The organism is Aeromicrobium sp. MLTX1 (genome assembly GCF_046452335.1).
Classification (GTDB): Bacteria; Actinomycetota; Actinomycetes; order Propionibacteriales; family Nocardioidaceae; genus Aeromicrobium.
Window position 1 is genome coordinate 110,933 of sequence record NZ_JBKFDN010000003.1, and the last position, 53,835, is coordinate 164,767.

At 70.5% G+C, this 53,835-nt stretch carries 62 protein-coding genes and 1 tRNA gene (2 of these 63 only partly in view); 16 read left to right on the forward strand and 47 right to left on the reverse strand.

Features of this window, described 5'->3' with window-relative positions; translation table 11 throughout:
- The 8 genes from ACK99Q_RS15960 to ACK99Q_RS15995 all read right to left on the reverse strand — a co-directional run.
- Positions 1-151, reverse strand: the 5' portion of a protein-coding gene (locus tag ACK99Q_RS15960) for a dipeptide ABC transporter ATP-binding protein (protein WP_410187108.1). 1,553 nt of this gene lie to the left of the window's left edge; the window shows 151 of its 1,704 coding nt (coding positions 1-151); its start codon is at positions 149-151; the stop codon falls past the left edge of the window.
- On the reverse strand, positions 148-1,146 hold the full coding sequence (locus ACK99Q_RS15965; protein WP_410187109.1) for an ABC transporter permease: 999 nt from the start codon (positions 1,144-1,146) through the stop codon (positions 148-150). The genes ACK99Q_RS15960 and ACK99Q_RS15965 overlap by 4 nt, the downstream gene beginning before the upstream one ends.
- Complete coding sequence (locus ACK99Q_RS15970; protein WP_179425476.1) at positions 1,139-2,065, reverse strand: ABC transporter permease; 927 nt, start codon at positions 2,063-2,065, stop codon at positions 1,139-1,141. Before ACK99Q_RS15970 ends, ACK99Q_RS15965 begins: the two co-directional genes overlap by 8 nt.
- Positions 2,066-2,210: 145 nt before the next feature.
- The gene (locus ACK99Q_RS15975; protein WP_410187110.1) at positions 2,211-3,827 is read right to left on the reverse strand and encodes an ABC transporter substrate-binding protein; all 1,617 of its coding nucleotides are present in this window, start codon (positions 3,825-3,827) and stop codon (positions 2,211-2,213) included.
- A gap of 216 nt (positions 3,828-4,043) precedes the next feature.
- Positions 4,044-4,991 carry an electron transfer flavoprotein subunit alpha/FixB family protein gene (locus tag ACK99Q_RS15980; RefSeq protein ID WP_410187111.1) on the reverse strand — a complete coding sequence of 316 codons (948 nt, stop codon included), beginning with the start codon at positions 4,989-4,991 and terminating at the stop codon, positions 4,044-4,046.
- Positions 4,992-5,007: 16 nt separating this feature from the next.
- Positions 5,008-5,787, reverse strand: a complete 780-nt coding sequence (locus ACK99Q_RS15985; protein ID WP_269306191.1) for an electron transfer flavoprotein subunit beta/FixA family protein — start codon at positions 5,785-5,787, stop codon at positions 5,008-5,010.
- A 161-nt stretch (positions 5,788-5,948) separates the two neighbouring features.
- Positions 5,949-6,728 carry an enoyl-CoA hydratase/isomerase family protein gene (locus ACK99Q_RS15990; protein ID WP_410187112.1) on the reverse strand — a complete coding sequence of 260 codons (780 nt, stop codon included), beginning with the start codon at positions 6,726-6,728 and terminating at the stop codon, positions 5,949-5,951.
- A 43-nt stretch (positions 6,729-6,771) separates the two neighbouring features.
- Positions 6,772-7,257 (reverse strand): N-acetyltransferase family protein, encoded by a 486-nt coding sequence (locus ACK99Q_RS15995; RefSeq protein WP_410187113.1) that lies wholly within the window; start codon positions 7,255-7,257, stop codon positions 6,772-6,774.
- 39 nt (positions 7,258-7,296) lie between these two features.
- Between ACK99Q_RS15995 and ACK99Q_RS16000 the strand changes: the two genes are divergently transcribed.
- Positions 7,297-8,211: an NUDIX hydrolase gene (locus ACK99Q_RS16000; protein WP_410187114.1), complete on the forward strand. Its 915-nt coding sequence runs from the start codon at positions 7,297-7,299 to the stop codon at positions 8,209-8,211.
- A 130-nt stretch (positions 8,212-8,341) separates the two neighbouring features.
- Here the strand turns inward: ACK99Q_RS16000 and ACK99Q_RS16005 are convergent, their stop codons facing one another.
- The 6 genes from ACK99Q_RS16005 to ACK99Q_RS16030 form a co-directional block, all read right to left on the reverse strand.
- Positions 8,342-9,250: a co-chaperone YbbN gene (locus tag ACK99Q_RS16005; protein ID WP_410187115.1), complete on the reverse strand. Its 909-nt coding sequence runs from the start codon at positions 9,248-9,250 to the stop codon at positions 8,342-8,344.
- Between the two features lie 22 nt (positions 9,251-9,272).
- Complete coding sequence (locus tag ACK99Q_RS16010) at positions 9,273-9,938, reverse strand: PH domain-containing protein (RefSeq protein ID WP_410187116.1); 666 nt, start codon at positions 9,936-9,938, stop codon at positions 9,273-9,275.
- A 9-nt stretch (positions 9,939-9,947) separates the two neighbouring features.
- Positions 9,948-10,103 (reverse strand): hypothetical protein, encoded by a 156-nt coding sequence (locus tag ACK99Q_RS16015; RefSeq protein ID WP_179425488.1) that lies wholly within the window; start codon positions 10,101-10,103, stop codon positions 9,948-9,950.
- 58 nt (positions 10,104-10,161) lie between these two features.
- On the reverse strand, positions 10,162-11,118 hold the full coding sequence (gene meaB / locus ACK99Q_RS16020; RefSeq protein ID WP_410187117.1) for a methylmalonyl Co-A mutase-associated GTPase MeaB: 957 nt from the start codon (positions 11,116-11,118) through the stop codon (positions 10,162-10,164).
- Positions 11,119-11,143: 25 nt separating this feature from the next.
- Positions 11,144-12,334 carry an acetyl-CoA C-acetyltransferase gene (locus ACK99Q_RS16025; protein WP_410187118.1) on the reverse strand — a complete coding sequence of 397 codons (1,191 nt, stop codon included), beginning with the start codon at positions 12,332-12,334 and terminating at the stop codon, positions 11,144-11,146.
- A gap of 77 nt (positions 12,335-12,411) precedes the next feature.
- Positions 12,412-12,837: a pyridoxamine 5'-phosphate oxidase family protein gene (locus ACK99Q_RS16030; RefSeq protein ID WP_410187119.1), complete on the reverse strand. Its 426-nt coding sequence runs from the start codon at positions 12,835-12,837 to the stop codon at positions 12,412-12,414.
- A gap of 66 nt (positions 12,838-12,903) precedes the next feature.
- On the opposite strand from ACK99Q_RS16030, the gene mce reads away from it, so the two are divergent.
- From mce to ACK99Q_RS16045, 3 genes are all read left to right on the forward strand, one after another.
- Positions 12,904-13,350: a methylmalonyl-CoA epimerase gene (gene mce, locus ACK99Q_RS16035; protein WP_269306181.1), complete on the forward strand. Its 447-nt coding sequence runs from the start codon at positions 12,904-12,906 to the stop codon at positions 13,348-13,350.
- Positions 13,351-13,426: 76 nt separating this feature from the next.
- Entirely contained in the window at positions 13,427-14,764 is a 1,338-nt protein-coding gene (gene ccrA / locus ACK99Q_RS16040; protein WP_179425498.1) for a crotonyl-CoA carboxylase/reductase, read from the forward strand.
- A gap of 4 nt (positions 14,765-14,768) precedes the next feature.
- The gene (locus ACK99Q_RS16045; protein WP_410187120.1) at positions 14,769-15,827 is read left to right on the forward strand and encodes a DUF418 domain-containing protein; all 1,059 of its coding nucleotides are present in this window, start codon (positions 14,769-14,771) and stop codon (positions 15,825-15,827) included.
- On the opposite strand, the gene ACK99Q_RS16050 is transcribed toward ACK99Q_RS16045, so the two are convergent.
- From ACK99Q_RS16050 to ACK99Q_RS16060, 3 genes are read right to left on the reverse strand one after another with little or no spacing between them, the layout of a single operon-like run.
- Positions 15,808-16,584, reverse strand: a complete 777-nt coding sequence (locus tag ACK99Q_RS16050) for an alpha/beta hydrolase (RefSeq protein WP_410187121.1) — start codon at positions 16,582-16,584, stop codon at positions 15,808-15,810. The genes ACK99Q_RS16045 and ACK99Q_RS16050 overlap by 20 nt on opposite strands.
- A 46-nt stretch (positions 16,585-16,630) precedes the next feature.
- A complete protein-coding gene (locus tag ACK99Q_RS16055) occupies positions 16,631-16,906 on the reverse strand; it encodes a hypothetical protein (protein ID WP_410187122.1) in 276 nt (91 codons plus the stop codon).
- Between the two features lie 51 nt (positions 16,907-16,957).
- Positions 16,958-18,148 carry a 3-hydroxyacyl-CoA dehydrogenase NAD-binding domain-containing protein gene (locus tag ACK99Q_RS16060; protein WP_410187123.1) on the reverse strand — a complete coding sequence of 397 codons (1,191 nt, stop codon included), beginning with the start codon at positions 18,146-18,148 and terminating at the stop codon, positions 16,958-16,960.
- Between the two features lie 96 nt (positions 18,149-18,244).
- On the opposite strand from ACK99Q_RS16060, the gene ACK99Q_RS16065 reads away from it, so the two are divergent.
- On the forward strand, positions 18,245-18,613 hold the full coding sequence (locus ACK99Q_RS16065; protein WP_410187124.1) for a hypothetical protein: 369 nt from the start codon (positions 18,245-18,247) through the stop codon (positions 18,611-18,613).
- Entirely contained in the window at positions 18,610-19,287 is a 678-nt protein-coding gene (nucS, locus tag ACK99Q_RS16070) for an endonuclease NucS (RefSeq protein WP_179425510.1), read from the forward strand. Before ACK99Q_RS16065 ends, nucS begins: the two co-directional genes overlap by 4 nt.
- A 102-nt stretch (positions 19,288-19,389) precedes the next feature.
- Here nucS and ACK99Q_RS16075 read toward each other — a convergent pair whose 3' ends face one another.
- Positions 19,390-20,328 carry an endonuclease/exonuclease/phosphatase family protein gene (locus ACK99Q_RS16075; protein WP_410187125.1) on the reverse strand — a complete coding sequence of 313 codons (939 nt, stop codon included), beginning with the start codon at positions 20,326-20,328 and terminating at the stop codon, positions 19,390-19,392.
- 4 nt (positions 20,329-20,332) lie between these two features.
- Positions 20,333-20,857 (reverse strand): ferritin, encoded by a 525-nt coding sequence (locus tag ACK99Q_RS16080; protein ID WP_179425514.1) that lies wholly within the window; start codon positions 20,855-20,857, stop codon positions 20,333-20,335.
- Positions 20,858-20,939: 82 nt separating this feature from the next.
- On the opposite strand from ACK99Q_RS16080, the gene ACK99Q_RS16085 reads away from it, so the two are divergent.
- Positions 20,940-21,110, forward strand: coding sequence for a hypothetical protein (locus ACK99Q_RS16085; protein WP_410187126.1), 171 nt, complete (start codon positions 20,940-20,942; stop codon positions 21,108-21,110).
- Between the two features lie 108 nt (positions 21,111-21,218).
- On the opposite strand, the gene ACK99Q_RS16090 is transcribed toward ACK99Q_RS16085, so the two are convergent.
- The 16 genes from ACK99Q_RS16090 to ACK99Q_RS16165 all read right to left on the reverse strand — a co-directional run bounded on the left by ACK99Q_RS16090 (position 21,219) and on the right by ACK99Q_RS16165 (position 34,054).
- A complete protein-coding gene (locus ACK99Q_RS16090; RefSeq protein ID WP_179425517.1) occupies positions 21,219-23,204 on the reverse strand; it encodes a protein meaA in 1,986 nt (661 codons plus the stop codon).
- A gap of 68 nt (positions 23,205-23,272) precedes the next feature.
- Positions 23,273-23,854 carry a cob(I)yrinic acid a,c-diamide adenosyltransferase gene (locus ACK99Q_RS16095; protein WP_179425527.1) on the reverse strand — a complete coding sequence of 194 codons (582 nt, stop codon included), beginning with the start codon at positions 23,852-23,854 and terminating at the stop codon, positions 23,273-23,275.
- Positions 23,855-23,891: 37 nt separating this feature from the next.
- Complete coding sequence (locus ACK99Q_RS16100; RefSeq protein ID WP_263280671.1) at positions 23,892-24,014, reverse strand: hypothetical protein; 123 nt, start codon at positions 24,012-24,014, stop codon at positions 23,892-23,894.
- 67 nt (positions 24,015-24,081) lie between these two features.
- On the reverse strand, positions 24,082-24,528 hold the full coding sequence (locus ACK99Q_RS16105) for a DUF2550 domain-containing protein (protein WP_179425529.1): 447 nt from the start codon (positions 24,526-24,528) through the stop codon (positions 24,082-24,084).
- Positions 24,529-24,551: 23 nt separating this feature from the next.
- Positions 24,552-24,926, reverse strand: a complete 375-nt coding sequence (locus ACK99Q_RS16110) for a F0F1 ATP synthase subunit epsilon (RefSeq protein ID WP_410187127.1) — start codon at positions 24,924-24,926, stop codon at positions 24,552-24,554.
- A gap of 11 nt (positions 24,927-24,937) precedes the next feature.
- Positions 24,938-26,407: a F0F1 ATP synthase subunit beta gene (atpD, locus tag ACK99Q_RS16115; RefSeq protein ID WP_410187328.1), complete on the reverse strand. Its 1,470-nt coding sequence runs from the start codon at positions 26,405-26,407 to the stop codon at positions 24,938-24,940.
- Complete coding sequence (locus tag ACK99Q_RS16120) at positions 26,403-27,332, reverse strand: F0F1 ATP synthase subunit gamma (RefSeq protein WP_410187128.1); 930 nt, start codon at positions 27,330-27,332, stop codon at positions 26,403-26,405. Before ACK99Q_RS16120 ends, atpD begins: the two co-directional genes overlap by 5 nt.
- Before the next feature lie 2 nt (positions 27,333-27,334).
- Complete coding sequence (atpA, locus tag ACK99Q_RS16125; RefSeq protein ID WP_410187129.1) at positions 27,335-28,978, reverse strand: F0F1 ATP synthase subunit alpha; 1,644 nt, start codon at positions 28,976-28,978, stop codon at positions 27,335-27,337.
- A 39-nt stretch (positions 28,979-29,017) separates the two neighbouring features.
- Positions 29,018-29,821: a F0F1 ATP synthase subunit delta gene (locus ACK99Q_RS16130; protein ID WP_410187130.1), complete on the reverse strand. Its 804-nt coding sequence runs from the start codon at positions 29,819-29,821 to the stop codon at positions 29,018-29,020.
- Positions 29,821-30,363, reverse strand: coding sequence for a F0F1 ATP synthase subunit B (locus ACK99Q_RS16135; protein WP_179425541.1), 543 nt, complete (start codon positions 30,361-30,363; stop codon positions 29,821-29,823). The genes ACK99Q_RS16130 and ACK99Q_RS16135 overlap by 1 nt, the downstream gene beginning before the upstream one ends.
- A 19-nt stretch (positions 30,364-30,382) precedes the next feature.
- Positions 30,383-30,568, reverse strand: coding sequence for an ATP synthase F0 subunit C (atpE, locus tag ACK99Q_RS16140; protein ID WP_179428207.1), 186 nt, complete (start codon positions 30,566-30,568; stop codon positions 30,383-30,385).
- Between the two features lie 109 nt (positions 30,569-30,677).
- A complete protein-coding gene (gene atpB / locus ACK99Q_RS16145; RefSeq protein WP_269307038.1) occupies positions 30,678-31,481 on the reverse strand; it encodes a F0F1 ATP synthase subunit A in 804 nt (267 codons plus the stop codon).
- Positions 31,482-31,553: 72 nt separating this feature from the next.
- Positions 31,554-31,745: a hypothetical protein gene (locus ACK99Q_RS16150; RefSeq protein WP_410187131.1), complete on the reverse strand. Its 192-nt coding sequence runs from the start codon at positions 31,743-31,745 to the stop codon at positions 31,554-31,556.
- 110 nt (positions 31,746-31,855) lie between these two features.
- Entirely contained in the window at positions 31,856-32,287 is a 432-nt protein-coding gene (locus ACK99Q_RS16155) for a hypothetical protein (RefSeq protein WP_410187132.1), read from the reverse strand.
- Entirely contained in the window at positions 32,284-33,408 is a 1,125-nt protein-coding gene (locus ACK99Q_RS16160; RefSeq protein ID WP_410187133.1) for an MraY family glycosyltransferase, read from the reverse strand. Before ACK99Q_RS16160 ends, ACK99Q_RS16155 begins: the two co-directional genes overlap by 4 nt.
- The gene (locus tag ACK99Q_RS16165) at positions 33,401-34,054 is read right to left on the reverse strand and encodes an L-threonylcarbamoyladenylate synthase (RefSeq protein ID WP_410187134.1); all 654 of its coding nucleotides are present in this window, start codon (positions 34,052-34,054) and stop codon (positions 33,401-33,403) included. Before ACK99Q_RS16165 ends, ACK99Q_RS16160 begins: the two co-directional genes overlap by 8 nt.
- Positions 34,055-34,165: 111 nt before the next feature.
- On the opposite strand from ACK99Q_RS16165, the gene ACK99Q_RS16170 reads away from it, so the two are divergent.
- Entirely contained in the window at positions 34,166-35,035 is an 870-nt protein-coding gene (locus ACK99Q_RS16170) for a DMT family transporter (protein WP_410187135.1), read from the forward strand.
- A gap of 178 nt (positions 35,036-35,213) precedes the next feature.
- Positions 35,214-36,182: a hypothetical protein gene (locus ACK99Q_RS16175; RefSeq protein WP_410187136.1), complete on the forward strand. Its 969-nt coding sequence runs from the start codon at positions 35,214-35,216 to the stop codon at positions 36,180-36,182.
- Between the two features lie 132 nt (positions 36,183-36,314).
- On the opposite strand, the gene prmC is transcribed toward ACK99Q_RS16175, so the two are convergent.
- The 3 genes from prmC to rpmE all read right to left on the reverse strand — a co-directional run bounded on the left by prmC (position 36,315) and on the right by rpmE (position 38,505).
- A complete protein-coding gene (prmC, locus tag ACK99Q_RS16180; protein WP_410187137.1) occupies positions 36,315-37,157 on the reverse strand; it encodes a peptide chain release factor N(5)-glutamine methyltransferase in 843 nt (280 codons plus the stop codon).
- Entirely contained in the window at positions 37,154-38,218 is a 1,065-nt protein-coding gene (prfA, locus tag ACK99Q_RS16185; RefSeq protein WP_410187138.1) for a peptide chain release factor 1, read from the reverse strand. The genes prmC and prfA overlap by 4 nt, the downstream gene beginning before the upstream one ends.
- A gap of 80 nt (positions 38,219-38,298) precedes the next feature.
- The gene (gene rpmE / locus ACK99Q_RS16190; RefSeq protein WP_179425557.1) at positions 38,299-38,505 is read right to left on the reverse strand and encodes a 50S ribosomal protein L31; all 207 of its coding nucleotides are present in this window, start codon (positions 38,503-38,505) and stop codon (positions 38,299-38,301) included.
- A 156-nt stretch (positions 38,506-38,661) separates the two neighbouring features.
- On the opposite strand from rpmE, the gene ACK99Q_RS16195 reads away from it, so the two are divergent.
- Positions 38,662-38,982, forward strand: coding sequence for a hypothetical protein (locus ACK99Q_RS16195; protein WP_410187139.1), 321 nt, complete (start codon positions 38,662-38,664; stop codon positions 38,980-38,982).
- On the opposite strand, the gene ACK99Q_RS16200 is transcribed toward ACK99Q_RS16195, so the two are convergent.
- The 9 genes from ACK99Q_RS16200 to ACK99Q_RS16240 all read right to left on the reverse strand — a co-directional run bounded on the left by ACK99Q_RS16200 (position 38,983) and on the right by ACK99Q_RS16240 (position 49,929).
- Positions 38,983-39,465, reverse strand: a complete 483-nt coding sequence (locus tag ACK99Q_RS16200; RefSeq protein ID WP_410187140.1) for a glutathione peroxidase — start codon at positions 39,463-39,465, stop codon at positions 38,983-38,985.
- An 85-nt stretch (positions 39,466-39,550) separates the two neighbouring features.
- Positions 39,551-41,461, reverse strand: coding sequence for a transcription termination factor Rho (rho, locus tag ACK99Q_RS16205; protein ID WP_410187141.1), 1,911 nt, complete (start codon positions 41,459-41,461; stop codon positions 39,551-39,553).
- 154 nt (positions 41,462-41,615) lie between these two features.
- Positions 41,616-42,494 carry a homoserine kinase gene (gene thrB, locus ACK99Q_RS16210; protein ID WP_410187142.1) on the reverse strand — a complete coding sequence of 293 codons (879 nt, stop codon included), beginning with the start codon at positions 42,492-42,494 and terminating at the stop codon, positions 41,616-41,618.
- Complete coding sequence (thrC, locus tag ACK99Q_RS16215) at positions 42,491-43,555, reverse strand: threonine synthase (protein WP_410187143.1); 1,065 nt, start codon at positions 43,553-43,555, stop codon at positions 42,491-42,493. The genes thrB and thrC overlap by 4 nt, the downstream gene beginning before the upstream one ends.
- Positions 43,555-44,877, reverse strand: a complete 1,323-nt coding sequence (locus tag ACK99Q_RS16220) for a homoserine dehydrogenase (RefSeq protein ID WP_410187144.1) — start codon at positions 44,875-44,877, stop codon at positions 43,555-43,557. The genes thrC and ACK99Q_RS16220 overlap by 1 nt, the downstream gene beginning before the upstream one ends.
- Positions 44,878-44,968: 91 nt before the next feature.
- On the reverse strand, positions 44,969-46,312 hold the full coding sequence (locus ACK99Q_RS16225; RefSeq protein ID WP_410187145.1) for an MFS transporter: 1,344 nt from the start codon (positions 46,310-46,312) through the stop codon (positions 44,969-44,971).
- Positions 46,313-46,464: 152 nt separating this feature from the next.
- Positions 46,465-47,859: a diaminopimelate decarboxylase gene (gene lysA, locus ACK99Q_RS16230; protein WP_410187146.1), complete on the reverse strand. Its 1,395-nt coding sequence runs from the start codon at positions 47,857-47,859 to the stop codon at positions 46,465-46,467.
- Positions 47,860-47,861: 2 nt separating this feature from the next.
- Positions 47,862-49,526, reverse strand: coding sequence for an arginine--tRNA ligase (gene argS / locus ACK99Q_RS16235; RefSeq protein WP_269306155.1), 1,665 nt, complete (start codon positions 49,524-49,526; stop codon positions 47,862-47,864).
- Positions 49,527-49,548: 22 nt separating this feature from the next.
- Positions 49,549-49,929 (reverse strand): response regulator, encoded by a 381-nt coding sequence (locus ACK99Q_RS16240; RefSeq protein WP_410187147.1) that lies wholly within the window; start codon positions 49,927-49,929, stop codon positions 49,549-49,551.
- Positions 49,930-49,984: 55 nt separating this feature from the next.
- On the opposite strand from ACK99Q_RS16240, the gene ACK99Q_RS16245 reads away from it, so the two are divergent.
- The 6 genes from ACK99Q_RS16245 to ACK99Q_RS16270 all read left to right on the forward strand — a co-directional run.
- Positions 49,985-50,059: transfer RNA gene (locus tag ACK99Q_RS16245), tRNA-Arg, on the forward strand.
- A 112-nt stretch (positions 50,060-50,171) separates the two neighbouring features.
- Entirely contained in the window at positions 50,172-50,615 is a 444-nt protein-coding gene (locus ACK99Q_RS16250; RefSeq protein WP_410187148.1) for a MarR family winged helix-turn-helix transcriptional regulator, read from the forward strand.
- Complete coding sequence (locus ACK99Q_RS16255) at positions 50,612-51,241, forward strand: hypothetical protein (protein WP_410187149.1); 630 nt, start codon at positions 50,612-50,614, stop codon at positions 51,239-51,241. The genes ACK99Q_RS16250 and ACK99Q_RS16255 overlap by 4 nt, the downstream gene beginning before the upstream one ends.
- An 80-nt stretch (positions 51,242-51,321) precedes the next feature.
- Positions 51,322-52,242, forward strand: a complete 921-nt coding sequence (locus tag ACK99Q_RS16260; RefSeq protein ID WP_410187150.1) for an ABC transporter ATP-binding protein — start codon at positions 51,322-51,324, stop codon at positions 52,240-52,242.
- Positions 52,239-53,087 (forward strand): ABC transporter permease, encoded by an 849-nt coding sequence (locus ACK99Q_RS16265; protein ID WP_269306146.1) that lies wholly within the window; start codon positions 52,239-52,241, stop codon positions 53,085-53,087. Before ACK99Q_RS16260 ends, ACK99Q_RS16265 begins: the two co-directional genes overlap by 4 nt.
- Before the next feature lie 51 nt (positions 53,088-53,138).
- A protein-coding gene (locus ACK99Q_RS16270; RefSeq protein WP_410187151.1) for a GNAT family N-acetyltransferase crosses the window boundary here: on the forward strand, positions 53,139-53,835 show its 5' portion. Its footprint extends 341 nt past the window's final position; 697 of the gene's 1,038 nt are visible here — the first part of the coding sequence; it begins with the start codon at positions 53,139-53,141; its stop codon lies off the right edge, out of view.

The window sequence follows — 53,835 nt, forward strand, 5'->3', positions numbered from 1 at the left end:
TCGTGGACTTGCCCGATCCGGACTCGCCCACGATGGCGACGGTCTGGCCCGGGTAGACGGTGAGGTTCGCGCCACGGACGGCCGGGATGACCTCCTTGCCCTGGCGGAACGCGACATTGAGGTCGATGACCTCCAGCAGCGGCTTCGTCATGCGCGGTTCCTCGACTTCGGATCGAGGGCGTCGCTCACGGCGTCGCCCAGCAGGATGAATCCCAGCGAGGTCAGTGCCAGCGCCGAGGCGGGCCAGAACATGACGCCGAGGCGCTCACCGGAGCGCACCTGGTTCTGGGCCGCGGAGATGTCGTTGCCCCACGAGACGATGCTGGTCGGCAGGCCCAAGCCCAGGAACGACAGCGTCGCCTCGGCCACGATGTAGACGCCCAGCGACACGGTCGCCAGCACGATCACCGGCGCCAGGGAGTTCGGCACCACGTGGCCCCACAGGTTCGCCCGGCGCGTCTTGCCGATCGCGCGGGCGGCATCGACGAACTCGAGGTTCTTGACCTCCAGCACGGCACCACGCGAGATGCGCAGCACCTGTGGCCAGCCGAACGCCGCGAGGGCGAACACCACCGTGAGGATGAAGCCCCAGTAGCCGCGGTCGGGCCACAGGTTGTTGATGATCGACAGACCGACCAGCGCGCCCAGCAGCAGCGGGATCGCGAAGAAGACGTCGGCGACGCGGGAGATGATCGTGTCGGACCAGCCGCCGAAGAAGCCGGCCATCGCGCCGAAGAGCACGCCCGGCACGGTCACCACGATGGTGCACAGCACGCCGACCAGCACCGAGGCGCGCGCGCCGTAGATCGTGCGGGCGAAGACGTCGTAGCCCTGCTTGTCGAAGCCGGCGATGTGACCCTCGCTCGGGCCCTCGAGGCTGCGGCTCAGGTCGGCGCGAGTCGGGTCGACGTCGGTGAACAGCTGCGGGAACAGCACGACGATCGTGACGATCGTCAGGATGAAGACCGAGACCCAGAAGATCCAGTTCTTGCGGAGGCGCTTCCACGCCTCCTTCCACTGGCTCTCGGGGCTGCGGCTGTCGTCGAACGAGCCCGTCTCGGCGAGCGGGGTCAGCTCGACGGCGGCGACGAAGCGCTCCTGGCCCGGGAGGGCCTTCGGGGGGATGTCGGTGGGGAACTCAGGCATAGCGGATCCTCGGGTCGAGCCAGGCGTACAGAAGGTCGACGATGAGGCTCATGACGACGTAGATGAGGACCATCACCGTCACGACCGAGACGATCGTGGGGCCCTCCTTCTGCTGGATGGCGCGGAAGGCCAGGTTGCCCAGGCCCGGGATGTTGAAGATGCCCTCCGTCACGATCGCGCCGGCCATCAGCGTGCCGAGATCGGCGCCGAGGTAGGTGACGACGGGGATGAGCGAGTTGCGCAGGACGTGACGGCGGTTGACCTGGCCGTCGGTGAGGCCCTTGGCGCGGGCGGTGCGCACGTGGTCGGCCGTGAGGTTCTCCACCACGGAGGTGCGGGTGAGGCGCAGGACGTAGGCGAAGGACACCAGACCCAGCACGAAGGCCGGGATGATCAATCGGTCCCAGCTGGCGTCGCCGCCCACCGTGACGGGTGCCCAGCCGAGCTTCACGCCGAAGATCAGCTGCATCGTGAAGCCGAAGACGAAGATCGGGACGGCGATGACGAGCAGCGAGGCCACGAGCATCGTGGAGTCGAACAGCTTGCCACGCTTGAGGCCGGCGTAGAAGCCGGCCGCGATGCCGAGCACGCCCTCGATGACCAGCGCCATCAGCGCGAGCTTGAAGGTGACCGGGATCGTCTCGGCGAGCAGCTCGCTGACGGGGCGTCCCGAGAAGGAGACGCCGAGGTCACCCTGAGCCGCGTTGCCCAGGAACAGCAGCCACTGCACCAGGAACGGCTTGTCGAGGTTGTACTGCTGCTCGATCTGGGAGCGGACCGCTTCCGAGACGGGCTTCTCGCCGAACAGAGCCACGATCGGATCTCCCGGCATGGCGAAGACCATGGCGTAGATCAGGAACGTGGACCCGAGCAGCACGGGGATGGCCTGCAGGATTCGCCGGCCGATGTACCACCACATTGTTTGCTACCTCCGGGGCACGAGGGTCGTCCCGTGCGTCGATTAAGCGTACCCGCGTGCCCACGGATCGAGCGCGGGCACGGGGTGCGTTCGGTCATGAGTGTGGGGCGGCACCGGGTCGGTGCCGCCCCACCTCACGCGAGCATCACTTGGTGATGTTCTGGTATTCCGGCTTGTTCTGCCAGTTGAACTCCACGTTCTCGACACCCTGCGCCGCGACAGCCGCGACGTTGGTGTTCCAGAGCGGGATGGCCGGCAGATCCTTGAACAGGATCTCCTGGGCCTGCGCGAGCAGCTTGGCCATCTCGTCACCCTCGGCGCTCAGCGCGTCGGACAGGAGCTTGTCGAACTCCTTGTTGGAGTAGTCGCCGTCGTTCGAGCCGGCGCCCGTGCCGAAGACCGGGCCGAGGTAGTTGTAGACCGACGGGTAGTCGGGCTGCCAGCCGGTACGGAACGCGGTGCCGATCGTGCGATCGGTGACCTTGGTGCGCAGCTCGGCGAACGTGGCGTACGCCTTGGGCTCGGCGTCGATGCCGAGGTTGTTCTTGAGCTGGTTGGTGAGGGCCTCGACCCACTCCTTGTTGCCCGGGCCGTCGCCGTTGTACGCGACGACGAACTTGCCCTCGAACGGGGCGATCGCGTCGGCGTCCGCCCAGAGCTTCTTGGCCTCGTCGGCGTCGAACTCCAGGACCTCGGAGCCGGGGATGTCCGCGGTGAACTCGGGCATCAGCTCGGAGCTGAAGTCCTTCGAGGGCGAACGGGTGCCGTCGAAGATCTTGTCCGTGATCTCCTTGCGGTTGATCGCGCGGCTGATGGCCTGGCGACGCAGGTTGCCCTCCTCACCGGAGAAGTGGTCGAGCGACTCGGGGATCGTGACCGTGCCGTTGACCGAGCCGGCCGCCTCGAACGCCTGGACCGAGTCGTCGGTCTTGAAGGTCGTCAGGGCGCTCGGCGGAGCCTGGTCGAGCACGTCGAGGTTGCCCGCCTGGACGTCGGAGTAGGCCGAGTCCGGGTTCGTGTAGAACTTGAAGGTCACGCCGCCGTTCTTGGCCTCGCGGTTGCCCTTGTACTCGTCGTTCGGCGTCATGACGGCCTCGACGTTGTTCTCCCACTTGTCGAGCTTGTAGGGGCCGTTGCCGACGGGGGCCTTGCCGAAGGCGTCCATGTCCTCGAACGCGGCCTCGGGCAGCGGGAAGTACGCCGAGTAGCCCAGACGCAGCGGGAACAGCGCCTCGGGGTTCTTGAGCGTGACCTCGAAGGTCTTCTCGTCGACGACCTTCAGGCCGCTCATCTCGGTGCCCTTGTCGAGGATGACGCCCTCGTCGTCGGTGCCCTCGATGGGGTAGTAGAAGTAGCTCTGCAGCTGGGCGTTCTCGGCGGCGGCGCCGAAGTTCCACGCCTTCACGAAGGACTCGGCGGTGACCGGGGTGCCGTCGGTGAAGTTCCAGTCCTTGAGCTTGATCGTCCAGACCTTGTTGTCCTCGGACTCGATCGACTCGGCGACCTCGAGCTCCTGGGAGCCGTCAGCCTTGTACGACACCAGACCCGCGTAGATCAGGTCGATGATGTTGCCGCCGCCGACCTCGTTGGTGTTGGTCGTGATCAGCGGGTTCTGGGGCTCGGTGCCGTAGGCGGTGATGACCGCGTCGGTGGACTCCGAACCGCCGTTGTCGTCATCGCCGCCGCTCGAGCAGGCCGCCAGGGTCAGGCTGGCGACTGCGGCGAGGGCGACACCTGCGAGGGCTGAACGCCGAGTTCGCATGTATTTCCTCCTGTGAAGGCGTACGTCGGTGAACGTGCATGTGTACGCGTGCTTCATAGGTATCACCTCGGGGGTGCCCCAGCCCACTCCCGACCGCGTACTTCATCGAACTGCAACCAAACGAAAGAACCACTCCCGTTGGCACGATCGGGCCATCCGCGAGCACGACGACGGCCCCGCTCCCGGGAGGGAGCGGGGCCGTCGGGCGAGGGCCGATCAGCCCTTGCGCTTGGTGATCTCCTCGGTCGCCTGCGGCAGGACCGTCTTGAGGTCGCCCACGACGCCGAAGTCGACGAGCTCGAAGATCGGCGCCTCCTCGTCCTTGTTGACCGCGACGATCGTCTTGGACGTCTGCATGCCGGCGCGGTGCTGGATCGCACCGGAGATGCCGTTGGCGACGTACAGCTGCGGCGACACGGTCTTGCCGGTCTGGCCGACCTGGAACGTGTGCGGCTTCCAGCCCGAGTCCACGGCGGCGCGCGAGGCGCCGACGGCGGCACCGAGGGCGTCGGCCAGGGCCTCGACCTCGGAGAAGTCGCCACCGGTGCCACGGCCACCCGAGACCACGATCGCGGCCTCGGTCAGCTCGGGACGGCCGGTGGAGACACGCGCCTCCGACGACACGATCTTGACCTGCTTGGCGGACTCGGGGATGTCGAAGGACACGGCCTCGACGGCGCCGGCGCCGGCAGCGGCCTCCGGAGCGGCCGAGTTCGGCTTGACGGCGATGACCGGGGCGCCCTTGGTGACCTGCGCGGCAACGGTGAAGTTGCCGGCGAAGGCCGCCTGCGTGGTGGTGATCGAGCCACCGTCGACGGCGACGTCGATGGCGTCGGTGATCAGGCCGGCCTCGGACTTGAGCGCGACGCGAGCCGCGATCTCCTTGCCCTCCGAGGTCGACGGGACCAGCACGGCCGCGGGCGACGTCGAGGCGACCAGGGCGGCGAGGGCCTCGGCCTTGGGGGCCACGAGGTACTCGGCGTAGGCGCTGTCGGCGTACGTGTAGATCTTCTCCGCGCCGTACTCGGCCAGGACCGAGGTGTCGGCGTCGCCGAAGACGACGGCCGAGGCCTCGCCGATGCGCCGGGCGATCGTCAGGAGCTCCAGCGAGGGCTTCGTGACCTTGCCCTGCGGGGCGTCGATCAGAACGAGAACTTCACTCATTGATTCAGGCTCCTACTCACACGAACTTCTTGGACGCGAGGAACTCGACGAGCTTGGTGCCGCCGTCTCCCTCGTCGGTGACGATCTCGCCGGCGGTGCGCGGCGGACGGGGGGTCGTGGACTCGACCTTGGTCCAGGCGTTGTCGAGGCCGACCTCGGCCGCGTCGACGCCCAGGTCGGCGAGCGTCCACTCCTCGACCGGCTTCTTCTTCGCGGCCATGATGCCCTTGAAGGACGGGTAGCGGGCCTCGCCCGTCTGGTCGGTGACCGAGACGACGAGCTTGCCCGTGGCCTCGATCTCCTGCGTGGCGGCATCGCCGTCGCGACGGATCTTGACCGTCTCGCCGTCGACCGAGATCTCCGAGGCGAACGTGATGGCCGGCAGGCCCAGACGCTCGGCGACCAGCGTGGGCACGACGCCCATGCCGGCGTCGGTGGAGCCCATGCCGAAGAACACCAGGTCGTAGTCGAGCTTCTCGATGGCCTTGGCCAGCACGAGCGACGTGGCGAAGGCGTCGGAGCCCGCGATGGCGTCGTCCTCGACGTGCACGCCGGCGTCGGCGCCCATCTGCAGGGCCTTGCGGACCGCGTCGGAGGCGTCGGCGGGACCGACCGTCAGCACGGTCACCTCGCCGTCGCCGGCCTCGACGACCTGCAGCGCCTGCTCGACCGCGTACTCGTCGAGCTCGGACAGAAGCCCGTCGACGTTCTCACGATCGACAGTGTTATCCGCTTCGAACGTGCGGTCCGCCGTGGCGTCCGGCACGTACTTCACAGCGACAACGATCTTGGTCACGAGGACCCTCCTGTGAATTCGGGGCGCGAGCGACGGTTGATCACCCGCGAGTTATCGGGTCCACCTTGCCACGCGAAGCCATTCGCGAGTGAGGCGACCCTTCCTGTGGACAGGTTACCGAAAGGTAACCAGTGGGCCCATCCGAGCGGGAGTGGCGTGGGTCACCTGCCGGTGAACGTCGCCTGGCCCGGGCCGTTCTCGACGAACGACCGCATGCCGTTCGTCTGGTCGTCGGTGGCGAACAGGCCGCTGAAGCCGGCGCGCTCGATCTCCAGGCCGGTCTGCAGGTCGACCTCGAGACCGCGGTCGACGACGTCCTTGGCGGTGCGCAGCGCGATCGCCGGTCCCCCGACGAACTGCGACGCCCACGCGACAGCGCGCTCGTACACCTGCGCCGCGGGCAGCACCTCGTCGACCAGGCCCAGCGTGAGCGCCTCGTCGGCCCCGACGAACCGTCCCGTGTAGATGAGGTCCTTGGCCTTCGACGGACCGATCAGGCGCGCGAGGCGCTGGGTGCCGCCGGCACCGGGGATGATGCCGAGCAGGATCTCGGGCTGGCCCAGCTTCGCGTCGTCGGCGCAGAAGCGCAGGTCGGTGGCGAGGGCGAGCTCGAGGCCGCCGCCGAGCGCGAAGCCCGTGATGGCCGAGACGGTGGGCTTGCCGATCGCGGCGATCGCCCGGGTGAAGTCCTGCAGGAGGTGTCCGTGGCGGAACATCTCCTGGTAGCCCATGGCGGCCATCTCCTTGACGTCCGCGCCCGCGGCGAAGACGCGCTCGCCGCCCCACACGACGACCGCGGCGACGTCGTCGCGGCGGTCGGCCTCGCGGGCCGCCTCCAGCAGCTCGGTCTGGACCTGCGCGTCGAGTGCGTTCATCTTGGGCCGGTCGAGGCGGATCGTGCCGACGCCGTCGGTCACCTCGAGTCGGACGAATTCGGCCATGTCAGTGCCTCCTGTGTGGGTTGCGCCCGAGCATAGGACAGCGTCAGGACGCCGACCCGACGGCCTGCAGCGCCTCCCCCGACAGCCGGTAGGTGCGCCACTCCTCGAGGTCGATCGCGCCGAGCGAGCGGTAGAACTCGATCGACGGGGTGTTCCAGTCCAGCACCTGCCACTGCAACCGGCTGTAGCCGCGCTCCACGCACACCTCGGCGAGCTCGGTCAGCAGCGCCTTGCCCAGGCCGCTCCCCCGCTGTGCCGGGTCGACGTAGAGGTCCTCGAGGTGGATGCCGTGGACGCCGTCCCACGTGGAGAAGTTGAGGAACCAGATCGCGGTGCCGACGACCGCGCCGTCCACCTCGGCGACGTGCGCGTACAGCGCGGGCTGCGCGCCGAACAGCCGCTCGTGGAGCATCTCGTCGGTGAGGACGCACTGCTCCGGGGCGCGCTCGTACGCGGCGAGGTCGTGGACGAGACGCACCATGGCGGGCACGTCGGCGGCGGTGGCGGGGCGGATCCGCGGATCGGTCATGGGCCCGATTCCATCACGGCGGCCGGTAGCCTCGGCCACGTGACCGAGCCCGCCGAGCCCACCTCCTCCCTGCGCGACGACGACCTCGTCCTCGAGCCCACGTCGGGCGCGGACGACCTGCACGGCTTCGCGGTGGTCTACGGCGGTGACCGCATCGGCACCGTGGCGCTGCAGCACGCGCACGGCAAGGCCGGCCGCCGGCTCGGATCGATGCGGTGGAACTTCTCCTCCGGTCCCGGCGCGATGGTCGCCAGCCGCGCCCTGCGCATCGCCGTGGAGTACGCGTTCGAACAGCTGGGCTGGACCCGGATCGAGGCGCGGGTGCCCGCCGACGACCCGCTCGGCCTGCGTGCCGCGTCGATCGCCGGCCTGCGCCGCGAGGGCATCGCCCGCTCCCCCGGCGACGCCGAGGACCTCGTCCTCCTGGGCCGCATCGTCGACGACCCGCCGGCCTTCAGCCGCGAGGGGTTCGTCGCCATCCTCAACGCGGGCCTGCCCCGCAAGCGCGTCATCGGGCAGGGCGTCCTGCGCGACCGCGACGGGCGGGTCCTGCTGTGCGAGCTGACCTACAAGCGCGAGTGGGACCTGCCCGGCGGCGTGGTCGAGGTGGGCGAGAGCCCGGCCACCGGCCTGGTCCGCGAGCTCGAGGAGGAGCTCGGCATCACCGTCGAGGTCAACGGCCTCGTGACGATGAACTGGCTGCCGCCGTGGAGCCGCTGGGACGACGCCTGCCTCTTCGTGTTCGACCTCGGGGTCGTCGACGCCGAGCTGATCGAGCAGATGGTGCTCCAGCGCACCGAGATTGCCGCCGTGCACTGGTGCGACCTCGATCTCGTGCGCGAGCGGGCGACGCTGGCCACCACCGAGCTGCTCGAGTCGCTGGCCGACTCCCCACTCCCGGCCTACCGCGAGGCCCCGCGCCAGCCCGACCCGGTGCGCGACCAGTCCCGCTGACCCGCGGGTGGCTCTCGAGGTCAGGTGATCTCGATACGACGTCTCGCTGCGCTCGCCGTCACTCGATCACCGGGGGTCCCGGTGGTTGAGTAGCAGGCGAGGAACGAGCCGCGTATCGAAACCACGCGCCTCAGAAGAGGGCGGCGGCGAGGGAGCGGCGGGCCTGCGCGACGCGCGGGTCGGCCAGGCCGACCACGGTGAACAGGTCGAGCAGGTGCTGGCGCACACGCTCGCGGTCGTCCTCCGACGTGCGCTTCACGAGATCGATGAGGCGCAGGAAGGCGTCCTCGACGTGGCCGCCGGTGACGTCGAGGTCGGCCACGAGCAGCTGGGCGTCGATGTCGTCGGGCGCGTCGGCAGCGGCACGGCGGGCCGCCTGGAGGTCGGCGCCGTCGACCCGCGCGTAGAGCTTGGTCGCGGCGAGCCGCTCGGCCACCTCGGCGTCGGCCGGGGACTGCGCGAGCAGGGTCTCGTACTCGGCCACGGCGGCGGCGAAGTCGCCGCGGGCGTAGGCCTCGTCGGCGGCGGCGAAGCGCGGGTCGTCCTCGGGCTCCTCCGGGGCCGCGACCTCCGCACCACCCGACGGCTGGGCACGACCGTTGAGGCCGTTCTGCTGGGCGAGGCGCACGAGCTCGTCGAAGAACCGCTTCACCTCGCTGGCGTCGACCGTGCCCTGGAACAGCGGGACGGGACGGCCCTGGACGAGTCCGACCACGAACGGCACGGCCTGCACCTGCAGCGCCTGGGCGATGCCCGGGTTGGTGTCGGCGTCGACCTTCGCCAGCTGCAGCGCTCCCCCGTAGGCCGCGGTGGCCTGCGCGAGGACCTCGTTGAACTCCACGCTCTGCGGCGAGCGCGGCGACCACACCGACAGCACGACGAGGTGCTGCATCGAGGAGTCGACCACCTGCTGGAAGTCGGCCTCGGTGACGTCGATGACGTAGACGGCACCCTCGGGCGCGGGCGCACCACCGCCGGCGGCGGGACGGGGCTGGGCCAGGGAGGACAGGTCGAACGCGCCGGGCTGCGAGAAGCTCATGATGACAGTCTAGGAAGACGGCTCACAGACCGCGGATCGGCTCGGTGCGCTCGTCCCCGTCGGGGCCGACGTCGAGCCGCTGGTCGCGCGAGGCCGACAGCAGACGCTCGCGCCGGCGGTTCTCCTTGTTCACGGCGTTGTTGATCTCGCGATCGACCGCGAGGATGTCGGGCACGAACTTGATCTCGCGCAGGCCCTGCTCCTGGGCCGCCGACTCGAACACGAAGTGCCCGTACCCGAACACGCGTCCCAGCAGCGGACGCGTCATGGTCATGTCGAGGATGCGGTTGATGGGCATCGTGGCCACGCGCGCGGTCAGGACGCCGCTGAGCCGGACGACCCGCCAGTTCGTGACGACGAAGACGTCCCGCCACTCGACGTAGGCCCGCACCGCGGCCGCTACGACGACGACGAGGGACAGCAGCCACAGCACCTGCGCCGGGCCGGAGTTCCAGTGGAACAGCAGGACGAGCAGGCAGCCCGCGGACGCCAGCATCGACGCGGGCAGCGGCCAGTACACGGCCACGTGCTTGGGCACGATCTGCAGGACGCGCTCGCCGCTGCGCGGATTGAGGCGCTTGTTGAGCGCGACGTGGTGCTCGGGGTCGGGGAACGGCTCGCGCAGGCGTCCCCAGAACCGCGCCGCCACCGGAGGGGGCGCGGTCTCGATCGCCGGACGCTCGGTCATGGCGCCGGCCTAGAAGAGCTCGGCGACGAACACTCCGACCTGTCCGAATGCGCTGATGGCGGCGTCGAAGGCCCCCCGAACGGCCGACGCGGCGTCCTCAGGCGTGCTGAACAGGTAGTAGAGCCCGAAGCCCACCACGAACAGGATCACTGCCTTCTTCACCACGCGCACAGTTCTACCGGACCTGCAACCCGAAATGCGGGACGCCGCGCAGGCGTGTGCGCTACGCGTCGAGATCGGCCAGCAGCGTGTCGGCGGCCGAGAACGGGTCGACGTCGCCCGCGAACGCCCGCGCGGCGAGCGCGTCGAGCTCCTCGCCGCCGTCGAGCACGAACCGCCGCCGGACCTGGTCGAGCGCGATCGCCTGGATCTCGCGGCGGAGGCGGTCGGTGCGTCGTCGGGCCAGCTGGCCCGACGTGCGCAGGTGCGCGGCGTGCTCCCGCAGGTGGTCGACGAGCTCGGGCACGCCGGTGCCCTCGGTGGCCACGGTGAGGTCGATCGGACGCTTCCAGCCGTCCTGCCGATCGCTCATCGAGAGCATCGTGCGCAGCTCGCGCCGCGTGGTGGCGGCGCCGTCGCGGTCGGCCTTGTTGACGCAGAAGACGTCGCCGATCTCGAGGATGCCCGCCTTCGCGGCCTGGATGCCGTCGCCCATGCCGGGCGCCAGCAGCACGACCGTGGTGTCGGCCAGGCCCGCGACCTCGACCTCGGACTGCCCGACGCCGACGGTCTCGAGCAGGACCACGTCGCAGCCGGCGGCGTCGAGGACGCGGATCGCGTGGGGCGTGGCCCACGACAGGCCGCCGAGGTGACCCCGGCTGGCCATCGACCGGATGAAGACCTCGGGGTCGGTGGCGTGCTCGGTCATGCGGATGCGGTCGCCGAGCAGCGCTCCCCCGCTGAAGGGCGAGGTGGGGTCGACCGCGAGCACGCCCACGCGCAGGCCACGGGCGCGCAGCTCGGTGACGAGGGCCGACGTGGTGGTCGACTTGCCCACGCCCGGCGACCCGGTGAGGCCGACGACGTGGGCGCCGCCCACGAGCGGGGCGAGCGCGGCGCTCACCTCACGCAGGTGGTCGGACTCGGTCTCGACGAGGGTGATCAGACGCGCCACCGACCTGGCCTCGCCGGCTTGCGCCCGCGTGACCAGGTCGGTGACGTCGACGTTCCTGGGACTCAACTCCGCAGATTCGGGTGAGGGCCGATCAGGCCTGCGGGACCCGGATGATCAGGGCGTCGCCCTGGCCACCGCCGCCGCACAGGGCAGCCGCGCCGGTGCCGCCGCCGCGACGCTGCAGCTCGAGCGCGAGGTGCAGGACGATGCGCGCACCGCTCATGCCGATCGGGTGGCCGAGCGCGATCGCGCCGCCGTTGACGTTGACCTTGTCCTGGCTGACGCCGAGCTTGTTCGCCGAGACGATGCCGACGGCGGCGAACGCCTCGTTGAGCTCGAACAGGTCGATGTCGGAGACGGCGATGCCCTCCTTCTGGGCGGCCTTCTCGATCGCGTTGGCCGGCTGCTCCTGGAGCGTGGAGTCGGGGCCCGACACGTTGCCGTGGGCGCCGATCTCGGCGAGCCAGGTCAGGCCCAGCTCCTCGGCCTTGGCCTTGCTCATGACGATCACGGCACAGGCGCCGTCGGAGATCTGGCTGGCGGTGCCGGCCGTGATCGTGCCCTCCTTGGAGAACGCGGGACGCAGACGACCGAGCGACTCGGCGGTGGTGTCGCCACGGACGCCCTCGTCGGCGCTGACGACGACCGGGTCGCCCTTGCGCTGCGGGATCTCGACCGGGACGATCTCGTCGTCGAAGACGCCGTTCTTCTGGCCCTCGGCGGCGAGCTGGTGCGAGCGGGCGCCGAACGCGTCCTGCTCCTCACGGGTGAGGGTGTCGGTGGCGGCGTTGCGCTGCTCGGTGAGCGAGCCCATGGCCTGGTCGGTGAGCGCGTCCCACAGACCGTCGTACTCCATGTGGTCGAGCATCGTGACCTTGCCGTACTTGTGGCCGTCGCGCGAGCCCGTGAGCAGGTGCGGCGCCTGGGTCATCGACTCCTGGCCGCCGGCGACGACGACGTCGTACTCGCCCGCGCGGATGAGCTGGTCGGCCAGCGCGATGGCGTTGATGCCCGACAGGCACACCTTGTTGACGGTGATCGCGGGGACGTCGAGCGGGATGCCGCCCTTGAACGCGGCCTGGCGCGCGGGCACCTGGCCGGCTCCGGCTCCGAGGACCTGGCCCATGATCACGTAGTCGACCTGGTCGCCGGTGATGCCGGCCTTGTCCAGGGCGCCCTTGATCGCGATGCCGCCGAGATCGGAACCGGACAGCGACTTGAGGCCGCCCTGCAGTCGACCGATCGGGGTACGGGCCCCGGCGACGATGACGGAAGTGGTCATGAAACGTGCTCCTTCGGTGCGTGCGTTGGGGTCACTGTACCCATGGGGCCGGACGGCCCGGCCGGGCGTGGCCCGGCTCACATGACGGGGGTGAGGTCGGGCTCGGGCCCGAAGCGGAAGCGGCGCCCGCTGATCTCGCTGACGTCGATCACGACGAGGTGGTATTTGAGCGTCGGCAGCCACGAGTGCAGGTCGGCCAGGTCGAGCTCCTCGGCCTCCTCCTGCGTCTCGATCTGGCGCGCCGTGCCCTTCAGCACGACGCTCGTGGCGCCGTCGCCGGAGACCTCGTCGACCTCGAACGCGACGTGGCTGTCCAGCAGGACGCCCATGAGCTTGGTGCCCTCCGCCGTGCGGAAGGCGATGCGGCGGCCGACGAGCGCGTAGTTGACGGGGAAGATCTCGGGCTGGCCCAGGACCGTCAGCGCCAGCCGGCCGAACGTGTGGTCGGCGACGAAGTCCCAGGGCTCGTTGCCGGTCATCTCGGTGATCGCGGAGGTGTCCATGTCTCATTGTCACCCCGGAAGCGGTCCACGGGGAGGACCCGCCGCGCCCGTACTAGGCTGCCCGCCATGACCAGTGAATCGCTCGTTCCGGGCCACCTGCTCACCGCCATCGACCACGTCGGCATCGCCGTCCCCGACCTCGACGACGCCATCGAGTTCTACTCGCGCGTCTTCGGCCTCGAGTCGATCCACGAGGAGGTCAACGAGGAGCAGGGCGTGCGCGAGGCGATGCTCGCCGTCGGCGACTCCGGCTCGTGCATCCAGCTGCTCGCTCCCCTGAGCGAGGAGTCCACGATCGCCAAGTACCTGGACCGCAACGGACCGGGCGTGCAGCAGTTGGCGTACCGTGTGACCGACATCGACGCGGTCTCCAACACCCTGCGCGACCGCGGCGTGCGCCTCCTGTACGACACCCCCAAGCGGGGCACGTCCGACAGCCGCGTCAACTTCGTGCACCCGAAGGACGCCGGGGGCGTGCTCGTCGAGCTTGTCGAGCCTGCAGCCGCGCACTGAATCCGGCTCGCGGCCCAAGTTCCCCGCCAGTAACATCACCGCAGACCCCCTGCACCACCGACGCGAAGGACCCTCAGTGCAGCACATCCTCGACGCCATCATGTCCGGCGACCGCACCGCAGAGACGTACCAGAACCTCGAGCTCCCCGAGACCTACCGGGGCATCACCGTCCACAAGGACGAGCAGAACATGTTCGAGGGCGTGGCCACCCGGGACAAGGACCCCCGCAAGAGCCTGCACCTCGACGACGTGCCCCTGCCCGAGCTCGCTCCGGGCGAGGCCCTCGTCGCCGTCATGGCCAGCGCGATCAACTACAACACGGTCTGGACCTCGATCTTCGAGCCCGTCTCGACGTTCGGCTTCCTGGAGCGCTACGGCCGCCTCTCGGAGTACACGAAGCGCCACGACCTGCCGTACCACGTGGTCGGCTCCGACCTCGCCGGCGTCGTGCTGCGCACGGGCCCGGGCGTCAACGCCTGGAAGCCCGGCCAGGAGGTCGTCGCGCACTGCCTGTCGGTCGAGCTCGAGAGCCCCGACGGCCACGACGACACGATGATGGACCCGCAGCAGCGCATCTGGGGCTTCGAGACCAACTTCGGCGGCCTCGCCGAGCTGGCCATCGTCAAGTCCAACCAGCTGATGCCCAAGCCCGCCCACCTGTCGTGGGAGGAGGCCGCCTCGCCGGGCCTGGTGAACTCCACCGCCTACCGCCAGCTGGTCAGCAAGAACGGCGCCAACATGAAGCAGGGCGACGTCGTCCTGATCTGGGGCGCCTCGGGCGGCCTGGGCTCCTACGCCACGCAGATGGCCCTCAACGGCGGCGCCATCCCGGTGTGCGTCGTCTCCAGCCCCGACAAGGCCGAGATCGTGCGCTCGCTCGGCGCCGAGCACATCATCGACCGCTCGGCCGAGGGCTACAAGTTCTGGAAGGACGAGCACAACCAGGACCCGAAGGAGTGGCAGCGCTTCGGCAAGAAGATCCGCGAGCTCACCGGCGGCGAGGACCCGGACATCGTGTTCGAGCACCCGGGCCGCGAGACCTTCGGCGCCAGCGTCTACGTCACGCGCAAGGGCGGCACGATCATCACCTGCGCGTCGACCTCGGGCTACATGCACCAGTACGACAACCGCTACCTGTGGATGAACCTCAAGAACATCAAGAGCTCGCACTTCGCGAACTACCGCGAGGCCTTCGAGGCCAACCGCCTCATCGACAAGGGCCTCATCCACCCGACCGTGTCCAAGGTCTACAAGCTCGAGGACACCGGCCAGGCCGCGCTCGACGTGCACCACAACAAGCACCAGGGCAAGGTCGGCGTCCTGACGCTGGCGCCCGAGGAGGGCCTGGGCGTGACGGACGAGGCCAAGCGCGCCAAGTACATCGACGAGATCAACCGCTTCCGCGGCATCTGATCCGATGAGGTCGCGAGTCCGCGGGCTGGATGCCGCCCGCGGACTCGCGCTCGTCGGGATGGTGGTCGCCCACCTCGACACCCGGATCGACTTCGATCCGGGTGTCGCTGCTTCCTGGCGTCATGTCGGCGACGGCCGCGCCGCCGTGCTGTTCGTCGTGGTGGCGGGGTTCGCCCTCGCGCTCACGACGGGCGGCACGCGCCCCCACGAGGGCGAGCGACTGGCCGACGACCGGCTCGCGATCTTCGTGCGCGCGGCCGTCCTGGCCGCCCTTGGCGCCGGCCTGACCGCCCTCGGCACGCCCGTGGCGGTCATCCTAGCCTCCTACGCGGTCTACTTCGTCGTCGCGCTGCCGTTCCTGCGGGCGCCGGTGCCCGTGCTGCTGGGCATCGGCACCGTGCTCGCCGTGGGCGGGCCGCTGATCATCGCGTGGCTCGTCGAGCGGGTGCCCGAGCTGGCCGAGAGCCCGGTCGGCGACCTGTTCGTCGCGATGCCCTACCCCGCGATCCAGTGGTCGGGGTTCCTGCTCGTCGGGCTCGCGCTGGGGCGTCTCCAGCCGTCCGACACCACCCTCTACGCGATCGCCGCGGTGGGGCTCGGCGTGGGCATCATCCTCCACCAGCTCATGCTCGACGTCCTCCAGCGCCTCATGAGCGAGCCCGGTGCGCGCGACGGCCTGGTGCTGAACCAGCTGATGTCCGACCACCGGTCACAGAACCCGATCGAGGCCGCCTCCGTGCTGGCGATCAGCGTGGCCGTGCTGGCGCTGCTCGTCGCGCTCACGCCGCACCTCCACGGGCTGCTCTACCCGCTCGAGTCCGCGGGCCGGATGGCGCTGACGCTCTACGTCGGGCACATCGTGGCCTACTGGATCGCGATCGAGGCCGATCCGGCACTCGAGGCGGGCGCGGGGGCCCTCGCGGGCTGGACGCTGGTCGTCGCTCTCGTGCTGGCGAGCCTGTGGTTCCTGCGGTTCTCCCGCGGTCCGCTCGAGTGGGCGCTGCACCGGATCGTGCAGGCCACCCTCGGACCGCGCGACGGCGTCAGCGCGGCTGGTCCTTGAACACCGCGGTGGTGCGGTCGGCGTAGGCCGAGGAGTCCGCGCGCTCCATCGGACCTTCCCACTCACGCGGCAGCGGCACCTCTGCCCGGGGGTTGAGCCGACTGACGATCTCGTCCAGCACGCGCTCGGTGTCGCCCACCCACAGGTGCTTCGCACCGTCGACGGCGATCACCTCGGCCTGCGGCACCGCGGCGAAGCGCTCGCGCGCCTCGGCGGGTCGCAGGTAGTCGTCGAACTCCGGCACGAGCGCGGTCAGCGGCCGACCGTCGGCGGCCCAGGCCTCGAGGTGCTCGGGCGCGCTGAAGCGCAGCGGCGGCGACAGCAGGATCGCACCGACGACGTCGGGCTCGAGCCCGTACATGAGCGTCAGGTCGGTGCCGAAGGACCAGCCCACGATCCACACGTTCGGCAGCTCGGAGAACTCGGCGTACTCGATCGCGGCGGCCACGTCGAAGCGCTCCCCCTGCGCCCTGTCGAACTCGCCCTCGCTGCGGCCGCGCACGCTCTCGGTGCCGCGCGTGTTGAACCGCAGGACGGCGATGTCGGCGAGCGCGGGCAGGCGGTAGGAGGCCTTGCGGAAGACGTGGCTGTCCATCATGCCGCCGTGCGTGGGCAGCGGGTGCAGGCAGATCATCGTGGCGACCGGGTCGCGGTCCTGCGGCAGCGCCAGCTCGCCCACCAGGGTCAGTCCGTCGGCGGTCGTGAGCTCGATGTCCTCGCGCCGGGCGGGCAGCACCGACGATCCCGTGATCTTCACACGTCCATCCTGCCCGAGGGGGCACGAGGGCTCTCGCCGGGCGGGATCAGGACTGGCGCTGCCAGCAGTGCTGGTGCCAGTGCCGCCGCTCGTTGATGCCGTCGGTCTCCAGCAGGCTCGGCACGTCGGGCCACACCACGAAGTGCGGGGTCGCCGGCGGGATCAGCTGGTCGCAGCCGGGGCACCGGTAGGGGTACGACGAGGTGGTGCCGGTGATGAAGCGCTGCCAGAACTCGCCGGAGCGGCGATGGACGAGCTCCTCGGGCCGCGCGGGAGGCTCGCGCCGGGCGGCACGGGCGGCGGCTGCCTTGCGACGCGACATGGCCCCGATCGTACCGATCGGGGCCATGCGCGACGTGCGTGCGGGTGCGGCTCAGTAGGTGTGGAAGCCGGCCTTGGTCTTGCGGCCCAGGCGGCCCTCCGCGACGACCTTCTCCAGCGACGGGGCCGGCTGCCAGCCCTCGTGGCCGAACGTCTCGACGAGGGTCTGCTGGATCGCCAGCGAGACGTCGTTGCCGACCACGTCGAGGAGCTCGAACGGGCCCATGGGCAGCTTGGTCTCCTTCATCGCGGCGTCGATCTGCTCCATCGAGGCGGCACCGGACTCCTGGAGCCGGATCGCGTCGTTGAGGTAGGGGAACAGCAGCGCGTTGACGATGAAGCCGGCGCGGTCGCCGCACGAGACCGGGTGCTTGGCGGTGGCCAGGCACAGGGCGCGCACGGTCTCGTCGACCTCGGGGTCGGTGACCTCGGTGGTGACGACCTCGACCAGCTTCATGACCGGGGCGGGGTTGAAGAAGTGCATGCCGATGACGTCGGCCGGACGGCTCGTGGCGTCGGCGCAGGCGCGGATCGACAGCGACGACGTGGTGGTGGCCAGGATCGCGCCGGGCTTGCAGATGCGGTCGAGGTCGCGGAACAGCTCGAGCTTGATGTCGAGGTCCTCGGCGATGGCCTCGACGACGAGGTCGACGTCGGCGAGGGCCTCGCGCTCGGTGGCGCCGGTGAGGCGGGCGAGCACGGCGTCCTTGCCGGCCTCGTCGAGCTTGCCGCGCGCGACGGCGCGGTCGAGGTTCTTGGTGACGTACGCGACGACGCCGTCGAGCTTCTCCTGCGAACGACCGACGTAGACGACGTCGTAGCCGGCCTGGGCGAAGACCTGGGCGATGCCCGACGCCATCGTGCCGGTGCCGACGACGCCGACCGTGGCGACGGGGCGCTTGACCTCGGGGACGGGGGTGCCGTCGGCTCCCTCGCCGGAGAAGGAGGAGCCGGAGTCGGCGATCTCGACCAGCGCGGGGGCCGGGCGGTGCAGCGGGTCCCCGGTCTGGGCGAACTGCTCGGCGAGGCCGTCGACGACCGTCTTGGCGCCGAGCGCGTCGATGAGCGCCAGGGGGCCGATCGGGTAGCCACAGCCGAAGCGCATGCCCGCGTCGATGTCGGCCGCGGTCGCGTAGCCGTCGCCGTACATCGTGGCCGCGTGGTTGAGGTACGGGTAGAGCAGCGTGCGCGCGATGCGTCCGCCCTCGTCGTCGGCGGTGATGCGATCGACGATCTCTGCCATCAGAATCTCCTTCGAGGCTTGGCCCGCCGGTACTGCTTCCCGCCGAGCGTTCGTGAAAGGGTAGCGTGACAGCACCTCTGTCTCGATGGGAGTCCCATGTCCTCACGTCTCGCCGCCACCGCCCTCGCGACCGTCCTGCTGGCCGGCGTCGCCGGGTGCGCGAAGGACGAGCCCGCGACGCCGTCCGACCCGACCTCGCAGACGCCCAGCGCCACCGTCCCCACGGACGACCCGCGCGCCGCGCTCGTGGGCTCGTGGCGCGCCGACGAGGCCGACTGGACCGTGCACTTCGCGGCCGACGGCTCGTTCACGGAGGACTTCGAGGGCAACGTGGACTTCCGCCGCGGCGCCTACCGCGTGGAGGACGGCATCGTCTACCTCGACGGTGACGACGGCGAGAGCACCGAGGGCGAGCTCTCGGGCGAGACCATCAACTTCAAGCTCGGGATGCTCGAGCGCCTGTGAGGATCGTCGTCGCCCGCTGCCAGGTCGACTACGCCGGCCGCCTGACCGCGCACCTGCCGCTCGCGCTGCGGGTCATCATGGTGAAGTCCGACGGCTCCGTGCTCGTGCACGCCGACGGCGGGTCCTACAAGCCCCTCAACTGGATGAGCCCTCCGTGCACGCTGCGCGAGGGCGTCGCCGAGGACGGCGTCGTCGAGTGGACCGTCACGGCCAAGAAGACCGACGACACGCTCCGCATCCGGCTCGAGGAGGTCATCCACGACTCCGAGCACGAGCTGGGGGTCGACCCCGGCCTGCAGAAGGACGGCGTGGAGAAGCACCTGCAGGAGCTGCTCGCCGAGCACACCTCGGCCCTCGAGGACGGGATGTCCCTCGTCCGACGCGAGTACATGACCGCCATCGGCCCGGTCGACCTGCTCTGCCGCGACGCGGCCGGCGGCTCCGTGGCCGTGGAGATCAAGCGACGCGGCGAGATCGACGGCGTCGAGCAGCTGACGCGCTACCTCGAGCTGATGAACCGCGACCCCAAGCTGCGCCCCGTGCGCGGCATCTTCGCCGCGCAGGAGATCAAGCCGCAGGCGCGCACCCTCGCCAAGGACCGCGGCATCGACTGCGTCGTCGTCGACTACGACGACCTCCGCGGCCTCGACGACCCGAGCCTGCGCCTCTTCTGACCTCCGGTCAGCCAGATCTGTAGCGGTATCCACCCTTTACCGGCCGACATGGCCAGAAAACGGTGGCTGCCGCTACACATCTCGCGCGGGCGGAGCCGCGGGTCAGCGGGAGCAGACGCGCAGGTCGGCCCAGACGGCGCGGTGGTCGGCGCCGGAGATGTCCTCGGTGCCCGAGTCCTGCACGCTGAGGCCGCGCACGAGCACGTGGTCGATGTCGGCGAACGGCGGGTAGAAGCGGTCCATCGGCCACGTGGCGGTGGGCCACAGACCCGCGGTGTCGTACATGCCACGCTTCGCGTCGCGGAAGGCCGCGTGCGCCGAGGAGGCGTTGAAGTCGCCGGCCATGACGAGCGGGCGGCCGCGGTTGGCGCGCTGCCACTCCCCCAGCTCGAGCAGGCCGCCGCGCCAGTCCTCGAGCCACTGGCTCACCGGCGGCATCGGGTGCACGGCGCGCACCAGGACGGCCGTGCCGTCGACGTCGATCGACATGGCCGGCTGCTGGAACGTCGTCACCTCGGCAGCGGGCACGTCGACACGCGTGGCCGGGTACCGCGAGAGGATCACCGTGCCGTCGGTGTCGCGCGCCTCGGGCGTCTGGCCACTGCGGTGCGTGAACCGCTTCCCCTCCTCGGTGGCGGCGATCGCCGCGATCATCGGCTCGGTGACCTCGTTGAGGATCAGCACGTCGACGTCGTGACTCGTCACGGCCGCCATGATCTCGGCGACGTCGGCCTCGGCGTAGTAGGCGTTGAGGGTCATCACCGACAGGCGCGCCTGGCCGGCGTCGCAGTCGGGACGGTTGCTGACGTTGAGGATCGTCACGAGCGCCACCGCGATCACGACGGCGTTCGCGCCGCACGCGAGCCAGGCCCGTGCGAGCACGCTCAGGACGATGCCCGCGACGGCCAGCACGATCCAGAGCCGCCCGAGCGCCTGGACCGCGGGCAGCCACGACGGCTCCACCCGGTCCAGCCACGGCGTCGCCGCCAGTGCGAGCAGCACCACGGCGACGAGCGTCAACAGCGCCCGGACGACCCTCACGGCGTCAGGCGCCCGCGATCGGCGGCGCGGTGGGGTCGGAGTCCTCGCCGGTCTCCTCGCGCGCGATCCAGTCCTCGATGCGCTCGTAGTCGTCCTTCGAGCGCGTGACGACGGCGAGCAGGTCGCTCATCTTGGCGACCTCCTCGACCTGCTCCTTGATGAACCACTGCATGAACTGGTCGGAGGCGAAGTCGTTGTCCTCGCGGGCCAGCCGGGTGAGCTCGTTGATCTGCGCGGTGACGCGCTTCTCCTGGTCGAGCGCGACCTGGACGGGCTCGACGACGTCGGCGAAGTCCATGCGCGGGGCGGGCAGGCCCGGGATGACGACCTGTTGGTCCTGGTCGAGCAGGTACTGCACCATCATCATCGCGTGGTCGCGCTCCTCGAGCGCCTGGGCGTAGAACAGGGCGGCCATCTGCGGCATCGTGAGCGCGTCGTAGTACGTCGCGATCCCCACGTACTGCTGGTGTGCGCTGAACTCGTGGCCGATCTGCTCCTGCAGGGCCTTCACGAACTGCTGGGACGCCATGTTCTCCTCCTTCGGCGAGGACAGCCTAACCTCGCGATGTACCGTGGTTGTCGTGCCGAAGCCGCCGAAGAAGAAGTGTTGCGTGAGCAAGCCGCGCTGCAAGCGCTGCCCGATCCGCATGATGGCCGACGGCACGCTCCCCGACGGCTACACCGTCAAGAAGCGCAAGCTGGTCAAGGTCAAGAAGGACAAGAAGAAGGACAAGAAGTCCTCGAAGTCCTCCAAGACCAAGGCCAAGCCGCTGGCCGCCTGATCACTTCGACCGCTTCGATCACGGCGAGCCTATTGGTCGGCGGGCCCCGATGCCACGAAGGACAGGCGAGCCTTCGCCCACCTGTCCCTCGCGCGGACCGCCTCGGGGTCAGACGGGGAGGTCGTTGGCCTTGCGGATCTCGTCGACGACGCGGCCCATGATGTCGGTCATGCCGAAGTCCTTCGGCGTGAACACCGCGGCGATGCCGGCGGCCTCGAGCTTGCGACCGTCGGAGTCGGGGATGATGCCGCCGACGATGATCGGCACGTTCGTCAGGCCGGCGTCGGCCAGGCCTTTCTGCACGTCGGGCACCAGCTCCATGTGCGAGCCGGACAGGATCGACAGGCCGACCACGTGGACGTCCTCGGCCACGGCGGCGGCCACGATCTGCTCGGGCGTCAGGCGGATGCCCTGGTAGATGACCTCGAAGCCGGCGTCGCGCGCCCGCACGGCCACCTGCTCGGCGCCGTTGGAGTGCCCGTCGAGGCCCGGCTTGCCGACGAGGAAGCGCAGGCGGCCGCCGAGCTCCTCGCCGGTCTGGCGCACCTTCTCGCGCACGGCGGTCAGCTCGGATCCTGCCTCGGCCACGCCACTCACCCCTGCCACGCCCGTGGGCGCCCGGTACTCGCCGAAGACCTCGCGCAGCGCCGCGGACCACTCGCCCACCGTGGCGCCAGCGCGCACGGCGTCGAGGGTGGCGGCCATGAGGTTCTGGTCGGTCTTGGCCTGCTGCTGGACGACCTCGAGGGCCGCGTCGACGGCGGCCTGGTCGCGCTGGCTGCGCCACTGCTGCACGTCGGCGATCGCGTTGGCCTCGGCCTGCGGGTCGGCGACCATGATCGCGGTGTCGAGGTCGGCGGTCAGCGGCGACGGCTCGGTCTCGACGAAGCTGTTGAGGCCCACGACCTTCATCTCGCCGGACTCGATGCGCGCGCGACGCTCGGCGTGCGAGGTGACGAGCTCCTGCTTCATGTAGCCCGAGACGACTGCGGCAACGGCGCCGCCCATCGCCTGGACGCGGTCCATCTCGGCCTTCGCGCCCTCCACGAGCTCGTCGACCTTCGCCTCGATGACGTGCGAGCCGTCGAAGATGTCGCCGTACTCGAGCAGGTCGGACTCGTAGGCCAGCACCTGCTGGAGCCGCAGCGACCACTGCTGGTCCCACGGACGCGGCAGGCCGAGCGCCTCGTTCCAGGCGGGCAGCTGCACCGCGCGGGCGCGGGCGTTCTTGCTGAGCGTGACGCCCAGCATCTCCAGCACGATGCGCTGGACGTTGTTCTCGGGCTGCGCCTCGGTGAGGCCGAGCGAGTTGACCTGCACGCCGTAGCGGAAGCGACGCATCTTCGGGTCCTTGACGCCGTAGCGGTCGCGGGTGATCTCCTCCCACAGCCGGCCGAAGGCGCGCATCTTGCACATCTCCTCGACGAAGCGCACGCCGGCGTTCACGAAGAAGGAGATGCGACCCACGACCTGCTCGAACTGGTCGTCGGGCACCTGGCCGGAGTCCTTGACCGCGTCGAGGACGGCGATGGCTGTGCTCATCGCGAAGGCGAGCTCCTGCACGGGCGTCGCGCCCGCCTCCTGCAGGTGGTAGCTGCAGATGTTGAGCGGGTTCCACTTCGGGATGTTCGCGACGGTGTACGCGATCATGTCGGTGGTCAGCCGCAGCGAGGCCTCGGGCGGGAACACGTAGGTGCCCCGGGAGAGGTACTCCTTGATGATGTCGTTCTGGGTCGTGCCGGCGAGAGCCGAGGGGTCGACGCCCTGCTCCTCGGCGGCCACCTGGTACATCGCCAGCAGCCACATGGCCGTCGCGTTGATGGTCATCGAGGTGTTCATCTCCGACAGCGGGATGTCCTCGAAGAGGCGGCGCATGGCGCCCAGGTGCGGGATCGGCACGCCGACCTTGCCGACCTCACCACGCGACAGCACGTGGTCGGGGTCGTAGCCCGTCTGCGTCGGCAGGTCGAAGGCGACCGAGAGGCCGGTCTGACCCTTCGCCAGGTTGCGCCGGTAGAGGGCGTTGGACTCGGCTGCGGAGCTGTGGCCGGCGTAGGTTCGCATCACCCACGGGCGATCAGGCTGCACTGACATGCGGCAAGGGTACCGCTGCCCTGCGGCGCGCGACGGCGGGTCCACCCCGCCGTCACGCTCGGTTGCGATCAGGCGCCGGTGCGGTCGCCGCCGGGAACCCAGAGCACGTCGCCGCGCTCACGGTTCGCGTAGCGACCGAGGATGAACAGCAGGTCGCTCAGGCGGTTGAGGTACTTCGCGACGAGCGGGTTGACCGTGTCGCCGTGCTCCTCGATGGCACGCCAGGCTGCGCGCTCGGCACGGCGGGTGACGGTGCGGGCCACGTGCAGCTGCGCGGCGGCCATCGTGCCGCCGGGGAGGATGAACGAGTCGAGCTTCGGCGTCGCCTCGTTGAAGCGGTCGCACCACTGCTCGAGGCGCTCCACGTAGTCGGGCTCCACGCGCAGCGGCGGGTACTCGGGCTCATCGACGATCGGGTTTCCGACGTCGGACCCGAGGTCGAACAGGTCGTTCTGGATGTGCGTCAGCACGGCGGTGACGTCGGCGTCCAGCTCGCCGGTGGCCAGTGCCACGCCGATCTGGCTGTTCGCCTCGTCGACGTCGGCGTAGACGACCAAGCGCACGTCGTTCTTCGACGTGCGCGAGAAGTCGACGAGATTGGTGGTCCCGTCGTCTCCGGTCCTGGTGTAGATCCTCGTCAGGTGAACCATGCGTTCACCCTAGAGGTTGAGGTCAGAGGACCTCGCATCACATCCAGTCGATGCGGTTGATCTTGATGGGCGCCGAGGAGTCGTCCGCCTGGGCGGGCGAGGCGACGGTGCCAGCGGCGACGGCGAGGGCGAGGAGCGCTGCAGCGATGATCTTCTTCATGATCACAAGTGTGAAGGGTGGCGAGGTCACGAGCAACCGAAATGGCGGAGTTGCCTCGTATCGAAGATCACAGGACGTTGTTCACGCCACGTCCGGGCGGCGATGACTCCAGCCACGACAGCAACCCGGTCAGCGAGTTCGGGCTCAGCGCGAACTGCTCGATGCCGGCAGCGTTCTCGGTGCGCACGACGATGTGGCCGTCGTGCAGGGCGTACGCCTCGGCGCCCTCGGGGTCGCGGCGCCCCTCGATGAGGACGCCGCCGCGCTCGAACCGGTGGCGCGGGCGCGGGGAGAAGGAGAAGGTGCGGTACCAGTCGATGGCGTCGTCACGATAGACCGCGACGCCGAGCACCCAGCCGGAGGCGGAGTGCTCGGCGCCACGATTCACGCTCAGCTCGAAGGTGACGCCCTGGCGGGCGATCCACCGACGTCGTGCGATGAGGCCGACGAGGAACAGCAGGCCCAGCACGACGATGATCGCGAGGGAGTCGACCAGCCACAACCACAGCGGCATCGATCACGCCCTCGCGATCACCATCAGGACGCCTTGCCGATGAGGCGGAGCTTCGCCTCGGCGCGGCGGACGGCCAGCTCGTCCTCGGACGAGCGGGCCTTCTCCAGTTCAGCGGTGGTGGCCGCCTCGTCGACCTCGTCGGCGAGGAACGTGTCCTCGGACAGGATCGACACGCGGTCGGCCGCCACGGAGATGAAGCCCTCGCTGACGGCGGCGCGCAGGACCTCGCCGCCCTCGACGGGGTGGATCTCGACGACGCCGGGCACCAGCAGCGACAGCAGCGGCGCGTGGCCGGTGAGCACGCCGATGTCGCCCTCGGCGGTACGGGCGATGACCTCACGGGCCTCGCCCGACCACACGACGCGGTCGGCGGCGACGAGCTCGATCTGCAGTGTCATGTCAGCGGACCTCAGAGGTTCTTCTGGATCTCGGCCCACTTCGCGTCGACGTCGTCCAGACCGCCGCACATGAAGAACGCCTGCTCGGCCACGTGGTCGTACTCGCCGTCACAGATCTTGGTGAACGCGTCGATCGTCTCGTCGAGCGGGACGGTCGAGCCCTCGATGCCGGTGAACTGCTTGGCCACGTAGGTGTTCTGCGAGAGGAAGCGCTGGATACGACGAGCGCGCGAGACGATCGTCTTGTCCTCCTCGCTGAGCTCGTCGACACCGAGGATCGCGATGATGTCCTGGAGCTCTTGGTTGCGCTGCAGGATGCCCTTGACCCGGTTGGCCGTCGCGTAGTGATCCGCCGCGATGTAGCGGGGGTCCAGGATGCGCGAGGTCGAGGTCAGCGGGTCCACGGCCGGGTAGATGCCCAGCGACGCGATCTCACGGCTCAGCTCGGTCGTGGCGTCCAGGTGGGCGAACGTCGTGGCCGGGGCCGGGTCGGTGTAGTCGTCGGCGGGCACGTAGATCGCCTGCATCGAGGTGATCGAGTGACCACGCGTCGAGGTGATCCGCTCCTGCAGCACGCCCATCTCGTCGGCCAGCGTGGGCTGGTAGCCCACGGCCGAGGGGACGCGACCCAGCAGGGTCGAGACCTCGGAGCCGGCCTGGGTGAACCGGAAGATGTTGTCGATGAACAGCAGCACGTCCTGGTTCTGGACGTCGCGGAAGTACTCGGCCATCGTCAGGGCCGACAGGGCGACGCGCAGACGCGCTCCCGGCGGCTCGTCCATCTGGCCGAAGACCAGCGCCACCTTGTCGAGGACGCCCGACTCCTCCATCTCGACGATGAGGTCGTTGCCCTCACGGGTGCGCTCGCCGACGCCGGCGAACACCGACACGCCGTCGTGGTCCTTGGCGACGCGGGCGATCATCTCCTGGATCAGCACGGTCTTGCCGACGCCGGCACCACCGAACAGGCCGATCTTGCCGCCCAGCACGTACGGCGTCAGCAGGTCGATGACCTTGATGCCGGTCTGGAACATCTCGGTCTTGGACTCGAGCTGGTCGAAGGCCGGAGCCTTGCGGTGGATGCCCCAGCGCTCGTTGACCTCCCAGGTCTCACCCTCGGCCAGGTTCATGACCTGTCCGGTGGTGTTGAAGACCTTGCCGAGGGTCTGGTCGCCGACGGGCACCGAGATCGGCTCGCCGGTGTCGGTGACGGGGGTGCCGCGGACGACGCCGTCGGTGGGCCGCAGGCTGATCGCGCGGACCATGCCGTCGCCGATGTGCTGCGCGACCTCGAGGGTCAGCGTCTCCTTGGTGCCGGCGACCTCGGTGTCGACCAGCAGGGCGTTGTAGATCTCCGGCATCTGGTCGGCCGGGAACTCGATGTCGAGCACCGGGCCGATGACCCGGGCGACGCGGCCGGTCACGGCGGCCGAGTCGGTGGTGGTCTCTTCGACGGTTGCAGTCATGGTGTCTTCCTCAATCGGACTGGGAGGCCTCGGCGAGCGCGTTCGCGCCACCCACGATCTCGCTGATTTCTTGGGTGATGCCGGCCTGGCGAGCCTGGTTCGCCAGTCGGGTGTACTTCTCGATCAGGTCCTGCGCGTTGTCGGTCGCGGACTTCATGGCCTTCTGACGCGCGGCGAGCTCGGAGGCCGCCGCCTGCAGCAGGCAGGAGTAGATGCGGCTGTAGAGGTACTTCGGCAGCACGGCCTCGAGCACCTCGGAGGCGCTCGGCTCGAACTCGTAGAGGGGCAGCACCTCGGAGTCCTCCGGGGCCTCCTCCCCCTCGACGATCTCGAGCGGGAACAGACGGATCGCCGTCGGCTCCTGCACCAGCATCGACTTGAAGCGCGTGTAGACCACGTACAGCTCGTCGACGGCCTGGGCCGGGTCGATGGCCTCCTCCGCCGTCTCGTGCTGCGCCCCACGCGAGATCAGCTCGTCGCCGATCGCGCGCGCGTCGTCGTACGTGGGCTTGTCGGAGAAGCCGGTCCACGACTTCTCGTACTCACGCTGGCGGAAGTTGAAGTACGACTCCGCCTTGCGGCCGGCCAGGAAGTACGTGACCTGCTTGCCCTCCGCGCGCAGACGCTCGGCGAGCTGCTCGGTCTCCTTCAGCACGCTGGACGCGTACGCGCCCGCCAGACCGCGGTCGCTGGCGACCACGAGGATGGCCGCACGCTCGGCGTGCGGGTTCTCGGTCGTCAGCACGTGGTCGACGTTGGAGTACGTGGCCAGGGCCGACACCGCACGCGTGAGCTCTCGCGCGTACGGTGCGGCCGCGGCTGCGTGCTGCTGGGCCTTGATGATCCGCGACGCGGCGATCAACTCCATCGCACGCGTGATCTTCTTGGTCGACTGGGTCGACCTGATCTTCGCGCGGTACTCGCGGAGTGAGACAGCCATCGTCAGCCTCGCTTCTGTCGGACGATCTGCTCCTGCTCGACGTCCTCGTCGGCGAGTGCGTCGAACTCCTCGTGGCCGGCCTTGATCGATCCACCGTCGCTGGTCTCGAACTGGTCGAGGAAGGAGTCGTACGCGCCGTCGAGCGTCTGGGCGCTCTCGTCCTCGAACTTGCCGCTCTCGCGGATCGCGTCGAGCACACCGGAGTGCGAGCGCTTGACGTAGTCGAGGAACTCGGCCTCGAAGCGGTGCACGTCGTTGACGGGCACGGCGTCGAGCTTGCCCGTGGTGGCGGCCCAGATCGAGACGACCTGCTGCTCCATCGGGAACGGGTTGTACTGCGCCTGCTTGAACAGCTCCATGAGGCGCTGTCCACGGGCGAGCTGGGCCTTCGACGCGGCATCGAGGTCGGACGCGAACATCGCGAACGCCTCCATGGCGCGGTACTGGGCCAGCTCGACCTTCAGCGAGCCGGTGACGGCCTTCATCGCCTTGGTCATCGCCGAGCCACCCACGCGGGAGACCGAGATGCCGACGTCCACGGCGGGACGCTGGTTGGCGTTGAAGAGGTCCGACTGCAGGAAGATCTGGCCGTCGGTGATCGAGATGACGTTGGTCGGGATGTAGGCCGACACGTCGTTGGCCTTCGTCTCGATGATCGGCAGACCGGTCATCGAGCCCGCGCCCAGGTCGTCGCTGAGCTTGGCGCAGCGCTCGAGCAGCCGCGAGTGCAGGTAGAAGACGTCGCCCGGGTAGGCCTCACGGCCCGGCGGACGGCGCAGCAGCAGCGACACGGCGCGGTACGCCTCGGCCTGCTTCGACAGGTCGTCGAAGATCACCAGGACGTGCTTGCCCTGGTACATCCAGTGCTGGCCGATGGCCGAGCCGGTGTACGGAGCGAGGTACTTGAAGCCGGCCGAGTCCGACGCGGGAGCCGCGACGATCGTCGTGTACTCCAGGGCGCCGGCCGCCTCGAGCGCGCCGCGCACGGAGGCGATCGTCGAGCCCTTCTGGCCGATGCCGACGTAGATGCAGCGGACCTGCTTGCTCGGATCGCCCGACTCCCAGAACTCCTTCTGGTTGATGATCGTGTCGATCGCGATGGCGGTCTTGCCGGTCTGACGGTCGCCGATGATCAGCTGGCGCTGGCCACGGCCGACCGGGGTCAGCGAGTCGATCGCCTTCAGGCCGGTCATCAGGGGCTCGTGGACGCTCTTGCGCTGCATGACGTTCGGCGCCTGGAGCTCGAGGGCACGACGTCCCTCGAGGTCAGCGATCTCGCCGAGGCCGTCGATGGGCGTGCCGAGCGGGTCGACGACGCGGCCGAGGTAGCCCTCGCCGACGGGGACCGAGAGGACCTCGCCGGTGCGCTTGACCTTCTGGCCTTCTTCGATGCCCTCGAAGTCACCGAGGATGACCACACCGATCTCGCGGACGTCGAGGTTCAACGCCAGACCGAGGGTGCCGTCCTCGAACTCGAGCAGTTCGTTGGCCATCGCCGAGGGAAGACCCTCCACCTGCGCGATGCCGTCGGCCGCCGTCGCGACGACGCCGACTTCTTCGGCCTCGCCCTGCGTCGGGGTGTAATCCGACACGAACTTCTGCAACGCGTCGCGGATCTCCTCCGGACGAATCGAGAGTTCAGTCATGCTGTGTGCCTGCCTTCTTGTGCGAACGATGCGTTCTGGTCAGCCTGCGATGCGCCGGCGGGCGGCCTCGAGGCGGGTGGACATGGTGGCGTCGACGACCTCGTCGCCCACGGAGACGGCGATCCCGCCGATCACGGACGGATCGACCACGGTGTTCAGCTGGATCGCACGGCCGTAGCGACGCGAGAGGGCGTCGGTGAGCCGCTGGCGCTCGGCGTCGTCGAGGTCGTAGGCCACGCGGGCGACGGCGACGAGCCGGTCCTCACGCGCCGCGACCTGACGGCTGAACGCCTCGAGGACCCGCTCGAAGGAGCCGGAGCGTCCGACCGCGGCCTGGCCCAGGAGGGACAGGGTCGACTCGGAGACCTTCCCACCGAAGACGTCCTGCAGCAGGGTGGTCTTCGCCGCGACCGGAACGGTCTTGTCGGAGACGACCTGGCGCAGCTCGTCGGACTGGTGGATGACGCGACCGGCCTCGAACAGCTCGTTCTCGAGCTCGTCGCCCCGGCCGGCCTCGTCGGCGGCCCGGGTGAACGCCGCGACTCCGGCGATCTCGAGGCCGTCGGTGAGGTCACGACCCGCGGCCCAGCGACCGCCGACCGCGGCCTGCAGCACCGTGAGCGCGTCCTGGCTGACCTTGCCGTCGAAGATGCCGGTGGCGAGCGTGCGCTTGCCGTCGGCCTCGATCGAGGGATCGGTCAGCACCCGACGCGCCGCGACGGCGGAGTCGAGGGCCTCGACGATGCCGAACAGCTCGGCGCCGACCTGCGCCGCCGACGCGCCCGGCACCGCGGAGACCGCGGCGAGGGTCGCGTCGAGCGACTTGGCAGACGATCCGCGCATCAGTTCGCCGACCCCTCGAGCTCGTCGATGAAGCGCTGCACCGTGCGACGCTGCGCATCGGTGTCGGCGAGGGACTCACCGACGATGCGACCCGCGAGCTCGGTGGCCATGCCGCCGACCTCGGACTTCAGCTGCGCGATGGCCTGCTGGCGCTCGGCCGCGATCTGGGCCTGCGCCGCCGAGACGATGCGTGCGGACTCGGCCTGAGCCTGCTCGCGCATCTCGACGACGATCTGGGCACCCTGCTCGCGCGCCTCCTCGCGGATGGCGGCGGCCTCGTGCCGGGCCTCGGCCAGCTGCGCCGTGTACTGCTCGAGCGCGGCCTGGGCTTCCTTCTGCGCCGACTGCGCCTCCTCGATCCCGCCCTCGATGGCGGCCGTGCGCTCGGCGTAGGCCTGCTCGAAGTTCGGAATGACGTACTTCCGGATGAGGAAGTACAGGATCGCGAAGACGACCACTGCCAGCACGATCTCCGAGAGGATCGGCATCAGCGGGCTGTGTTCCTCGCCTTCGGCAGCCGTGGCGAGAATCGTGGAGTACATCAGTCAGTTCCTGACGTTGTCAGAGGACGAAGGCGAGCGCGATGCCGATGATGGCCAGGGCCTCGGCAAGGGCGAAGCCGAGGATCGCGATCGTCTGGAGGCGGCTCTGGGCCTCGGGCTGACGGGCGACGCCGTTGATGTAGGCGGCGAAGATCAGACCGATGCCGACGCCCGGGCCGATGGCGGCCAGGCCGTAGCCGATCATGTTCAGGGAGCCGAGGGTTTCGAGATCCACGGATTTTTCCTTTCGTTGACGACGCAGGGCGCGCCGTCGGTTTGCGAAAACTGGGGGGTTATTCGGTTGTGGCCGGCGCTCAGTGCTCGTCGGCGAGTGCCCCACCGATGTACATGGCGGTCAGCAGGGTGAAGACGTAGGCCTGCAGGAACAGGACCAGCAGCTCGAGGAAGCTCACGGCGATGCCCAGGACGAACGACAGGGCGCCGACCGGGATGTACCAGGGGTTGCCGGAGTCGAGGATCAGGTAGGCCGCGCCGGTCGCGAACAGGATCAGAAGCAGGTGGCCGGCGAACAGGTTGGCGAAGAGACGAAGCGCCAGCGTGACCGGGCGGACCAGCACGGTGGACAGGAACTCGAGCGGGATGATCAGCACCAGGATCGGGCCGCTGATGCCGCCGGGGACCGTGACGTGCTTGAGGTAGCCGAGGAAGCCGTGCTTCGCGACGCCGACGCCGTTGAAGACGAGCCACACGAGCGCCGCCAGCGGCAGCACGAAGCTGAACCGCGAGAACGACGGGAACTGCAGGAACGGGATGAGGCCGAAGTAGTTGTTCACCAGGATGAAGGTGAACAGCGAGAACAGCAGGGGCACGAACTTCATGAAGTCGTGCGAGCCGATCGAGTCGCGGGCGACGCCGTTGCGGACGAAGCCGTAGACGTACTCGCCGGCGAACTGCAGCTTGCCCGGGACGACGGCCTTGTTCTTCGAGGCGGCCCAGAAGAAGCCGACGATCAGCGGCACCGAGAGGACCAGCAGGAGCATCGGCTTGGTGACCCCGAAGTCACCGATCGAGAAGACCGGAGGGAGGTCGAAGCTGGCCGGCCCGGGGGCGTGGTAGCCCTCAGAGTCCGAGGCGGCGTTCAGCACGGCGGTCGTCACGGCGGACAATCGATCACCCTTCTGTGGCGTCGAGCCCTGTCGGCCCCGACGTCGGTCGGCAGTTCGCGCGGGTCACTTCTCGCGTTGCGCCATCGCGACCGTGAGAATGCCCAGTGCGGCACCCAGCACGACTCCGATGGCCACCATGAACGACGTGTCCCACCATCGATCGAGCAGGAATCCCACTCCACCGTAGAAGATCACCCCACCAGCCACACGTCCGAAGGCAACCCACGGATCCTGCGGCGGCGGTGCGTCGTTCATTGCACCCCGAATCTATCAGGGTCGTTTGCAGCCGCTGCAGGCAGGTCGTGAAAGTTGTCACTTGCTCGCCCGCCGCCCGTTTCCCAGCACGGAGGACACGCTCGGGAGGCTCAGTCGCGACCGGATTCGCCCGGTTCCCCAGCGGTCTTCTCGGGCAGGTCGTACATCGGCGTGCGGTCGCGGGTGGCGTCGACGAGTCGGGCCGTCAGCCACGCCAGTGTGGTGGCGATCACGGTGACCGAGACGGACTCGGGGTCGATCGGGCCGGAGTCGCCCGACGACCGCTGCAGCACCACGAACAGCGCCAGCAGGGCGACCACCTTCGTGAAGAAGAAGATCAGCGCGAACATCATGGACAGGCCCGGCGTGGCCTTGGCGACCGGACCGAGGACCGCCGGTGTGGTGGCGAAGAACGCCAGCACGATGACGCCGCCGATGACCGCGCCCAGGAGCCCCTCGACACCGACGACCACCGTGGCCACGACCGTGCAGACCACGATCACCGCGAGAGCGATCCACGGGGCGAGCTGGCGTCGTTTCACGACCACACCTTCGATTCGAGTCGGGGAAGCAGAAAGATCGCGGCCGTCACGAGCGCCGTGATCAGCGCGATCGCCACGAAGAGCTGCCAGCCGCTGAACAGGCCCACCGCGACCACGCCGAACGCGACGAGCGCCGCGGCCGCGTACATCAGCAGCACGGCACGACGGTGCGAGTGCCCGATCTCGAGCAGCCGGTGGTGGATGTGCATCTTGTCGGGGCTGAACGGCGACCGCCCCGCACGGGTGCGCCGCAGCACGGCCAGCCCCATGTCGAGGAACGGGATCGTCAGGATCGCGAACGGCAGGATCAACGGGAGTATCGCCGCCGGCAGCAGGCTGGAGTCGGCCCCGCCGATGCCCTCGGACAGGCTCGTGGCCGGGAACTGGCCGGTGAGGCTGATCGACGAGCACGCCAGGACGAAGCCCAGCAGCATCGATCCGGAGTCGCCGATGAACATGCGGGCCGGGAAGAAGTTGTGGGGCAGGATGCCCAGGCACGCGCCGGCGAGGCTGATCGTGAGCAGCGCGGCCGCGACGGCGCGGGTCTCGCCGTTCTCCACGGCGAGCACGAACGCGTAGATGAAGAAGGCGATCGACCCGATCGCGGCCATGCCGGCGGCCAGTCCGTCGAGCCCGTCCACGAAGTTCATCGCGTTGGCCGTGGCCACGATGAGGAAGACGGTCAGGATCATCGCCTGCGCCTGGTCGAGACCCAGGTAGGTGTTCGGCAGCGGCAGGTAGACGAAGTGCAGGCCCATCGCCACGGTGATCACGCCCGCCAGCACCTGGCCGGCGAACTTGCTGAGCGCGTCGAGCTCGAAGAGGTCGTCGATGATGCCGACGATGCAGATCACGCTCGCGCCGACGAGGACGGCGCGGACGTCGGCGTAGAGCGACTCGTCGCCGCCGGAGAGGAACGGCAGGTGGGTGGCGGTCAGGTACGCCGCGACGAGTCCGCCCAGCATCGCCGGGCCGCCGAAGTACGGCGTGGGGATGGCGTGGACGTCGCGGTCGCGCACCTGGGCGACGGCGCCGAGCTGCTGGGCCGTCTGCCGCGCGATCGACGACAGCAGGTACGCGACGCCGATCGCGACGCCGAAGACGACGAGGTACTCACGCACCGGCTCCACCGCCGGCGGGCTCGATCGTGTTGTTGTAGCGGTGCAGCGTGGCGAGCTCGATCGCTCCCTGGCGCAGCACGCGCGGCACGGGGCCCGTGACGTCGAGGATCGTGGACGGCGTGGAGCCGGCGGACGGACCGCCGTCGAGGTAGACCTTCACGGACTCCCCCAGCATGGCCTCGGCTTCGTCGGCCGACGTGGCCGCGGGGCGACCGCTCAGGTTGGCGCTGCTGACCGCGCTGGGGCCCGACCGCCGCAGGACCGCGCGCGTGCGCTCGTCGTCGGGGACGCGGACCGCCACGGTGCCGTGCGTCTCGCCGAGGTCCCAGGTGAGCGACGGCTGGGCGCGGAACACCACGGTGAGCGGGCCCGGCCACAGGTCCTCGAGCATCGTCTGCAGCCACGCGGCGGGCCGCTCGGCGACGAGCGCGTCGAGCGTGGCCGGATCGGCGATGAGGACCGGCGGCGGCATGTCACGACCGCGACCCTTCGCCTCGAGCAGACGCGCGACGGCCGTCGAGTCGAAGGCGTCGGCGGCCACGCCGTAGACCGTGTCGGTCGGCAGCACGACGAGCGCGCCCTCGCGCAACGCCGAGACCGCCGCCTCGACACCCTCGTCGAGCTCGGTCGCGCAGTCGAACCTCATGGGTCAAGGTTAGGGGTCGACACCGGCACCCACGGCGCGGGATGCCGCCGGGGGGATCGTTAGAATCGTCAGGATGCGTTCCTCCAGGCTGGTCACCACCGACGTGGCGCGATGACCCCGTCCCCCACGCTGGCCGCCGTCCTGGCCCTGAGCTCGGCGCTCGGGTTCGCCTTCTCGACCTCGTTCCAGCACCTCGCCGCCGGACGCGTGCACCTCACCGTGACGCATCCCCTGCTCGTGCTGCTCCAGCTGGTGCGGAGCCCACGCTGGCTGGCCGGCAGCTCGATCGGCCTCATCGCCTGGCTGCTGCACGCGGTCGCCCTCAACCTCGGCACCCTGTCGCTCGTCCAGCCGATCATCCTGCTGGGCGTCGTGCTCGCGGTGGTCGTGAGGTCGGCGCTCGACCGCCGCTGGCCGCGCCGCAACGAGCTGGCCGGGGTGCTCGTCACGATCGTGTCGCTCATCGCCGTGGTCTCCGTGGCCGACACCAACCACGGCGGCGCGATGGCGCCCACCGGCCTGATGCTCGCGGTGGCGGGCACTGGCGTCGCGATCGCGCTCGTGGTGACGCGCTTCGCGAACGAGCTCCCGCGGCGCGGCATGGCCGCCTTCTTCCTCGGCATGACCGCGGGCATGCTGTTCGGCATCACGGCCTGCCTGATGAAGGTGGTCGGCAACGCGATCGGTGACCACGGCGTCCCCGGGTTCCTCGGCACCTGGTCGCCGTGGGTGCTGCTGGCGTGCGCGTTCCTCGCGATGTCGCTCAACCAGCGGGCCTACCAGCTGTCGCGCCTTTCGCACTCGATGCCGGTGCTGAACGTGACGTCGGTGCTGCTGTCGATCCTGCTCGGCGCGCTGCTCTTCGACGAGTCGCTGCCGACCTCCCCCGCCACCCTGGCCCTCCAGGCGATCGGTCTCGTCGGCATCGCGTGGGGCCTCTACCGGATCGCCGACGCCGGCCCCCGGGCCCGCGTCGCCTGACCTCCGCCCGGCACCCGCGCTCGCTCCCGCGCCGCCAGACCCGCGAGTGGCGCAAATCTGCCCGCCACTCGCCGAGTGGCGGGTGATTCTGCGCCACTCGTGACCCTGGTTTGCGCCACTCGGGCGGCCCTGTGGATGGCGGTTCGACGAGCGCGCGCCGACGCCCGACGCTGACGCGATGGAACCCATCCTCCATCGCAACGCCGCCGCGCACGGTCAGACCCTCAAGCAGCTCCGCAGCCAGTCGTTCTCCCACCCGGTGAACGGCGTCGCGGTCGCGGCCAGCGAATCCGACGACCTGCGTACGCGTACCCGCGCCGCGCTGATGGTGATGCCCGACCACGCGGTGGCCACCCACCTGACCGCGGCGACGCTGCGTGGCTGGGCTGTCCCCCGCGGCATCGCCCTTCCGGTGATCGTCTGCACCGACGGCGAAGCTCCACACCTCGATCGGCGTGGCGTCTACGTCCGCCGCTGCGGGATCCCGCCGAGGCACCGCACCGTCGTCGATGGGATCGCCATGGCGTCGGCCGAGTGGACGATCGTGGAGCTCGCGGAGACGTTGAGCCTCATCGACCTCGTGACGGTCATCGACTCGGCCCTCGCCGCCGGACACACCACGGTGCCGCACCTGCGCGAGGCCCTGGTGCCCGGGCGACGCGGCGTGCGGGTGCTGCGGCGCGCACTCGAGTACTGCGACGGGCGCAGCCAGTCGGCCGGCGAGACCGCGCTGCGACTGGTCCACACGCTCAGCGGCATCTCCGTCGACTCGCAGGTCGAGCACCGTGAGCACGACGGAACCCTGATCCTCGCGCTGGACCTCCTCGTCCGTGGCACGTCCTACGCGCCCGAGTTCGACGGCGCCGACCATCGCGATCCACGAACGCATCGGCGTGATCTCCGCCGCGAGCGGCTGCTGCACCGGCTCGGCATCCAGCGCGCCGGCTACACCTTCGTGGAGATCAGTCGCCAGCCCGAGGAGATCGTGCGTATGGCGGCCGAGGCGATGGGGACGCCCGGGCGATTCTCGGCGGTCGACGCGCGCGTCGAGATCGACCGGTCGAGCCTCACCCGCGCGGGGGTGGCGGCCCTGCAGGAGCGGTTGGCGCGGTTCGCCCGGACGAGCTCTCCGCGAGCCCGTCCGTGAGGACCGCGAGTGGCGCAAACCGGGGTCGCGAGTGGCGCGGAATCGCCCGCCACTCGGCGAGTGGCGGGCAGATTTGCGCCACTCGCGGTTCAGGGGGGCCGGGAGGCGCGGAGGGGCCGGGGGCCGGCGGGGCTAGGGGCGGCGGGCGGTGACGTAGCGGGGGCGGTCGGCGAGGTCGGCGTGGTCGCGGACCTCGGCCCAGCGGGTGGTGAAGACCGCGGGGGCGGACTCGCCCTGGGCGTCGGCGTGCTCGGCGCCGACCACTCCCCCGGAGCGCAGCAGCCGCCAGGCCACCTGCTCGACGACGCGCATCGCGTCGAGGCCGTCGTCGCCGGACCACAGCGCGAGCTGCGGGTCGTGGTCGCGGGCCTCGGGCGCCACCGACTCCCACGCGTCGAGCGGGATGTACGGCGGGTTCACCACGACCACGTCGACCGTGCCGTCGAGGTCGCCGAACGCGTCGGCCATGTCGCCGCGGCGCAGGTCGACGCCCGTGCCGTCGAGGTTGCGCAGGGCCCAGCCGTAGGCGGACTCGTCGAGCTCCACCGCGTGCACCCGGGACTCGGGCACCTCGTGGACCACCGACAGCGAGATCGCGCCGGACCCGGCGCACAGCTCCACCACGACCGGCGGGCGGCCCTGCGCCAGGACCTCGCGAGCCGAGTCGATCGCCCACCCGGCGAGGAGCTCGGTCTCGGGGCGGGGCACGAAGACGCCCGGCCCGACCTCGACGTCGACGTAGCGGAACGCGGCCGAGCCCGTGATGTGCTGCAGCGGCACGCGGCGGGCACGGGCGTCGATCATCTCGAGGTACGTCCGGCGCTGGGCGTCGTCGACCCGCGCGGTCAGGGTCAGCAGCGCGCGCGGCGTGCCCGTGACGTGGCTGAGCAGGACCTCGGCGTCGTGGCGCGGGGACGCGACCCCGCCCTCCTCGAGCCGCGCGGCGGCGTCCTCGAGCAGGCGGCGGGTGCTCATCCGCGGTCCTCCAGGGCGGCGAGCCGCTCGGCCAGGTCGGCCTCGACGAGCGAGCCGATGACGTCGTCGAGGGCGCCGTCGATCACCTGGTCGAGGTTGTAGGCCTTGAAGCCCGTGCGGTGGTCCGAGATGCGGTTCTCGGGGAAGTTGTACGTGCGGACGCGCTCGGAGCGGTCGACCGTGCGCACCTGCGAGCGGCGGGCGTCGGCGGCCTGCGCGTCGGCCTGCGCCTGCGCGGCGTCGAGCAGCCGGGAGCGCAGGATCCGCATCGCCTGCTCCTTGTTCTGCAGCTGCGACTTCTCGTTCTGGCAGCTCACGACGATGCCCGTGGGCAGGTGCGTGATCCGCACCGCGGAGTCGGTGGTGTTGACGCTCTGGCCGCCGGGGCCCGACGAGCGGAACACGTCGATGCGCAGGTCGTTGTCGTTGATCTGGACGTCGACGTCCTCGGCCTCGGGCAGCACCAGGACGCCCGCGGCCGACGTGTGGATGCGACCCTGCGACTCGGTGACGGGCACCCGCTGGACGCGGTGCACGCCGCCCTCGAACTTCAGCAGGGCGTACGGGGCCTCGCCCGGCTCGGGCGTGCCCTTGGCCTTCACCGCGGCCGTGACGGACTTGTACCCGCCGAGAGCCGTCTCGGTCGAGTCGAGCAGCTCGACCTTCCAGCCGTGCTGCTCGGCGAAGCGCGAGTACATCCGCAGCAGGTCGCCGGCGAACAGCGCCGACTCGTCGCCGCCCTCGCCGCCCTTGATCTCGAGGATGACGTCCTTGCCGTCGGCGGGATCGCGCGGCGCGAGCATCCGCTCGAGGCGCTCGGCGAGCTCGGGGACCCGACGCTCGAGGGCCTCGGCCTCCTCGGTCATGTGGAGCTCCTGCGCGGCGACGAGGTCCTCGCGGGCCTCCTGCCACTCGCGGTAGACGCGGATGATCGCGGTGAGCTCGGCGTAGCGACGTCCGAGGTCGCGCGCACGCCGCGCGTCGGAGTGCACGGCCGGATCGGCCAGCTGCTGCTCCAGCTCGGCGTGCTCGTCGATCAGCGTCTCGACGGCTTCGAACACGTCGTCACCTCCTTGCCTCGGGTGCCCGGACACGACAACGGCGCCGATCGCTCCGTAGAGCGACCGGCGCCGGAGAAGTCCTACTTCTTGCCGTAGCGCTTCTCGAACCGGGCCACGCGGCCGCCGGTGTCGAGGATCTTCTGCTTGCCCGTGTAGAACGGGTGGCAGGCCGAGCAGACGTCGGCGCGGAGGGTGCCCTCGGTCGCCGTGCTGCGGGTGGTGAACGAGTTGCCGCAGGTGCAGGTGACCTGGGTCTCCACGTACGCGGGGTGGATGTCCTTCTTCATGATGTCCTCTCGTGTGGTCGCCGGGTCGGGACGCGGGGCGCGGACCGTGAACCGGAACCAAGGATCGATTGTGCCAGTCGGCATTGGCATAACCCAAATCGGGGCCCGGGTGTTCCCGGCGTCCCGGAAAACCCGCCACCCCCTACTATGACCTCCATGAGCACCGGGAGACTGAAGACCATCCTCGTCACCCTGGTGATGCTCGTCGTCATCGGCGGTGCCGGCGTCTACATCGCGAGCGAGTACGGCCGCTCCCGTGCCATCACGGTCATCGCGGCCATCGGGCTCGTCGCCGCCCTCACGTGGGTGGTGCTCGCGGTGGTCTCGATCACGACCGCCACCCGCGCCCGTCGCGTGGTGTCCGAGGAGGACACCACGCTGCGCAACGAGCAGCGGCCCGTGGCGCGCCGCACGATCCTGCCGGGCGACGACCAGCAGGTGGGCCGTCGCCGCCGCAAGGACTCCTCCGACTCCTGATCAGGCCGGCAGCAGAGCCTCGATGTCCTGGGCGATGTCCTGCGGGCTCGTCGTGGAGCCGTAGCGCTTGACGACGTTGCCCTCGGGGTCGACGAGGAACTTCGTGAAGTTCCACTTGATCGCGCCGCCGAGCACGCCCTTCTTCTCGGACTTGAGCCACTGGTAGAGCGGGTGGGCGTCCGAGCCGTTCACCTTCACCTTGGAGAACATCGGGAACTGGACGCCGAACTGCGACTCGCAGAACGTGGCGATCTCGCCGTCGGCACCCGGCTCCTGGCCGCCGAACTGGTCGCACGGGAAGCCCAGCACGACGAAGCCGCGCTCGGCGTACGTGTCGTAGAGGTCCTGCAGGGGTCCGTACTGCGGCGTGAAGCCGCACTGCGAGGCGGTGTTGACCACGAGCGCGACCTTGCCGCGGTAGTCGGCCAGCTGCTGCTCGATGCCGTCGATGGTGGTGGCGCTGAAGTCCCAGGCGGTCGTCATGCCGCGAGCCTAGCGACGAGGGCCCGGTCCCCTGACGGGAACCGGGCCTTCGTGGATCGGCGGGACGGCTCAGGGCCGCCTGAGGTCAGCTCTGACCGTCGTTGGACCCGCCCGGCATCGTCTTGTTGATCTCCATGAGGAACTCGACGTTGTTCTGCGTCTTCTTGAGCTTGCCCAGGATGAGCTCGAGGCCCTGCTGGCCCTCCAGGCCCGAGAGCAGGCGGCGCAGCTTCCACACGATGGCGAGCTCGTCGCGGGCCATCAGCAGCTCCTCGCGGCGCGTGCTGGAGGCGTCGACGTCGATCGCCGGGAAGATGCGCTTGTCGGCGAACTCGCGGCGCAGGCGCAGCTCCCAGTTGCCGGTGCCCTTGAACTCCTCGAAGATCACCTCGTCCATGCGCGAGCCGGTCTCGATGAGCGCGGTGGCCAGGATGGTCAGCGAGCCGCCGTCCTCGATGTTGCGCGCGGCGCCGAAGAACTTCTTCGGCGGGTACAGCGCCGAGGAGTCGACGCCACCGGACATGATGCGGCCCGACGCGGGCGCGGCCAGGTTGTAGGCACGACCCAGGCGCGTGATGCCGTCGAGCAGCACGACGACGTCGTGACCCAGCTCGACGAGGCGCTTGGCGCGCTCGATCGCCAGCTCGGCGACCGTGGTGTGGTCGGAGGCCGGGCGGTCGAACGTCGAGGCGATGACCTCGCCCTTGACGGTGCGCTGGAAGTCGGTGACCTCCTCGGGACGCTCGTCCACCAGGACGATCATCAGGTGGCACTCGGGGTTGTTCTCGGTGATCGCGTTGGCGACCTGCTGCATCACCATCGTCTTGCCGGCCTTGGGCGGCGAGACGATGAGGCCGCGCTGGCCCTTGCCGATCGGCGAGACGAGGTCGATGACGCGACCGGTCATGCCGCCGGCCTGACCCTCGAGGCGCAGGCGCTCCGACGGGTACAGCGGCGTCAGCTTGGAGAAGTCGACGCGGCGCTTGGCCTCCTCGGCGTCCGACCCGTTGACCGAGTCGACCTTGACCATCGGGTTGAACTTCTCCTTGCGCTCGCCCTCGCGGGGCTGGCGCACCTGACCGGTGATCGCGTCGCCGCGACGCAGGCCGAGCTTGCGCACGAGCGACATCGAGACGTAGACGTCGTTCTCGCTGGGCAGGTAGCCCGTCGTGCGCACGAACGCGTAGTTGTCGTGGATGTCGAGGATGCCCGCGGCCGGCACCAGGACGTCGTCCTCGGTGAAGGTGGGGTTGTCCTCGAGGCGGCCACTGCCACCACGGTTGCGGCCCCGGCGGTTGCGGCGGCGTCCGCCGTCGTCGTCGCGGTTCTGGTCGCGGTTGTCGCGGTTCTGGTCGCGGTTCTGGTTGTCGCGGTTGTCGCGGTTCTGCTCGCGGTTGCCGGCGCCCTGGCCCTGGGCACGGCTCTGGTTGCCGCCCTGGTCCTGGCTCCGGTTCTGGTTGCGGCCCTGGCCGCGGCCCTCGCGGTCGCCGGACTCGCGGCGATCGCCCTTGTCCTGGGACTTGTCGCCCTGGGTCTTGTCGCCCTGGCCGCGGTCGTTCTGGCCCTTGTCGGCCTTCTCGCCCTGCGGCTTGTCGGCCTTGGCGGGCTTCTCGGCCTGGTCGGCCTTCGCCTCGACCGGCTCGGCCTTCACGGCCTCGGCCTGCGGGGCGTCGCCGGCGGCCGGCTCGGCGGCGGCGGCCTTCTTGCCTCGGGCGGGGCGCGAGGTCTTCGTCTCGGCGGGCACGTCGACGAGCGTGTCCTGGCTGGCGCGGGGCGCCTCGGCCGGCTTCGCGTCGCCGCGAGCGGTCTTGATGGCGTCGATCAGCTGGCCCTTGCGCATCTTGGCGGCGCCTTCGATGCCGAGGCCGTTGGCGATCTCCTGGAGCTCGGCAATCACCTTGCCGCCGAGCGCTCCGCCGGACTTGCGGGGAGCCTTCGCGGGGGCCTTGTCGGCACCCTCCGCGGGAGTGGGATCGACCGTGGTTGATTCCGTCACACGTTGTCCTTATCGGGAGGCCACGTTCCTGCCGACGCCGGTCGGGTTCGCCGACGGTGCGTCGCGTTCAGGATCGCCCGTATCCGACGGGCTCAGAAGTGGCATGGTGTCGGGGAGAGAAACTCGACTCCGACGCCTTCACTGTAACACGCACTCACGACGCGACGTGGGCACCTTCGGGCGACACGCGCAGCTCGCGTCGCGCCCATCCGGACGGGGTCCAGTCCTCGAGTCCGTGCGCGAACGCCAGCACGGTGGGGCCGGCTCCGGAGATCACCGCCGGCACCCCCTCGACCCGCAGCTGGCGGACCAGCTTGTACGAGTCGGGCATGGCCTCGGCGCGGTAGGTCTGGTGCAGCCGGTCCTCGGTGGCGGAGATCAGCCGCTCGGGCGCGGTGGTCAGCGCCGCGACCAGCAGGGCGGCGCGTCCGGCCGTGAACGAGGCGTCGCCGTGCGGCACGGTCGCGGGCAGGAGGCCGCGGGCCACCGACGTGGGGACGGGCTCAGGCGGCACGAACACCGTGACCTCGGCCTCGACGTCGAGTCGCTGGGTCTCGGCTGCCGCGCCCTCGATCCACGAGATCGTGAAGCCGCCGAACAGCGCCGGCGCGACGTTGTCGGGGTGGCCCTCGAGATCGTTCGCCAGGCCGAACATCGTGCGGTCGTCCATGCGGTCCTCGCCACCGACGACGAGCGCACGCGCCAGCACGAGACCGGCCGCGATCGCCGCAGCGGAGGAGCCGAGGCCGCGACCGTGCGGGATCGTGTTGCGGCACGACAGGTGCAGGCCGGCGGGCTTCTCGGCCATCAGGTCGAACGCGGCGTCCATCGCGCGGTAGAGCAGGTGGGTCTCGTCGCGGGGCACCTCGTCGGCGCCCTCTCCCTCGATGTCGAAGGTCAGGCCGGAGGTCGTGACCTCGGCGGTGACCTCGTCGAACCAGCTCAGCGCGAGGCCGAGGGAGTCGAAGCCGGGGCCCAGGTTGGCGCTCGTCGCCGGGACCCTGACGGTGACCGGCACGTCGACGAAGGTCATGCGAGACCGGCCGCCTCCGCGGCCGCGTGCACGTCGGCGTCGACCACCGTGTCGACGACCGAGCCGATCTGCGACAGCGGCGTGTCGATGTCCTTGAGGCCGTGGCCCGTGACGGTGATCGAGATGGTCAGGCCGGTGGGCACGTCGCCCGCCTCGACCGCGGCCAGCAGGCCGGCGACGCCCGCAGCGGACGCGGGCTCGACGAAGATGCCCTCGTGGCGGCCGAGCTCGCGCTGGGCGTGCAGGATCTGCTCGTCGGTGACGGCCTCGATCCGGCCGCCCGACTCGTCGCGGGCGTTCTCGGCGAGGGTCCACGACGCCGGGTTGCCGATGCGGATCGCGGTGGCGATCGTCTCGGGGTTCGCGACGACCCGGCCGCTCACGAGCGGCGCGGCGCCGGCGGCCTGGAAGCCCCACAGCTGCGGGCGCGAGCTCGCGACGCCGTCCTCGTGGTACTCCACGAAGCCCTTCCAGTACGCGCTGATGTTGCCGGCGTTGCCGACGGGCAGCACGTGGATGTCAGGGGCCTTGCCCAGGACGTCGACGATCTCGAACGAGGCGGTCTTCTGGCCCTCGAGACGCATCGGGTTGACCGAGTTCACGAGCGCGACCGGGTACTCCTTCGCGAGGCCGCGCGACATGTTCAGACAGTCGTCGAAGTTGCCGCGGACCTGGATGATGTCGCCGCCGTGCATGACCGCCTGGGCCATCTTGCCGGCGGCGATCTTGCCCTGCGGGACGAGCACGATGGGCGTGAGTCCCGCCCGCGCCGCGTAGGCGGTCATGGACGCCGACGTGTTGCCGGTGGAGGCGCACACGACGGCCTTCGCACCCTCGGCGAGGGCCGCGCTGATCGCCGTGGTCATGCCGCGGTCCTTGAAGGAGCCCGTGGGGTTGTTCCCCTCGACCTTGACGAAGACGTCGCCGCCGACGAGCCCCGACAGCCACGCCGAGTGGACGAGCGGCGTGCCGCCCTCCCCCAGCGACACGGCGGTCGCCCCGGCGTCGAGCGGGATCCGGTCCCGGTACTCCTCGATGACTCCGCGCCACGGGCTGGCCATCACGACACTCCTTCGACTCGCATGACCGACGAGACCCCGCGCACCATGCCCAGCTCGCGGACCTGTCGCACGGTGGCCGCCAGGGCGGCGTCGTCGGCCTCGTGGGTGACGACGACGAGCTGGGCGTCGCCGCCGCGGCCCTCCTGGCGGACCGTCTTGATCGAGACGTCGTGGACGGCGAAGGCCTCCGCGACGGCGGCCAGCACGCCCGGACGGTCCTCGACGTCGATCTGGACGTGGTACCGCGTGCGGGCCCGGCCCATGTCGAGCACCTCGACCTGCGCGTGTGCGGTCTCGCCCGGGCCGAAGACGCCGTCGACGCGGTGGCGGGCCACGGTGACGACGTCGCCCAGGACCGCGCTCGCGGTGGGCGCTCCGCCGGCGCCGGGGCCGTAGAACATGAGCTGGCCGGCGGCCTCGCTCTCGACGAAGACCGCGTTGTAGGCGCCGCGGACGCTCGCGAGCGGGTGGGTCGACGGGATCATCGCCGGGTGCACGCGGACGGACACCGCGGTCCCCTCGGGATCGATCTCGCAGATCGCGAGCAGCTTGACGACCGAGCCGATCTCGCCGGCCGAGCGCACGTCGGCGGCGGTGACCTCGGTGATGCCCTCGCGGTGCACGTCGCCGATCGTGACGCGCGTGTGGAAGGCGAGTCCGGCGAGGATCGCGGCCTTGGCGGCGGCGTCGAAGCCCTCCACGTCGGCGGTGGGGTCGGCCTCGGCGTAGCCCAGCCGCTGCGCCTCGTCGAGGGCCTCGTCGAAGCCCGCGCCGGTGGTGGTCATGGCGTCGAGGATGAAGTTCGTGGTGCCGTTGACGATGCCCAGGACGCGCTCCACCTTGTCGCCGGCGAGGGACTCGCGCAGTGGGCGGACGATCGGGATGGCACCGGCCACGGCGGCCTCGTAGTAGAGGTCGCGCTCGGCCTTGACCGCCGCCTCGTAGAGGGTGTCGCCGTCCTCGGCGAGCAGCGCCTTGTTGGCCGTGACGACCGACGCGCCGCTCTCGAGCGCGGCGAGGATCAGCTCGCGGGCGGGCTCGATGCCGCCGATGACCTCGATGACGACGTCCAGGTCGCCGCGGGTCACGAGCGCCCTGGCGTCGGTGGTGAACAGGTCGGACGGGAGGTCGAGGTCGCGGGCGCGGTCGAGGCGGCGGACCGCGATGCCCACGAGCTCGACGGGGGCGCCGATGCGGCGACCCAGCTCCTCGGCGTCGCGGACGAGGAAGCGGGCGACCTCTGTGCCGACGACGCCACAACCGAGCATCGCGATGCGGATCGGGCGGGCTCCGGCAGGAGCCTCGGGCGAGGTCGTGGTCACCCGAGCAGCCTATCGGCCGCCGGACGCCGCCAGACCCGGGAGGGCGAAGGATGGGACGGGCCCACCGCGCAGGCCCGCCGGCCCCTCCACCTCACGACTCGCGCAGGCGCCCGCTGAGGACCACCGAGCCGAGGGCCACGAGCGGCGCGACGCCGAGCACGACGGCGAACGCCTCCTCGCTCGAGCGCGTCAGCAGCGCGGCGAAGACGGCACTGCCCAGCGCCAGGCCCATCGCCTGCACGACGGCGTCGTTCGTCTGCATGGCGGCGCTCGCCGCACCGTGCTCCCCCGGCGGTGCGGTCTCGAGCAGCAGCACCGAGAGCGTCGACGTCGCCATGCCCATGCCGAGGCCGGCCAGCGGCCACAGCAGCACGAGCGCCGTCAGCGGCAGCGCCTCGACGAGGACCAGGACGCCCGCGAGGCTGCCGATGGCGACGAGGGTGGTCCCGATCCGGACGCGCCGGTGCTTGTCGGCGAGCGCGGGCACGTTGGCGGCCAGCCACGAGCCGCTGAACCACAGCACGGCGCCGCCCGTGAGGAACATGCCGCCCTGCGTCGGGGTGAGGCCGCGGTGCTCCACGAGCGCCAGCGGCAGGTAGGCCTCGACGCCGAAGAACGCCAGCGAGACGACGCCGCGGGTCGCGATGACCGTGGGCAGGCCGCGGCGGCCGGTCCACGTGCCCGCCGGCAGCAGGGGCGGGACGACGAGAACCGCGGTCACGAGGCCGAGCAGGAGCAGCGCCCACCAGCCGTCGAAGCCGCGCTGGCCCGCGACGCTCACCGCCAGGACGGCGAGCGCGCCCAGGCTCGCCAGCCCGACGCGGCGAGCGCTGAGTCGCACGTCGGACTGCGCGCCCGGGGTGCCGAGCGCCGGGGTCAGCAGCCCGGCCGCCAGCAGCGCGGGCACGATGGCGCCGAGGACGGCCCAGTGCCAGCCGAAGGTCTCGGCCACCCAGCCGGCGACCGGCGGACCGACGAGCGCGGGCAGCACCCACGCCGACGTCAGGACGACGAAAACCCGCGGGCGGATGTGCTCGGCGAACGCCTGCCCGACGAGCACGTAGAGCGCGACGGTGGTCAGTCCCGAGCCGAGGCCCTGCAGGGCACGCCCGACGACGAAGACCTCCATCGTCGAGGCGGTGCCCGAGACGACCAGGCCGACGACGAATCCGGCGACGCCGGTCAGCAGCGGGACGGTGGGTCCCTCGCGGTCGCACCACGGGGCCGAGACCGTCATCGTGACCACCGAGGCGGCCAGCATGACCGCGAACGAGACGCCGACGAGGGACAGGCCGTCGAGGTCCGCCGCCACCAGCGGCAGAGCCGTGGCGATCGCGTAGGACTCGAACGCGAAGAGGAACGCCGTGGCGAAGACGCCGGCCACGACCGCGCCCTGCGGGCCGGTCCACAGCCGCTCGCGCGTCACCGTGCTCATCGGTGGGTCTCCTTCGGAACGGGGACGTGGAGTCCTCCGTGGTGGTGCAGGCGTACGGCGCGCATCGCTCTCCTTCGTGGGTTCGACGCCCAGCCAACAACCTCAACCGCGGTTGAGGTCAAGCCGGCGCCGACCCGGCGCGCCGTACGGGGTCAGTCGACGTCGAGAGCGAGGAGGTCGTCCTCGGTCTCGCGGCGCAGGATGAGGCGCGCCTCGCCCTCGCGGACGGCCACGACCGCGGCACGCGGCACGTGGTTGTAGTTGCTGGCCAGCGAGCGGCAGTAGGCGCCCGTGCCCGGCACGGCGAGCAGGTCGCCCGCGGCGACGTCGGACGGCAGGAACTCGGACTTCACGACGATGTCGCCGGACTCGCAGTGCTTGCCCACGACCCGGGCGAGGACCGGACGGGCCTCCGAGGCGCGCGACGCGAGGGTGCACGAGTAGTCGGCGCCGTAGAGCGCGGGACGGATGTTGTCGCTCATGCCGCCGTCGACCGACACGTACATGCGCGAGCCGCCGCCGTCGAGACCGACGGCCTTGGTGGTGCCGATCTCGTAGAGCGTGAACGTGGACGGACCCGCGATCGCGCGACCGGGCTCGATCGACAGCTGCGGGACGTCGATCCCCAGCGCGGCGCACTCGTCGGTGACGATCTTGACGATCTCGCGGCCGAGGTCCTCGGGGGCGCGGGGGTCGTCCTGCGTCGTGTAGGCGATGCCGAACCCGCCGCCGAGGTCGAGCTCGGGCGCGGTGACGCCGAGCTCGCGGGCGATCTGGTCGTGCAGGCGCAGGACGCGACGCGCCGCGACTTCGAAGCCGTCGGTGACGAAGATCTGCGAGCCGATGTGCGAGTGCAGGCCCAGGAAGTCGAGCCCGTCGGCCGCCAGCACGCGGCGCACGGCCTCGAGCGCGGCGCCGTCGGAGATCGAGAAGCCGAACTTCTGGTCCTCGTGCGACGTGGAGATGTACTCGTGCGTGTGCGCCTCGACGCCCGCGGTGACGCGCACCATCACGGGCGCCCGCACGCCGAGCTCGGCGCTGAGCGCGGCGAGCCGCTCGATCTCCTCGAACGAGTCGATGACGATCCGGCCGACGCCGACCTCGAGGGCCCGGCGCAGCTCGGCGACCGACTTGTTGTTGCCGTGGTGCCCGATGCGGGCGGGCGGGAAGCCGGCGCGCAGCGCGACCGCCAGCTCTCCCCCGGTGCACACGTCGAGATTGAGGCCCTCCTCGGCGATCCAGCGGGCCGTGGCCACGCACAGGAACGCCTTGCCGGCGTAGTAGACGTCGGCGTCGGGGAAGGCGTCACGGAACGCGCGGGCCCGCGAGCGGAAGTCGTCCTCGTCCACCACGTAGAGCGGCGTGCCGAACTCCTGGGCCAGCTCGGCCGCGGTCTCGCCGGCGACCGTGAGGACGCCGTCGACCTTGCTCACGTTGGCCGACCACAGGTGCGGGACGAGCTCGTTCGCGTCGTCGGGCTCGCGCAGCCACTCGGGGCCACGGGTGCCGGCCTGGCCGTGCAGGGCTCCAGCCTCGTGCGATCGCATCGTCACATCCGTTCCGGCGCCGAGACGCCCAGCAGGCCGAGGCCGTTGGCGAACACCTGACGCGTGGCCGAGACCAGCACGAGGCGGGCGCGGTGCGTGTCGGTGGCCTCCTCGTCGCCCTGCGGCAGCACGCGGCACACGTCGTAGAACTTGTGGAAGGTCGAGGCCGTGTCCTCGAGGTAGCGGGCCACGCGGTGCGGCTCGCGCAGCTCGGCGGCGCGCTGGACGACGCGTGGGAACTCGGCGAGCGCGCGCAGCAGGTCGCCGGCGCGCTCCTCGACGAGCAGCGACGGGTCGAACGCGCCGAGGTCGGCCGTGAGGCCCAGGTCGGCGCCGTTGCGCAGGATCGACGACAGCCGCGCGTGCGCGTACTGGACGTAGTAGACGGGGTTGTCGTTGCTGGCGCTGGCCCACAGGTCGAGGTCGAGGTCGATCGTGGAGTCGGTGGAGTACCGCGCCAGCGCGTAGCGGGCTGCGTCGACGCCGATCGCGTCGACGAGGTCCTCGAGCGTGATGACGGTGCCCGCGCGCTTGCTCATCCGCAGCGGCTGGCCGTCGCGCAGCAGGTTGACCATCTGGCCGATGAGGATCTCGAGGTTGACGCCCGGCTCGTCGCCGAACGCGGCGCACATCGCCATCATCCGCGACACGTAGCCGTGGTGGTCGGCGCCGAGCATGATGATCGCCCGGTCGAAGCCACGCTCGCGCTTGTCGAGGTAGTACGCCAGGTCGCCCGAGATGTAGGCCGGCTTGCCGTCGGACTTGATGACGACGCGGTCCTTGTCGTCGCCGTAGTCCGACGTGCGCAGCCACTGCGCGCCCTCGGACTCGTACATCTTGCCCAGCTCGGTGAGGCGGGCGATCGCGCGATCCACGGCGCCGGTCTCGTGCAGGTGGTTCTCGTGGAAGAAGACGTCGAAGTCGACGCCGAAGTCGTGCAGGCTGCCCTTGATCTCGGCGAACATCTGCTCGACGCCCTCGGCGCGGAACAGCTCGGCGGCCTCGTCGTCGGGCAGCGCGGCGGCATCCGGGTGGTCCTCGACGATGCGGGCGGCGATGTCATGGATGTACTGGCCGCCGTAGCCGTCCTCGGGGGCGTCCTCGCCACGCGCCGAGGCGAGCAGCGACCGCGCGAACCGGTCGATCTGCGCGCCGTGGTCGTTGAAGTAGTACTCGCGGGTGACGTCGCCGCCACTGAACTGCAGCAGTCGGCCGAGCGAGTCGCCGACGGCCGCCCAGCGGACGCCGCCGATGTGGATCGGTCCGGTGGGGTTCGCGCTGACGAACTCGAGGTTGATCCGCTGGCCCGCGTAGAGGTCGTTGCGGCCGTAGCCCTCCCCCGCGTCGAGCACGACGCGGGCGATCTCGCCCTGGGCGCCGGCGGCGACCCGGATGTTGAGGAAGCCGGGGCCCGCGACCTCGGCGCCGGCGATGCCGTCGTCCGTGGCCAGCTCGGCGGCGAGCAGCTCGGCGAACTCGCGCGGGTTCATGCCGGCCTTCTTGCCCAGCTGCATCGCGATGTTGGTGGCGTAGTCGCCGTGCTCCTTGACCTTCGGTCGCTCGACGCGGACCTGGGTGGGAACCGGGTCGGGGAGGGTCACGCGGCCGGCGTCCACGAGGGACGTCAGGGCCGCGACGATGGCGTCGGAGAGCTGGTCGGGGGTCACCGACACAGCCTATCGGCGTCGTCTACGCGCGGGATTGCAGGACCCGGCGCACGGTCTCGACGAGGTTGTCGGGGTCGAACGGCTTCGTGACGTAGTCGTCGACGCCGGCGGCCGCGGCCCGGTTGAGGTCGATCTGCTGGCTCTGGGTGGACACCATCACCAGTCCGATGCCGGCGTAGCGCGGGTTCGAGCGGATGCGCGTGATCGCCGTGACGCCGTCCATGCGCGGCATCATCATGTCCATCGTGATGACGTCGGGCAGGCTCTCGAGGTCGCGCAGGGTGTCGAGGCAGTCCTGGCCGTCCTCGGCCTCGATCACGTCGAAGCCGGCCAGCTCGAGGTTGGTGCGGATGAGGAAACGGATGGACGCCGTGTCGTCGACGACCAGCACGGTGGGGGGCACGGGGACCACGCTACCGGTGCGCTACCTTGGTTCTCGCGACGTCACGCCGTGAACGGCCCCCGTAGCTCAGGGGATAGAGCACCGCCCTCCGGAGGCGGGAGCGCAGGTTCGAATCCTGCCGGGGGCACCACGCACGAGGAACAGCGCAGCACCAGGATCCGTCCCGCCAGGGGCGGATCCTCTTGCTTTCCCGGGGACCCGCGAATTGCTGAAGGTGCTACATCGTGAAGTAGACTCATCACATGGAGTCCCGCGCCACGTCCGTGCTCGACAAGCTGCTGCTGCTGTCGAGCCTCATGTCGGCCGACCTGACCCGCTTCGAGCAGGAGTCGGGTCTCACCACCGCCCGCACGCACCTGCTCTGGGTCCTCGGGCTGTCCGGGCCCAGCACCCAGCAGGCGCTCGCCGCCGCGCTCGACGTGACGCCGCGCAACGTCACGGGCCTTGTGGACGGGCTCGTGGCGTCGGGGCACGTCACGCGCGAGCCCCATCCCACCGACCGCCGGGCCATCCTCGTCACCCCGACCACCCGGGGCCGGCAGGCCATCGACGACCTCAGGTCGAGTCACGCCGACCTGGCCGCCCAGCTCTTCGGGGACGTCCCCGACACGCGCCTGACCACCTTCGAGTCCACGCTCGACGAGACCATCGCGACCTTCCGCCGCCTGATGGAGGAGAGCTCGTGAGCGCGCGCCGGCTCCTCGACCTCGGGCGCGAGGCGGTCCTGATGGAGCTCGCGCTGTACCGGTCGCTCGGGCGCTGGATCGCCCGGCGCCCGGACGTGCCGGCGGGCGCCACTCCCCTCGGCTACGCCCAGCTCGTCGGCCCGATGCTGTGGCTGTGGATCCTCGGCTCGGCCACGGAGACCGTCGCGGTCGAGCTGGTGCTGCGGCACGTCGACGCCGGCTGGGCCGAGGCGATCCGGCTCCCCCTGCTCGTGCTCGGCATCTGGGGCGTGCTGTGGATGCTCGGCATGCTGGCGTCCTACCGCGTGCGGCCGCACCTGCTGGAGGCCGACCACGTCCGCGTCCGGAACGGCGCGCGCACGTGGGTGGACGTCCCCCTGGCTGCCGTGGCGCGCGCCCGCTCGGTCGAGCACGAGCTCCCGGGGACCATCCGAGCCGTGCACCACGAGGACGGCCTGCTGCTCGTCGGCGTGAGCGGCCGGACCAACCTCGAGCTCGATCTCGGCGGCCCCACGGTGCTGCGCTCGTCGAGGGGCGAGGTCATCGCCGACCGCGTCGGCCTGTGGGTCGACGAGCCGCGCGACGTCGCCCGCGAGCTGACCTCCCGGATCGCCGTCCGCCCCTGATCGAGCCCCCGCCTCGACCTTGTTGCGCGTGGCGCACGCGTACTAGGTTCGGACGAACACCTTCGACCGAGAGCGAGTCCGTGGACCCAGCCCCTGCGCAGGACCCACCCGTCGTCACCGCAGCCGACCTGCGGATGTCCTACGGCGAGAAGGAGGTGCTGAAGGGGCTCGACTTCGAGGTCCGGCGCGGCGAGGTCGTCGCGCTGCTGGGCCCGAACGGAGCCGGCAAGACCACCACGATCGAGATCCTGGAGGGCTTCCGCAAGCCGTCGGACGGCGACGTGCGCGTGCTCGACGCGGTGCCGCTGACCGCCGACGAGGCCTGGCGCTCGCGTGTCGGCGTCGTGCTGCAGTCGTGGCGCGACCACGGCCGGTGGAAGGTGCGCGAGCTGCTCGAGCAGTTCGGCTCCTACTACGCGCCGTACGCCACGCCCGGCCGCGAGCGGCCGTACGACACCGACGACCTGCTCGACCGCGTCGGCCTCACGCCGCAGGCCGACGCGAAGGTCAAGTCCCTCTCGGGCGGACAGCGCCGGCGGCTCGACGTCGCGATCGGCATCGTCGGCCGGCCCGAGGTGCTGTTCCTCGACGAGCCCACCGTGGGCTTCGATCCGGTGGCCCGGCGCGACTTCCACGCGCTCGTCGACCGACTCAGCGACCTCGAGGACACCACGATCCTGCTCACGACCCACGACCTCAACGAGGCCGAGAAGCTGGCCGACCGGATCCTGATCCTCAACCACGGCCGAATCGTGGCCGACGGCAGCGCCGCCTCGCTCGCCGAGCAGATCTCGGGCACCACCGAGGTGCGCTGGACCCAGCACGGCACGCCGCACACGCAGACCACCGCCGACGGCACCGCGTTCGTGCGCGAGCTCCTCGCGCGCCACCCCGACGGCATCGCCGACCTCGAGGTGCGGCGGTCGACCCTGGAGGACACGTACCTGGCCATGGTCGCCCGGCACGAGGAGTCCGACGAGCAGCAGGAGGTGCCGGCATGAGCGCATCCGACGTCGCCGTCCGGTCGGGCCTGAGGCGCGGCTGGATCGAGTTCCGCAACAGCCTGCGCGCCCCTGAGGACCTCACGTACTACGTGTTCCTCAACGGCATCCTCGCGCTGGTGCTGTACCTCAACCGCAACAACATGATCGAGGACGCCGACATCAGCGTGGCCCACTTCATCGTGCCCAACGCGCTCGCGATGATGGTGGTCTTCGGCGCCGCCTACGGGCTGGCCACCGCGGTCACCACCGAGCGCGAGGACGGCACCCTGCTGCGCGCGAAGAGCGTGCCGCACGGCATGCGCGGCTACGTGGTCGGGCAGTCCGCCCGGGTCACGTACGAGACCGTCTTCGGCTCCGCGATCATCCTCGTCGCCGCCACCGTGCTCATCGACGGACTCTGGCACCGCGGCGTCCTCGGCCTCCTGGGCGTGGTCGGCCTGATCGTGCTGGGCCTGCTCGCCTGCGCGCCGATCGGCTTCGTGCTGGGCTCGATCTTCAAGAACCCGCGCTCGGTGGGCGGCTGGGGCATGGTCGTCATCGGCGCGCTCGTCTACGCCTCGGGCATCTTCAGCACCGGCGGACTGCCCCGCTGGGTGGAAGTCATCGGCCAGCTGTTCCCGCTGCACTGGCTCGCCGCGGGGATGCGCGCGGCGCTGCTCCCGGACTGGGCGGCGACGCTCGAGCCGGGCGGCGAGTGGCGGGTCTGGCAGGCGGTCGCGGTGCTGACCGTGTGGACCGTGATCGGGCTCGTCCTTGCGCCACGGCTGCTGCAGCGGATGGCCCGCCGCGAGTCCGGATCGGCCGTCGCCGCACGGCGCGACAAGGCACTCACCCGCGTGTGACCTTCCCCCGTGGGGGCGACGCCCGGAGTCGCTTCCACCACAATGGACCCGATGCCCGACACCACGAGCGCGACCCACGACGACCTGCCGACCCTCCCGAGCCCGTGGCGTGCCCGGGTTCCCGGGTACTCCGACATCGACGCCCTCGTGGCCCTCAGACGGCTCGACGAGCTGCAGGGCACCGGTGAGGCACACGTCGATCCGGCGGGCATCGAGTCCGAGGTCGCCGGCCAGGCCTCGTGGACCCGGCGCCAGCTCGTGGCCGTGGGCGAGGACGACGTCCCCCGCGCCTGGATCACGGTGCACGACCGCGCCGCCGGCCGTGCCCTCATCTGGGGCTACTTCGACCGCGACGTGCCCGAGATCGACGCGATCGCCGCGGCGTTCTACCGCTGGGCCGAGTCCGCCGCCGTGACGATGGCGCGCTTCCGCGGGATCAGCGCCACGCGGCTCGACGAGAGCCCGTTCGCCGGCGACACACGCCAGGCGGGCTGGCTCACCGACGCCGGCTACGCCAAGCGGCGCACGTGGCTGCACATGGAGCGGCCCGTCACGGCCGACGAGGCCGCGCTCGAGCCCCGCGCCGGCGTCACCGTGCGGCCGGTCGAGCGGCACGAGAACGGAATGCCGGTGGCCGCCGACCTGCAGGTGGTCCACCAGATGCTCGAGACCTCGTTCCAGGACCACTTCAACTCGTACCGCGAGAGCTTCTCGGAGTTCGTCCAGCGCATGCGCGAGGATCCCGCGC

What these genes read in the sequence shown, in the direction of transcription:
- ACK99Q_RS15965 (WP_410187109.1), bottom strand. Translation starts at nt 1,146, where the DNA reads ATGCCTGAGTTCCCCACCGACATCCCCCCGAAGGCCCTCCCGGGCCAG.
- ACK99Q_RS15970 (WP_179425476.1), bottom strand. Translation starts at nt 2,065, where the DNA reads ATGTGGTGGTACATCGGCCGGCGAATCCTGCAGGCCATCCCCGTGCTG.
- ACK99Q_RS15975 (WP_410187110.1), bottom strand. Translation starts at nt 3,827, where the DNA reads ATGCGAACTCGGCGTTCAGCCCTCGCAGGTGTCGCCCTCGCCGCAGTC.
- ACK99Q_RS15980 (WP_410187111.1), bottom strand. Translation starts at nt 4,991, where the DNA reads ATGAGTGAAGTTCTCGTTCTGATCGACGCCCCGCAGGGCAAGGTCACG.
- ACK99Q_RS15990 (WP_410187112.1), bottom strand. Translation starts at nt 6,728, where the DNA reads ATGGCCGAATTCGTCCGACTCGAGGTGACCGACGGCGTCGGCACGATC.
- ACK99Q_RS15995 (WP_410187113.1), bottom strand. Translation starts at nt 7,257, where the DNA reads ATGACCGATCCGCGGATCCGCCCCGCCACCGCCGCCGACGTGCCCGCC.
- ACK99Q_RS16005 (WP_410187115.1), bottom strand. Translation starts at nt 9,250, where the DNA reads ATGAGCTTCTCGCAGCCCGGCGCGTTCGACCTGTCCTCCCTGGCCCAG.
- ACK99Q_RS16010 (WP_410187116.1), bottom strand. Translation starts at nt 9,938, where the DNA reads ATGACCGAGCGTCCGGCGATCGAGACCGCGCCCCCTCCGGTGGCGGCG.
- ACK99Q_RS16025 (WP_410187118.1), bottom strand. Translation starts at nt 12,334, where the DNA reads ATGACCACTTCCGTCATCGTCGCCGGGGCCCGTACCCCGATCGGTCGA.
- ACK99Q_RS16030 (WP_410187119.1), bottom strand. Translation starts at nt 12,837, where the DNA reads ATGGACACCTCCGCGATCACCGAGATGACCGGCAACGAGCCCTGGGAC.
- mce (WP_269306181.1), top strand. Translation starts at nt 12,904, where the DNA reads ATGACCAGTGAATCGCTCGTTCCGGGCCACCTGCTCACCGCCATCGAC.
- ACK99Q_RS16045 (WP_410187120.1), top strand. Translation starts at nt 14,769, where the DNA reads ATGAGGTCGCGAGTCCGCGGGCTGGATGCCGCCCGCGGACTCGCGCTC.
- ACK99Q_RS16055 (WP_410187122.1), bottom strand. Translation starts at nt 16,906, where the DNA reads ATGTCGCGTCGCAAGGCAGCCGCCGCCCGTGCCGCCCGGCGCGAGCCT.
- ACK99Q_RS16060 (WP_410187123.1), bottom strand. Translation starts at nt 18,148, where the DNA reads ATGGCAGAGATCGTCGATCGCATCACCGCCGACGACGAGGGCGGACGC.
- ACK99Q_RS16065 (WP_410187124.1), top strand. Translation starts at nt 18,245, where the DNA reads ATGTCCTCACGTCTCGCCGCCACCGCCCTCGCGACCGTCCTGCTGGCC.
- ACK99Q_RS16080 (WP_179425514.1), bottom strand. Translation starts at nt 20,857, where the DNA reads ATGGCGTCCCAGCAGTTCGTGAAGGCCCTGCAGGAGCAGATCGGCCAC.
- ACK99Q_RS16090 (WP_179425517.1), bottom strand. Translation starts at nt 23,204, where the DNA reads ATGTCAGTGCAGCCTGATCGCCCGTGGGTGATGCGAACCTACGCCGGC.
- ACK99Q_RS16095 (WP_179425527.1), bottom strand. Translation starts at nt 23,854, where the DNA reads ATGGTTCACCTGACGAGGATCTACACCAGGACCGGAGACGACGGGACC.
- ACK99Q_RS16100 (WP_263280671.1), bottom strand. Translation starts at nt 24,014, where the DNA reads ATGAAGAAGATCATCGCTGCAGCGCTCCTCGCCCTCGCCGTCGCCGCT.
- ACK99Q_RS16105 (WP_179425529.1), bottom strand. Translation starts at nt 24,528, where the DNA reads ATGCCGCTGTGGTTGTGGCTGGTCGACTCCCTCGCGATCATCGTCGTG.
- ACK99Q_RS16110 (WP_410187127.1), bottom strand. Translation starts at nt 24,926, where the DNA reads ATGACACTGCAGATCGAGCTCGTCGCCGCCGACCGCGTCGTGTGGTCG.
- ACK99Q_RS16120 (WP_410187128.1), bottom strand. Translation starts at nt 27,332, where the DNA reads ATGGCTGTCTCACTCCGCGAGTACCGCGCGAAGATCAGGTCGACCCAG.
- atpA (WP_410187129.1), bottom strand. Translation starts at nt 28,978, where the DNA reads ATGACTGAACTCTCGATTCGTCCGGAGGAGATCCGCGACGCGTTGCAG.
- ACK99Q_RS16130 (WP_410187130.1), bottom strand. Translation starts at nt 29,821, where the DNA reads ATGCGCGGATCGTCTGCCAAGTCGCTCGACGCGACCCTCGCCGCGGTC.
- ACK99Q_RS16135 (WP_179425541.1), bottom strand. Translation starts at nt 30,363, where the DNA reads ATGTACTCCACGATTCTCGCCACGGCTGCCGAAGGCGAGGAACACAGC.
- atpE (WP_179428207.1), bottom strand. Translation starts at nt 30,568, where the DNA reads ATGATCGGCTACGGCCTGGCCGCCATCGGCCCGGGCGTCGGCATCGGT.
- ACK99Q_RS16150 (WP_410187131.1), bottom strand. Translation starts at nt 31,745, where the DNA reads ATGAACGACGCACCGCCGCCGCAGGATCCGTGGGTTGCCTTCGGACGT.
- ACK99Q_RS16165 (WP_410187134.1), bottom strand. Translation starts at nt 34,054, where the DNA reads ATGAGGTTCGACTGCGCGACCGAGCTCGACGAGGGTGTCGAGGCGGCG.
- ACK99Q_RS16170 (WP_410187135.1), top strand. Translation starts at nt 34,166, where the DNA reads ATGACCCCGTCCCCCACGCTGGCCGCCGTCCTGGCCCTGAGCTCGGCG.
- ACK99Q_RS16175 (WP_410187136.1), top strand. Translation starts at nt 35,214, where the DNA reads ATGGAACCCATCCTCCATCGCAACGCCGCCGCGCACGGTCAGACCCTC.
- prmC (WP_410187137.1), bottom strand. Translation starts at nt 37,157, where the DNA reads ATGAGCACCCGCCGCCTGCTCGAGGACGCCGCCGCGCGGCTCGAGGAG.
- rpmE (WP_179425557.1), bottom strand. Translation starts at nt 38,505, where the DNA reads ATGAAGAAGGACATCCACCCCGCGTACGTGGAGACCCAGGTCACCTGC.
- ACK99Q_RS16195 (WP_410187139.1), top strand. Translation starts at nt 38,662, where the DNA reads ATGAGCACCGGGAGACTGAAGACCATCCTCGTCACCCTGGTGATGCTC.
- ACK99Q_RS16200 (WP_410187140.1), bottom strand. Translation starts at nt 39,465, where the DNA reads ATGACGACCGCCTGGGACTTCAGCGCCACCACCATCGACGGCATCGAG.
- thrB (WP_410187142.1), bottom strand. Translation starts at nt 42,494, where the DNA reads ATGACCTTCGTCGACGTGCCGGTCACCGTCAGGGTCCCGGCGACGAGC.
- thrC (WP_410187143.1), bottom strand. Translation starts at nt 43,555, where the DNA reads ATGGCCAGCCCGTGGCGCGGAGTCATCGAGGAGTACCGGGACCGGATC.
- ACK99Q_RS16225 (WP_410187145.1), bottom strand. Translation starts at nt 46,312, where the DNA reads ATGAGCACGGTGACGCGCGAGCGGCTGTGGACCGGCCCGCAGGGCGCG.
- lysA (WP_410187146.1), bottom strand. Translation starts at nt 47,859, where the DNA reads ATGCGATCGCACGAGGCTGGAGCCCTGCACGGCCAGGCCGGCACCCGT.
- ACK99Q_RS16250 (WP_410187148.1), top strand. Translation starts at nt 50,172, where the DNA reads ATGGAGTCCCGCGCCACGTCCGTGCTCGACAAGCTGCTGCTGCTGTCG.
- ACK99Q_RS16265 (WP_269306146.1), top strand. Translation starts at nt 52,239, where the DNA reads ATGAGCGCATCCGACGTCGCCGTCCGGTCGGGCCTGAGGCGCGGCTGG.